53 protein-coding genes and 1 pseudogene (2 of these 54 only partly in view) are annotated in these 57671 nt (G+C 57.3%); 19 read left to right on the top strand and 35 right to left on the bottom strand.

Annotation, left to right across the window (positions count from 1 at the left end; translation table 11 throughout):
* The 9 genes from arnT to ACYZT4_RS07355 all read right to left on the bottom strand — a co-directional run.
* Positions 1-460, bottom strand: partial view of a lipid IV(A) 4-amino-4-deoxy-L-arabinosyltransferase gene (gene arnT, locus ACYZT4_RS07395; RefSeq protein WP_461986529.1) — the 5' end (the start) only. 1259 nt of this gene lie to the left of the window's left edge; the window shows 460 of its 1719 coding nt (coding positions 1-460); it begins with the start codon at positions 458-460; its stop codon lies beyond the left edge, outside the window.
* 49 nt (positions 461-509) lie between these two features.
* Complete coding sequence (gene pmrG / locus ACYZT4_RS07390) at positions 510-1133, bottom strand: lipopolysaccharide core heptose(II)-phosphate phosphatase PmrG (RefSeq protein ID WP_461986528.1); 624 nt, start codon at positions 1131-1133, stop codon at positions 510-512.
* 206 nt (positions 1134-1339) lie between these two features.
* Entirely contained in the window at positions 1340-1897 is a 558-nt protein-coding gene (locus ACYZT4_RS07385) for a PqiC family protein (protein WP_461986527.1), read from the bottom strand.
* Positions 1898-1914: 17 nt separating this feature from the next.
* Entirely contained in the window at positions 1915-3570 is a 1656-nt protein-coding gene (locus ACYZT4_RS07380; RefSeq protein ID WP_461986526.1) for a PqiB family protein, read from the bottom strand.
* Positions 3551-4207 carry a paraquat-inducible protein A gene (locus tag ACYZT4_RS07375; RefSeq protein ID WP_461986524.1) on the bottom strand — a complete coding sequence of 219 codons (657 nt, stop codon included), beginning with the start codon at positions 4205-4207 and terminating at the stop codon, positions 3551-3553. Before ACYZT4_RS07375 ends, ACYZT4_RS07380 begins: the two co-directional genes overlap by 20 nt.
* Positions 4204-4800, bottom strand: a complete 597-nt coding sequence (locus ACYZT4_RS07370; RefSeq protein WP_461986522.1) for a paraquat-inducible protein A — start codon at positions 4798-4800, stop codon at positions 4204-4206. Before ACYZT4_RS07370 ends, ACYZT4_RS07375 begins: the two co-directional genes overlap by 4 nt.
* Before the next feature lie 205 nt (positions 4801-5005).
* Entirely contained in the window at positions 5006-6307 is a 1302-nt protein-coding gene (locus ACYZT4_RS07365) for an NAD(P)/FAD-dependent oxidoreductase (RefSeq protein WP_461986520.1), read from the bottom strand.
* Positions 6304-7392: a polyamine ABC transporter substrate-binding protein gene (locus ACYZT4_RS07360; protein ID WP_461986518.1), complete on the bottom strand. Its 1089-nt coding sequence runs from the start codon at positions 7390-7392 to the stop codon at positions 6304-6306. The genes ACYZT4_RS07365 and ACYZT4_RS07360 overlap by 4 nt, the downstream gene beginning before the upstream one ends.
* A gap of 164 nt (positions 7393-7556) precedes the next feature.
* The gene (locus ACYZT4_RS07355) at positions 7557-8915 is read right to left on the bottom strand and encodes a glutamine synthetase family protein (protein WP_461986516.1); all 1359 of its coding nucleotides are present in this window, start codon (positions 8913-8915) and stop codon (positions 7557-7559) included.
* A 161-nt stretch (positions 8916-9076) separates the two neighbouring features.
* On the opposite strand from ACYZT4_RS07355, the gene ACYZT4_RS07350 reads away from it, so the two are divergent.
* Entirely contained in the window at positions 9077-9997 is a 921-nt protein-coding gene (locus ACYZT4_RS07350; RefSeq protein ID WP_461986514.1) for a helix-turn-helix domain-containing protein, read from the top strand.
* Positions 9998-10053: 56 nt separating this feature from the next.
* On the opposite strand, the gene ACYZT4_RS07345 is transcribed toward ACYZT4_RS07350, so the two are convergent.
* Genes ACYZT4_RS07345 through ACYZT4_RS07335 form a run of 3 tightly spaced genes read right to left on the bottom strand, consistent with a single transcriptional unit; the run spans position 10054 to position 13728 of the window.
* Entirely contained in the window at positions 10054-11079 is a 1026-nt protein-coding gene (locus tag ACYZT4_RS07345) for a DUF2955 domain-containing protein (RefSeq protein ID WP_461986512.1), read from the bottom strand.
* Positions 11069-12208: an HlyD family secretion protein gene (locus ACYZT4_RS07340; protein ID WP_461986510.1), complete on the bottom strand. Its 1140-nt coding sequence runs from the start codon at positions 12206-12208 to the stop codon at positions 11069-11071. The genes ACYZT4_RS07345 and ACYZT4_RS07340 overlap by 11 nt, the downstream gene beginning before the upstream one ends.
* Positions 12205-13728, bottom strand: coding sequence for an efflux transporter outer membrane subunit (locus tag ACYZT4_RS07335; protein ID WP_461986508.1), 1524 nt, complete (start codon positions 13726-13728; stop codon positions 12205-12207). The genes ACYZT4_RS07340 and ACYZT4_RS07335 overlap by 4 nt, the downstream gene beginning before the upstream one ends.
* A gap of 119 nt (positions 13729-13847) precedes the next feature.
* Between ACYZT4_RS07335 and ACYZT4_RS07330 the strand changes: the two genes are divergently transcribed.
* Both ACYZT4_RS07330 and ACYZT4_RS07325 read left to right on the top strand, forming a co-directional pair.
* A complete protein-coding gene (locus ACYZT4_RS07330) occupies positions 13848-14354 on the top strand; it encodes a transporter suffix domain-containing protein (RefSeq protein ID WP_461986506.1) in 507 nt (168 codons plus the stop codon).
* A 40-nt stretch (positions 14355-14394) separates the two neighbouring features.
* The gene (locus ACYZT4_RS07325) at positions 14395-14880 is read left to right on the top strand and encodes a hypothetical protein (protein ID WP_461986505.1); all 486 of its coding nucleotides are present in this window, start codon (positions 14395-14397) and stop codon (positions 14878-14880) included.
* A gap of 1542 nt (positions 14881-16422) precedes the next feature.
* Here ACYZT4_RS07325 and ACYZT4_RS07320 read toward each other — a convergent pair.
* The 4 genes from ACYZT4_RS07320 to ACYZT4_RS07305 form a co-directional block, all read right to left on the bottom strand.
* Complete coding sequence (locus ACYZT4_RS07320; RefSeq protein WP_461986504.1) at positions 16423-16968, bottom strand: MarR family winged helix-turn-helix transcriptional regulator; 546 nt, start codon at positions 16966-16968, stop codon at positions 16423-16425.
* A 211-nt stretch (positions 16969-17179) separates the two neighbouring features.
* Positions 17180-18376: an acetyl-CoA C-acetyltransferase gene (locus tag ACYZT4_RS07315; protein ID WP_461986502.1), complete on the bottom strand. Its 1197-nt coding sequence runs from the start codon at positions 18374-18376 to the stop codon at positions 17180-17182.
* 29 nt (positions 18377-18405) lie between these two features.
* A complete protein-coding gene (locus ACYZT4_RS07310; RefSeq protein ID WP_461986500.1) occupies positions 18406-19656 on the bottom strand; it encodes an acetyl-CoA hydrolase/transferase family protein in 1251 nt (416 codons plus the stop codon).
* A gap of 125 nt (positions 19657-19781) precedes the next feature.
* Positions 19782-21134, bottom strand: coding sequence for an amidohydrolase family protein (locus ACYZT4_RS07305; protein ID WP_461986498.1), 1353 nt, complete (start codon positions 21132-21134; stop codon positions 19782-19784).
* 176 nt (positions 21135-21310) lie between these two features.
* Here ACYZT4_RS07305 and ACYZT4_RS07300 point away from each other — a divergent pair, with 176 nt between their 5' ends.
* Both ACYZT4_RS07300 and ACYZT4_RS07295 read left to right on the top strand, forming a co-directional pair.
* Entirely contained in the window at positions 21311-21886 is a 576-nt protein-coding gene (locus ACYZT4_RS07300; protein WP_461986496.1) for a hypothetical protein, read from the top strand.
* Between the two features lie 30 nt (positions 21887-21916).
* On the top strand, positions 21917-22858 hold the full coding sequence (locus tag ACYZT4_RS07295; RefSeq protein WP_461986494.1) for a LysR substrate-binding domain-containing protein: 942 nt from the start codon (positions 21917-21919) through the stop codon (positions 22856-22858).
* On the opposite strand, the gene ACYZT4_RS07290 is transcribed toward ACYZT4_RS07295, so the two are convergent.
* The 8 genes from ACYZT4_RS07290 to ACYZT4_RS07255 all read right to left on the bottom strand — a co-directional run bounded on the left by ACYZT4_RS07290 (position 22850) and on the right by ACYZT4_RS07255 (position 30920).
* Positions 22850-23995, bottom strand: a complete 1146-nt coding sequence (locus ACYZT4_RS07290) for a CaiB/BaiF CoA transferase family protein (protein WP_461986492.1) — start codon at positions 23993-23995, stop codon at positions 22850-22852. The two genes, ACYZT4_RS07295 and ACYZT4_RS07290, sit on opposite strands and share 9 nt — an antisense overlap.
* Positions 23996-24022: 27 nt before the next feature.
* Positions 24023-24709 carry an enoyl-CoA hydratase-related protein gene (locus ACYZT4_RS07285; RefSeq protein WP_461986491.1) on the bottom strand — a complete coding sequence of 229 codons (687 nt, stop codon included), beginning with the start codon at positions 24707-24709 and terminating at the stop codon, positions 24023-24025.
* A 35-nt stretch (positions 24710-24744) separates the two neighbouring features.
* Positions 24745-25755: an NAD(P)H-dependent flavin oxidoreductase gene (locus tag ACYZT4_RS07280; protein ID WP_461986489.1), complete on the bottom strand. Its 1011-nt coding sequence runs from the start codon at positions 25753-25755 to the stop codon at positions 24745-24747.
* A 14-nt stretch (positions 25756-25769) separates the two neighbouring features.
* Positions 25770-26252 carry a PaaI family thioesterase gene (locus ACYZT4_RS07275; protein ID WP_461986487.1) on the bottom strand — a complete coding sequence of 161 codons (483 nt, stop codon included), beginning with the start codon at positions 26250-26252 and terminating at the stop codon, positions 25770-25772.
* Positions 26253-26275: 23 nt separating this feature from the next.
* Positions 26276-26719: a PaaI family thioesterase gene (locus tag ACYZT4_RS07270; protein ID WP_461986485.1), complete on the bottom strand. Its 444-nt coding sequence runs from the start codon at positions 26717-26719 to the stop codon at positions 26276-26278.
* 10 nt (positions 26720-26729) lie between these two features.
* The gene (locus tag ACYZT4_RS07265; RefSeq protein WP_461988583.1) at positions 26730-27506 is read right to left on the bottom strand and encodes an enoyl-CoA hydratase; all 777 of its coding nucleotides are present in this window, start codon (positions 27504-27506) and stop codon (positions 26730-26732) included.
* Between the two features lie 65 nt (positions 27507-27571).
* Positions 27572-29221: an electron transfer flavoprotein-ubiquinone oxidoreductase gene (locus ACYZT4_RS07260; protein ID WP_461988582.1), complete on the bottom strand. Its 1650-nt coding sequence runs from the start codon at positions 29219-29221 to the stop codon at positions 27572-27574.
* A 10-nt stretch (positions 29222-29231) separates the two neighbouring features.
* Positions 29232-30920, bottom strand: coding sequence for an MFS transporter (locus ACYZT4_RS07255; RefSeq protein ID WP_461986483.1), 1689 nt, complete (start codon positions 30918-30920; stop codon positions 29232-29234).
* A 185-nt stretch (positions 30921-31105) separates the two neighbouring features.
* Here ACYZT4_RS07255 and ACYZT4_RS07250 point away from each other — a divergent pair, with 185 nt between their 5' ends.
* Both ACYZT4_RS07250 and ACYZT4_RS07245 read left to right on the top strand, forming a co-directional pair.
* Entirely contained in the window at positions 31106-31903 is a 798-nt protein-coding gene (locus tag ACYZT4_RS07250; RefSeq protein ID WP_461986481.1) for a crotonase/enoyl-CoA hydratase family protein, read from the top strand.
* A 17-nt stretch (positions 31904-31920) separates the two neighbouring features.
* Positions 31921-33156, top strand: a complete 1236-nt coding sequence (locus tag ACYZT4_RS07245) for a CaiB/BaiF CoA transferase family protein (RefSeq protein WP_461986479.1) — start codon at positions 31921-31923, stop codon at positions 33154-33156.
* A gap of 35 nt (positions 33157-33191) precedes the next feature.
* Here the strand turns inward: ACYZT4_RS07245 and ACYZT4_RS07240 are convergent, their stop codons facing one another.
* The 5 genes and pseudogenes from ACYZT4_RS07240 to ACYZT4_RS07220 all read right to left on the bottom strand — a co-directional run bounded on the left by ACYZT4_RS07240 (position 33192) and on the right by ACYZT4_RS07220 (position 37662).
* A complete protein-coding gene (locus ACYZT4_RS07240) occupies positions 33192-33953 on the bottom strand; it encodes a DUF2889 domain-containing protein (RefSeq protein WP_461986477.1) in 762 nt (253 codons plus the stop codon).
* Positions 33954-33976: 23 nt separating this feature from the next.
* On the bottom strand, positions 33977-34777 hold the full coding sequence (locus ACYZT4_RS07235) for a methyl-accepting chemotaxis protein (RefSeq protein ID WP_461988580.1): 801 nt from the start codon (positions 34775-34777) through the stop codon (positions 33977-33979).
* Between the two features lie 105 nt (positions 34778-34882).
* A pseudogene (locus ACYZT4_RS07230) lies at positions 34883-34945 on the bottom strand (hypothetical protein); the annotation flags it as partial.
* 813 nt (positions 34946-35758) lie between these two features.
* Positions 35759-36709, bottom strand: coding sequence for an SDR family NAD(P)-dependent oxidoreductase (locus ACYZT4_RS07225; protein WP_461986475.1), 951 nt, complete (start codon positions 36707-36709; stop codon positions 35759-35761).
* A gap of 134 nt (positions 36710-36843) precedes the next feature.
* Positions 36844-37662, bottom strand: a complete 819-nt coding sequence (locus ACYZT4_RS07220; RefSeq protein ID WP_461986474.1) for a metalloregulator ArsR/SmtB family transcription factor — start codon at positions 37660-37662, stop codon at positions 36844-36846.
* Between the two features lie 722 nt (positions 37663-38384).
* Between ACYZT4_RS07220 and ACYZT4_RS07215 the strand changes: the two genes are divergently transcribed.
* The 6 genes from ACYZT4_RS07215 (at position 38385) to ACYZT4_RS07190 (ending at position 46708) form a co-directional block, all read left to right on the top strand.
* Positions 38385-40178, top strand: a complete 1794-nt coding sequence (locus tag ACYZT4_RS07215) for a DUF1302 domain-containing protein (RefSeq protein WP_461986472.1) — start codon at positions 38385-38387, stop codon at positions 40176-40178.
* Positions 40179-40215: 37 nt separating this feature from the next.
* Positions 40216-41589: a DUF1329 domain-containing protein gene (locus ACYZT4_RS07210; protein ID WP_461986470.1), complete on the top strand. Its 1374-nt coding sequence runs from the start codon at positions 40216-40218 to the stop codon at positions 41587-41589.
* Between the two features lie 106 nt (positions 41590-41695).
* Positions 41696-42757, top strand: coding sequence for a YCF48-related protein (locus ACYZT4_RS07205; protein ID WP_461986469.1), 1062 nt, complete (start codon positions 41696-41698; stop codon positions 42755-42757).
* Positions 42758-42830: 73 nt separating this feature from the next.
* Positions 42831-45317 carry an efflux RND transporter permease subunit gene (locus ACYZT4_RS07200; protein ID WP_461986468.1) on the top strand — a complete coding sequence of 829 codons (2487 nt, stop codon included), beginning with the start codon at positions 42831-42833 and terminating at the stop codon, positions 45315-45317.
* A gap of 341 nt (positions 45318-45658) precedes the next feature.
* A complete protein-coding gene (locus ACYZT4_RS07195) occupies positions 45659-46426 on the top strand; it encodes an SDR family NAD(P)-dependent oxidoreductase (RefSeq protein ID WP_461986466.1) in 768 nt (255 codons plus the stop codon).
* 138 nt (positions 46427-46564) lie between these two features.
* Positions 46565-46708, top strand: coding sequence for a hypothetical protein (locus ACYZT4_RS07190; RefSeq protein ID WP_461986464.1), 144 nt, complete (start codon positions 46565-46567; stop codon positions 46706-46708).
* Positions 46709-46835: 127 nt separating this feature from the next.
* Here ACYZT4_RS07190 and ACYZT4_RS07185 read toward each other — a convergent pair whose 3' ends face one another.
* From ACYZT4_RS07185 to ACYZT4_RS07160, 6 genes are all read right to left on the bottom strand, one after another.
* Positions 46836-47681 (bottom strand): oxidoreductase, encoded by an 846-nt coding sequence (locus tag ACYZT4_RS07185; RefSeq protein ID WP_461986462.1) that lies wholly within the window; start codon positions 47679-47681, stop codon positions 46836-46838.
* 286 nt (positions 47682-47967) lie between these two features.
* A complete protein-coding gene (locus ACYZT4_RS07180; protein ID WP_461986460.1) occupies positions 47968-48744 on the bottom strand; it encodes an enoyl-CoA hydratase-related protein in 777 nt (258 codons plus the stop codon).
* Positions 48745-48772: 28 nt separating this feature from the next.
* The gene (locus ACYZT4_RS07175) at positions 48773-49537 is read right to left on the bottom strand and encodes a glucose 1-dehydrogenase (protein WP_461986459.1); all 765 of its coding nucleotides are present in this window, start codon (positions 49535-49537) and stop codon (positions 48773-48775) included.
* A gap of 50 nt (positions 49538-49587) precedes the next feature.
* Positions 49588-50871, bottom strand: a complete 1284-nt coding sequence (locus ACYZT4_RS07170; RefSeq protein WP_461986457.1) for a CaiB/BaiF CoA transferase family protein — start codon at positions 50869-50871, stop codon at positions 49588-49590.
* Positions 50872-50873: 2 nt separating this feature from the next.
* On the bottom strand, positions 50874-51353 hold the full coding sequence (locus tag ACYZT4_RS07165; RefSeq protein ID WP_461986455.1) for a MaoC family dehydratase: 480 nt from the start codon (positions 51351-51353) through the stop codon (positions 50874-50876).
* A gap of 61 nt (positions 51354-51414) precedes the next feature.
* Complete coding sequence (locus ACYZT4_RS07160; protein WP_461986453.1) at positions 51415-52671, bottom strand: acyl-CoA dehydrogenase family protein; 1257 nt, start codon at positions 52669-52671, stop codon at positions 51415-51417.
* Positions 52672-53015: 344 nt separating this feature from the next.
* Here ACYZT4_RS07160 and ACYZT4_RS07155 point away from each other — a divergent pair, with 344 nt between their 5' ends.
* The 6 genes from ACYZT4_RS07155 to ACYZT4_RS07130 form a co-directional block, all read left to right on the top strand.
* Positions 53016-53384, top strand: coding sequence for a Zn-ribbon domain-containing OB-fold protein (locus ACYZT4_RS07155; RefSeq protein WP_461986452.1), 369 nt, complete (start codon positions 53016-53018; stop codon positions 53382-53384).
* 67 nt (positions 53385-53451) lie between these two features.
* Positions 53452-54603: a thiolase gene (locus ACYZT4_RS07150; protein ID WP_461986450.1), complete on the top strand. Its 1152-nt coding sequence runs from the start codon at positions 53452-53454 to the stop codon at positions 54601-54603.
* Positions 54600-55397 (top strand): enoyl-CoA hydratase/isomerase family protein, encoded by a 798-nt coding sequence (locus tag ACYZT4_RS07145; RefSeq protein ID WP_461986448.1) that lies wholly within the window; start codon positions 54600-54602, stop codon positions 55395-55397. Before ACYZT4_RS07150 ends, ACYZT4_RS07145 begins: the two co-directional genes overlap by 4 nt.
* Before the next feature lie 12 nt (positions 55398-55409).
* Complete coding sequence (locus ACYZT4_RS07140) at positions 55410-56210, top strand: enoyl-CoA hydratase/isomerase family protein (RefSeq protein WP_461986446.1); 801 nt, start codon at positions 55410-55412, stop codon at positions 56208-56210.
* A gap of 10 nt (positions 56211-56220) precedes the next feature.
* The gene (locus ACYZT4_RS07135; protein ID WP_461986444.1) at positions 56221-57012 is read left to right on the top strand and encodes an enoyl-CoA hydratase/isomerase family protein; all 792 of its coding nucleotides are present in this window, start codon (positions 56221-56223) and stop codon (positions 57010-57012) included.
* Positions 57013-57016: 4 nt separating this feature from the next.
* A protein-coding gene (locus ACYZT4_RS07130; RefSeq protein ID WP_461986443.1) for an SDR family oxidoreductase crosses the window boundary here: on the top strand, positions 57017-57671 show its 5' portion. It continues 197 nt past the right edge of the window; the window shows 655 of its 852 coding nt (coding positions 1-655); the start codon lies at positions 57017-57019; its stop codon lies beyond the right edge, outside the window.

Here is a 57671-nt window from a genome sequence, read left to right as displayed (position 1 = left end):
CGTAACCGGCCTGTCCGGCGATCAGCCCGAAACTCATGTACAGCAGCGCGCAGGCGAAGCTTTGGCGCGGGTTATTCCAGAGACGGCGGGCAATCAGGTAGGCCAGCCAGACACTCAACCCTGTGCTCAGTGCCGAGGCGATCCGCACGCCGAACAGGTTATCGCCGAATACGGCCTGACCGATGGCGATCAACCAGTAACCCGCGATCGGCTTCTCGAAATAACGGACACCCATGAAGTGCGGAGAGATCCAGTTGCCACTCAGCAGCATTTCCTGACTGATCTGACCGTATCGGGTTTCGTCAGGGATCCACAACCCATGGGTCATGAGCGGCAGCAAGTAAAACACGATAAAAGCCAGCAGCAGTAGTGGCACCAGAAGACGGTCTGCAGCTCGCTGCGTTAAAGCAGCAGGACGGAATACATCATCCACAGAAGGCAAAGGTTTATGCGACGTCATGGTTAGGCCTAGGCGCAGGGAAAGTTGCGATTGATTACTTGTCGTTGCGTTATTTATTCAGAAAAGACGGCCAGTCTTCGGCGTTCAAAATACCCAGTACCTGGAGGGCGCCATTGGCATCGATGGCAACGAACAAGGAACTTCCGTATTCACTCGTCGGCGCATGTCGGAAACCGGTCTGGGCTTCAAAATCGCTGATGCAGCCGCTGTGAGTAACCAGTACCAGATTGTGGCGGGCTCGTTTGTGTGCAACCACATCGTTGCGCAAGCTGGCGCCACATGTGGCGAGCCAATCCTGAGCAACGGCGTCTCGACCGAACATGAAGTGCGAAGTTTGTGCAGTGCGGGTGATCGGGCTGCTTAACACATCAACCTGTTCCATCCCGAGCTGCTCAAAATGCTTCCCCAGCACCGTGGCTGCCTGGGTGCCGACGTCAGTGATGCCATCGGCAGGACCTGAGCACGGATTGCCCGAGCGGTCGCAGCGTTCGGTATGACGGACGAGAGCAACGATTTCACCGGCGTGCCAGCGTTGCAAAAATTCGGCGTTTGCCGTGTGTGCGGAATTACCCAGATTGGCCGGCGATCTCGGCCACCGGACAACGCCGGTCACCAACACTACAGTCGTCAGGAGTGCGCCGACAAAAGCGAGTTTTGTTAAGCGGGAGTTCATGATTGATTGATTTCTGAAAGGATTAGTCGTCCAGGAAAACTAAGTCCAACCGGGTTGCGGCGGGGTGAAACGAATGTGAAAAAAGTGCAAGTGAAGTTGATCGGCGTTATTTAGTGAGTTAATGATAATTCTGCTCTTTAACGCGCCTCCTGGAGCGGGCTGGTTTCAACGGTGGCCAGGCCACCGTCGGACTGAGCCATGGTTGATCAGGCCGAGGGGCAACCTGGTTGGGTCTTGGCCGCCGTGTTGCTGATTAACGCGGCCAGGCGTTTAACGTTGTTCTGTTGAGCAATCACCAAGTCATCGACCGATGGCCCTGACGGCGTTTGCAAGGTACTGCGGCAGGTGACCAGCGCACTGTCGCGTTCACCGGCACGGCGCAGGCGCCATTTGACGTCGATCAAAGCGTACTGGCCGGGGATTGAGTCGAAGCGTTGCACATCGAGTCGCACCGACACCTTGCCTTGAGGATTGCTGTTGGCCAGTTGGTCCACCAACGCGCTGCGCAGTTCGTCCACCAGGCTCGCGGCCCACCATTGGGTTTCAAGGATCGCCAGCCCGCTGTTTCCCTGACGAATCACGATCTGTGGGCGGTCAACCTGGGGCGGCACGCTGAGGCCTTCAATGAGGATTTCCCCACCGTTGCCCCGTGCGTTCCCGCTCAACTGCGTCGGTGTCAGGGTGTGGAACTGAATCGGGTCGCTGCGGCATGCGACGAGCAGTAGACACGCGGTGACCAAAGTCATCTTCAGCGGAAAAGCCATGGGTGTTGCTCCTGTGGTCAGTTGCGCGGCGGGCCCTGTAGATCCGACGGTGCAGCATTATTGGGGCGACCGCGAATCAGCGATTCCGGATGCCGGCCCAGGTAATCCGAGAGTTCACGCAAGGAACGCGACATGCGCCCGAGTTCGTCCAGGGTCTGGGTCAACTGCTCGCGTTGCGGCGAGTCTTCGGCAAGGGTCGAGCTGGCCGATTGCAGGGTCTTGCTGACGTCTGCCAGGGTGGTTTGCACGCCGGGCAGGGTCTTGGCGTTGAATTGGCTGAGGCCTTTGCGCAGCTCGACGAGGTTGCTGTCGAGGTTGCCGGCAATCCGTTCGATCGGCAGTTTGTTGATCTTGTCGACCATGCCTTCGAGTTTTTCCTGTAACTGTTCGAGGCTGCCGGGAATGGTCGGAACGTTGATAGGACGGGCGGTCGGGTCGAACGCGACTTTCTCGGCTTTGGGGTAGAAGTCCAGCGAGATGTAGAGCTGGCCGGTCAACAGATTGCCGCTGCGGGCCTGGGCACGTAGTCCGTTTTCGATGAAGGTGCCGAACAGCCGCACGCCCGCGGCTTCATCGCTGGGGTCATGATTCAACGCCTTGAGCATTTTGGTGTGGGCCTGCCCCAATCGTTGCGGGTAGATCACGATGCCGACGTTGACGGGAAAGCTGCGTTTTACCGCATCGAAGTCGAGGTTGACCGAGACCACTCTGCCGATTTCCACGCCGAGGAATTCCACTGGCGCGTCGACCTTGAGCCCGCGCAACGCCTGGTCGAAACGCAAACTCAGGTATTGCGCCTTGCCGTTGGGCGGGGCGAGGGCGGTTTGCTGGTCTTCGAACAGATCGAAAGCTTTTTCCTCAGCGGCCAACGCGTCGTTGGGACTGTACTCCGGGGCGCGGAAGGCAATACCGCCGACCAGGATGGAGGACAGCGACTCGGTCTTCACCGAAAAACCGTTGGCGCCTACACTCACGTCGACACCGCTGGCGTTCCAGAACCGGGTGTTTTCAGTCACGAAGGCATCGTTCGGCGAATGAATGAACACTTCAATGTTCACGCCCTTGCCATCGCTGTCCAAGGCATAGGCGACCACCTGCCCGACAGGAATCTTGCGGAAATACACCGGAGAGCCGATGTCCAGCGAACCGAGGTCCTGGGTGTGCAGCGTGAAGCGCTTGCCCGGCTCGCCATAGGTGATGGGCGGCGGGTTTTCCAGGCCGGTGAAGTTCTTCGCACGGCCATTGGCTTGGCCAATGTCGGCGCCGATATAGTCTCCGGACAGCAGGGTATCGATACCCGAGACGCCGCCAGCGCCGATGCGTGGCCGTACTACCCAGAATTGAGAGTCTTCTCGGGTGAAGGTCTCCGCCTGCTTGGCCAGTTTAATCGTGGCGTTGACGCTTTTCTGGTCGTCGCTCAATTCAACGTCGGAGACATGTCCGATCACCACGTTGCGGTATTTCACTTCGGTCTTGTTGGCCGTCAGGCCGCTGCCAGTCTTGAAGGTCACGGTGATGGTCGGGCCTTCCTGCAAAATGCTGTGCACCACCAGCGAGATCCCCACCAGCACCGCGACAATCGGCACGATCCACACCAGCGAAACCCCGAAACGACGGGTCTTGATCGGCGCCTGTCCAGGGACTTGCGGCCCGTCAGTGGCTTGCGACTTCATCCGTGACCTCCTCGTGATTTTGATTTTTCGGCTCCGAGTCCCAGATCTGGCGCGGGTCGAAACTCATGGCCGCCAACATGGTGAACACCACCACCAGACCAAAAAACAGAATGCCCGGGCGCGGTTCGATATCGGCCAGGGCTTGAAACTTCACCAGCGAGGCGACCAACGCGACCACGATCACGTCGAGCATTGACCAGTAGCCGATGACCTCGACGAAACGGAACAGCTTCGAGCGCTCCTTGCGCGCCCACAGGCTGTCACGGTGCACGGTGACCAGGAGCAAGGTAATGGCGACGAACTTGATCCCCGGCACCGCTATGCTGGCTATAAAAATGATCAGGGCGATGTCCCAGGCGCCAGCCTCCCAGAATTCCAGCACACCGCTCATGATCGTGCTGTCGGCGCCGTTGCCGACCATTTTGGTGTTCATCACCGGCAACAGGTTGGCCGGGATATAAAACACCAGCGAGGTGATGAGGAAGGCCCAGGTTCGCGTCAGTGAATTGGTTTTGCGCCGATGCAGCGGCGCACCGCAGCGCTCGCATTCGTGGGGGGCGCCAGTCATGTCACAGGCCAGGCCGCAACTGTGGCAGAGGCACAGGTTGAGTTCGCTGGCAACGGGAGGCGTGGTCATAAGATGTCCCACAGTTCGCGGATATCGCGGCCGGCAATGCGGATCATCATCAGGCTGAGAATTGCCAGGGCGAACAGTCCGATGCCGGGCAACACGTCGAGAAGCCCGGCGAGTTTGATCACCGCGACCATTGCCCCCAACAGACAGACTTCCAGCATGCTCCAGGGCCTGAGGGTTTCCAGCCAGCGCATGCAGAACCTGAAGCCCGGTGAGCGCCGGGAGGCGAGGGCGAAGCTCAGGACCCAGATGAGCAGCAACAACTGGAAGATCGGCGCGATGATCATGGCAATCGCCGCGACCATGGCGATAAACGTAATCGGGCCCAGACTCAAGGCCAGCACCGAATCCCACAACGTCGCACTGTTTTTCAAGCCCTGCAGGCTGATGCTCATCACCGGATAGAAATTGGCAAAGATCCACACCACCAGCGCCGTAAACGTCAGCGCCAACCGCTGTTCTACCGTCAGGCCGTTATAGCGCTGAAGCACACCGCCGCAGCGCGTACACAGGGTTTTCTGATGTTTGGCGAGCGCGACTTTTTGAAACACGCAGTCGCAGTGCTCGCAGATGATCAGTTGGTCAGTCGTAGCCATAGGCCGCATCGCCAGGAGACAGGAAAGTCAGAGCACCCCCTCAATATAGAAGTGCCTTGCGATTGAGCAAATTAAAAGGCGCGCGACCCTCAATTGTAGGAGCCGGCTGGCCGGCGATCGAGACGGCGCGGTGTTTCAGATGCGTCGCCATCGCCGGCAAGCCAGCTCCTGCAAGGTTTTGTGTTCGCCGACCGATGGCGGTGTATCAGCCCAGGACTTCACGCAGCCGATACCAGAACATCCCGAGCGCCAGCAGCGGCGAGCGCAGCATCGGCCCGCCGGGGAAAGTCATGTGCGGCACGGCGCTGAAGACGTCGAACCCTTGGCTGTGCCCGGCGTGAATCGCTTCGCCCAGGAGCTTTGCGCACCAATGCGTCACGTTCAGCCCATGGCCGGAATAACCCTGGGCATAAAACACGTTCGGGTGCTGGCGCAAGCGGCCGACCTGGGGGAAGCGGTTGGCGGTGATGCCGATCTTGCCGCCCCATTGATAGTCAATGCGCACGTCAGCCAGTTGCGGGAATACCTTGAGCATCTGCGGACGCATGTAGGCGCTGATGTCTGCCGGGTCACGCCCGGAATAGTGACAGGCACCGCCAAACAGCAAACGCCGGTCCGCTGACAACCGGTAATAATCCAGTCCGACTTTCTGGTCGCACAGCGCCAGGTTCTGCGGGATCAATTGTGCGGCGACCTCTGGTGCCAAAGGCTCGGTGGCGATGATGTAGCTGCCCGCCGGCAGCACCTTGCCGCTGAGCTTGGGTTCGAGCTCGTCCAGATGCGCATTGCACGCCAACACAAGACTGCCGGCACGCACCGTACCGCCGGCGCAACGAACCAGCGCGGTACTGCCATGGATCATTTCCAGCACCGGGCTCTGCTCGTAAATTTGCACCCCGAGGGATCGCGCCAGTTGCGCTTCACCCAACACCAGATTCAAAGGGTGCAAATGCCCTGAACCCATGTCGACCAGGCCTCCAGCGTAAACACCGGAGTTGACGACTTGTTCACGGATCTGCTCTGGCCCGACCAGTCGGGTTTCATGCGCATAGCCAGCTTCAGCCAGGTCGTCCTGCTCAGCTTTGAACCCCGCAAACTGCGCTTTGGTATTGGCCAGTTCGCAGAAACCCCAGCGCAGGTCGCAATCGATGCCGTGCTCACGGATGCGCTTGGCCACCAGTTCCACCGATTCGATTCCGGCACGTTCGAGGTAGCGCACGCCTTCGTTGCCGACGTGCTTGGCGAAACCGCTGACGTCATGCGCGATGCCACGGATCAACTGACCGCCGTTGCGCCCGCTGGCGCCCCAGCCAATGCGCCGGGCCTCCAGCAAGACCACCGAAAGCCCACGCTGCGCCAGTTCGACGGCGGTGTTGACCCCGGTGAACCCGCCGCCGAGCACGCAGACATCGGCCACCAAGTCCTCGGCCAGCGTCGGAAAAGGCGGCACCTTATGGGCTGACGCGGCGTAATAGGACCGCGCATGTTCGTTGCTGTACTGATTCATTTGTTGGACTTCACTTTGCTCCAGGAACGGGTCATCAGACGCATGATCGCCTGGGGCGGGGTGGTCGAGATATAGAGTTTGTCGAGCACTTCCTGAGGCGGGTAAACCTCTGGATTGTTCACCAGTGCAGCGTCCATATATTGCTTGGCGGCCGGGTTCGGGTTGGCGTAGCCGACCGAGGCGCTGACCTTGGCGATCACTGGCGGATCGAGCAGGTAGTTAATGAAAGCGTGGGCCTCTTTCGGGTTGCTCGCGTCAGCCGGGATTGCCAGCAAGTCGAACCACAGGTTACTGCCTTCCTTCGGAATGGCGTAAGCGATGTTCACACCGTTCTTGGCTTCCTTGGCGCGGTTGGCGGCCTGGAACACATCACCCGAATAACCGAAGGCCACGCAGATATCGCCGTTGGCCAGGTCCGACACGTACTTGGACGAGTGGAAGTAGGTGATGTAAGGCCGGATGCTCAACAGCTTGGCTTCGGCTTTTTTGAAATCCTCAGGGTTTTCGCTGCGGGGGTCCATGCCCATGTAATTGAGGATGGCGGGAAACACTTCGTCTGCCGAGTCCATCATCGACACGCCGCACTGGCTCAGCTTCTTGATGTTTTCCGGTTCGAACAACACGGCCCAGGAATCGATGTGATCGATGCCCAGCACTTGCTTGACCTTGTCGACGTTGTAACCGATGCCGTTAGTGCCCCACAGGTACGGCACGGAGTGTTCGTTATTCGGATCGTTCTTTTCCAGCAGCGCCAGCAGTTTGGGGTCGAGGTTCTTGAAATTCGGCAGCTGCGCGCGATCCAGCTTGAGGAACGCGCCGGCCTTAACCTGGCGGGCGAGGAAGTGGTTGGACGGCACAACAACGTCATACCCGGTGCGACCGGCCAGCAGTTTGCCCTCCAGGGTTTCATTGGAATCAAAGACGTCGTAGATCACCTTGACCCCGGTTTTCGCCTGAAAGTCGGCGAGGGTGGTTTCGCCGATGTAATCGGTCCAGTTATAGACACTGACCTGTGCTTGAGCCTGGGCAACGGCGCTGAACAGCACGGCCAGCGCGACGGGAACCATGGATTTCAATAGACGCATATCGACACCTCTTGGAGTTGTTTGAATGGGCAGCCGTAGACATTTTCCCTGTGGGAGCGGGCTTGCTCGCGAATGCGGTTGATCAGTCAACAGTGATGTTGGATGCACCGGCTTTTTTGCGAGCAAGCCCGCTCCCACAGGGGATGTGTACTTAATGCAGGGAGTTAGACGCTAAGCAGCAAAAACTCGCGCTCCCACGAACTGATCACCCGCTTGAAGTTTTCATGCTCGGCGCGCTTGACTGCGACATAACCGCGAACGAATTTGCTGCCCAGGTAGCGCCCGATGGTTTCGCACTCTTCCATCTGCGTCAGCGCGTCTTCGATGGTAATCGGCAAACGCAGGTTGCGGCGTTCGTAGGCACGACCCTGTACCGCAGCGCTCGGCTCGATGCGTTCGATCATGCCGAGGTAACCGCACAACAGGCTGGCGGCAATCGCCAGGTACGGGTTGGCATCCGCGCCCGGCAAGCGGTTTTCCACGCGCATCGCCTCAGGGCTGGAGGTCGGCACTCGCAGGCCGACGGTGCGGTTCTCTTCGCCCCATTCGACGTTAACCGGTGCCGAGGTGTCCGGCAGGAAGCGGCGGAACGAGTTCACGTTGGGGGCGAACATCGGCAGCACTTTCGGAATGTATTTCTGCAAACCGCCGATGTAATGCAGGAACAGCTCACTCATCTGCCCCTCGGCCGTGGCGAAGATGGGCTGACCGGTGGCGATGTCGACCACGCTCTGGTGGATGTGCATGGCGCTGCCCGGCTCGTCGCCAATCGGCTTGGCCATGAACGTCGCCGCCACATTGTGCTTGAGTGCCGCCTCACGCAGGGTGCGTTTGAACACGGTGATCTGGTCAGCGAGGTCCAGTGCGTCGCCGTGACGGAAGTTGATCTCCATCTGCGCTGGCCCGTCTTCGTGGATCAGCGTGTCGAGGTCCAGACCCTGCAATTCACACCAATCGTAGACGTCTTCAAACAGCGGATCGAATTCGTTGGCGGCGTCGATGGAGAACGACTGACGACCACTTTCCGCGCGGCCTGAACGGCCCATCGGCGCCTTGAGCGGCAAATCCGGGTCTTCGCAGCGCTGGGTCAGGTAAAACTCCATTTCCGGCGCGACAATCGGCCGCCAGCCCTTGTCCGTGTACAACTGCAAGACTTTCTTCAACACGTTGCGCGGCGACAGTTCGATCGGGTTGCCGAACTTGTCGAAGGTGTCGTGGATCACGATGGCGGTGGGTTCGATGGCCCACGGGATCACGTAGACCGCGTCGGAAACCGGTTTGCACACCATGTCGATGTCAGCCGGGTCGAGCAGGTCGTAGTAGATGTCGTCGTCGACAAAGTCCCCGGTTACCGTTTGCAACAGCACACTTTCCGGCAGGCGCATGCCTCGCTCATGCAGGAACTTGTTGGTGGGTGCAATTTTGCCGCGTGCAATGCCGGTCAGGTCGCTGACAACACACTCGACTTCGGTAATCTTGTGATCTTTCAGCCACGTGAGTAACTGATCGAAAGGGACATTCATAAAGACCTCGTTATTGGTTTTATTAACGCCGGGGAGGGTGGTTTCATCCGCCACACACTTCCCCTGGAACGCGTTGACGACTATCTTGGTCGAGCCTTGACGTTCCATCTATCCACTTTCAGCAGCACCAAAACGCACCAAACGAGTGCGTAAGGTCACCCATGACAGCGTGCAATCCGTTACAAGTCCAAGCCTTCAACACCGCCGATGTGGCCGAACAAATCCGCGCCACACCCGGGTGGGTCCAGCATTACCAGCAGATGTCGCCGGGGCATTTCGCCGGGCGGGTTCGCTACCTCGACCTGCAAGGCGTCGAGATTTACGAAGAACACATGAACACTCGGGTCGAGCAGAATTTCAGTGCGCCCGAAGGCTCGCTGGCGTTCTGTTTCGATCGCAGCGACAACGCCCTGTACGTGTTGAACGAAGACAGCCGCAACATCTGGATCACGCCGGAGAACTACCAGGAAATCGCCGTGGTGTTCGGACCGGAGTTCGTCCAGCGTCACGGTTTGAATGTCGCCAGGCTGGAAGGGCTGTTCATGGCGCCACTGAATTCGGGGCAGAACGCGCTGTTCTGCCGTTGGCTCAGCAGCACCTTGACTCGGTTGGCGCAAACCCTCGATCCGCCGAGCAAGGAAGCGCTGACCCAACAGTTGCTCGAAGACTGCCTTTACATCCTCGACAACGCCTGTGTCTGCCTTGATCGCGGCGGTTTGCAGCGGCGCACGGAAGAGCGTGGGGTGATGAAGCGCATCGGCGAATGGGCTGCGGATTCGCCGGAAGAAACCCTCAATCTGCTGGAGCTTTCTCAGGTTGCCGGGGTTTCACTGCGCCAGTTGCAACATGCGTTCAAGGCCTATACCGGTATGACGCCCACCCATTGGCTACGCCTGCGCCGCCTCAACAGCACCCACCGCGAATTGCTCAGCCGTTCGCCCATGGAAACCACCGTGGCGGAAGTCGCGATGCAGTGGTCGTTCTGGCATTTGGGGCGGTTTTCCAGCAGCTATCACGCGTTGTTCAAAGAGCTGCCGAGTGAAACGCTCAAGCGTGCGGCGAACCTCCATCGGCCCTTGTAATTGGATGGACTTGCCCAAGCCGAGGCGTCAATGCGCCAGGGGTATTGCAAGGGTTATCAGGTCAATCCCTGAGCATGTTTTTGCGGTCGCCGATCCAGCAGAACCACCATCAGAAACGCATACAGGGTCACTAGGGTAAACAGCGCCATGCGCACGGCAAACGCGGTGTAGACGTCCTTGCCCGCGAGGCTGTCCTGCACCGACTGGCCCAGCAGGATAATCATCGTGATCAGGCTATTGAGCCAGAAACCCGGGCTTAACCGGGTCGGGCTCAGTGCGTACAACTTGCGGCCCAGGATCAGGCCGAACAGCAGCATCCACAGAAAGAACATCCACAGGTGTACAAACAGGCTGAGGGCACACCAGAACAGCACCGCCAGCGCGCCGGCTAGCAGGGTCGAGCCGACCAACTCGCGGCCGGCGTGGCGGGTGGTGCTGGAACTCTGCTGACCCAGCGTCACAGCCTTCAGAATAATCGGCAGAAAAGTCGCCGGATCGATCAATGCCAGTAAAAACGCCGGCAGCACAATCAAGGTTGCACGCAGCGCAACCCGGCCGACGTCCTCCGCCGGCAATAGCGCAGCCGGGGGCGGCGCTGGCGCATCGGCCGGTTCGGGAAACAGCCAGTGACTCACCGCCACTATCAGCATCGCGAGCAGCAACCCTTTGACCAATGCCCCGATGACCATCGCCGCGAGATCAAACTCGGCAACACCCGCCGAGGAAATCATGGTCAGGCCGATCACCAGCAACGTGACGATCAGGTTGTTGCCGCCGCGCAAGCCAAAACGGAACACCAAAAACAGCGCTAAACCGATCAGCAGCACACCGCCGACCGGGTAATAACGCAGGACCGGGATCAACAACAAGCCGACGCCGGTGGTCAACATCGCCGCCAGCGTCAGCACCACACAGGCCTTCAAGGGCAGCGGCCGATTGACGCTGGCGAGCAGCAACAACGCCAGCACCGGTGCGATAAACGGAATCGGCATCGCCAGACCAAAGCTGACCGCGAGACACAACGCGGTGCCGGTGGCCAGACGCAGGGCGCGCTGTGCCCGGGGCGATCGCTCAGTAGGCATACGACAGCCAACTCATCAGGCCCACAAAAAAGCGCCCGAGCAGGTTTAGCGGGTTGCCTTGACTTGGAAACGCCATGACTTCTGCCTGGCCGCCGGCGCGGATCGATTGGCTGTCGCGCAACCGCGCCCTGGCGTCCTCGGAAAACTCGATGATCACCGGAAAACGCTGCGCCGGGCGCAGCCAGTCACGGCTGTTTTGCACGCTGGGCAAAGTCCCGGGCGTCGATGTCTGACCAACACTGACGCCATAACCGACACTGCGCACGCGCCCCTCGAACACTTCGCCCGGCAGCGCATCCAGCACGATCGCCACTGGCGTATCGACCCGCACCAGACCCAGGTTGTTTTCGGTCATGTCGGCGCTGATCCAGACATCGTGGATGGCGATCAGGGTCATCACCGGGCTGCCAACGGCGGCGAACTGCCCGGCATCGGTGCGCAAGTCGGTGATCAAGCCCGCGGAGCGAGCGCGCACCTGCGTATTGGCCTGGTCCAGTTGAGCTTTCGACAAGGCCGTGGCGGCGCTGCGCAACTGGGCATTGTCTTCGGCGCTGCCGCCTTCCGTTTCACGCGCGCGCTGGACTTCAGCCTGAGCCGCCGCGACCTGGCTGACGGCTTGTTCGCGGTTGGCCCGAGACACTTCAAGCAAACGTACGGAGATCGTGCCGCGATCTTCGCGGTACAAGCTCTCTAAGCGCTGATTGTCCTGGCGGGCCTTGAGCTCATTGGCCTGGGCCGCGCGCACGTTGGCTTGTGCCGAAGCAATGCCGGCGGTGCTGGCGCCGATCTGCCGGCGGGTCGATTCCAGGTCGGCGCGCGCGCGGTCGACGGCAATCTGATAAGGCTGCGGGTCCACTTCGAACAGCACATCGCCGGCCTTGACGTCTTGGTTGTTGCGCACATTGACGCGGATCACCCGACCGGCAACTTCCGCTGCCACCGGAATGACAAAAGCACCCACCCGCGCCTGTTGCGTATACGGCGTGAAGCGGTCAGCCGACAGGTACCAGGCCAGGCTCAGGACGATCACCAGCAACACCCATTTGATGCCTTTTCTTGCCGGATCGGCAGGCACTTTCGCAGGCGGGGAGGCCGGTGCTTCGGGGGAGGGCTGCGCGGTTTCATTCATGGTTTTTTACCTTGTCGGGTTGGCGCAGCCGAGGGTTCTTCCAGCAGATTTCCCCAGTCCGTGCGTTGCTCCATGTGCTCGCGGGTGGCGGCGTCAACTTTAGGCCCGGCGCTGTACCAGCCACCGCCCAAGGCTTTATACAGGGCGATCACATTGCTCACGGCGTTACTGCGGCTGACCAGGTAATTGTCCTGTTGCTCCAGCAGTGCGCGTTGGGCGTCCAGCACACGCTGGAAATCGGAATAGCCTTCGCGGTACTGCGCGCTGGCCAGCACCAGCGAGCGTTTCGCGGCGACTTCGGCCTCGCGTAGAATCCGTTCGCGCTCAAGGGATTTGATCAATCCGCTGGCCGCGTCATCGGCCTCGCGTGCCGCCTGGCGCACCTTGTCGCGGTAGGCCTCGATCAACTGCTGCAACCGTGCATCCTGGATCCGCACGTTGTTGCTGATCTGGCCATGGTCGAACAGGTTCCAGCGCAGGCTCGGCCCGCCGATCAGGTCGAGACTTCTTGAGGTGCCGTTGAGCGTGTCGGCCGACCAGACGATGCTGCCGAGCAAGGTCAGCGACGGGTAGAAATCAGTGACGGCGACGCCGACCAGCGCCGACTGGGCGGCGATATTCAGTTCAGCGGCGCGCACGTCGGGGCGGCGCAACAGCAGGTTGGCCGGTACATCCTGCAACACGGCGCGGTCCACCAGCGGGATCAATCCTTCATTTTCAATCATTGAAGGCTGCGCACCGGGCGGCTGGCCAATCAGGACAGCCAGGGCATTACGCGTACGCAACACCTGGTCTTCGAAGGTGGGAATGGTGCTCAGGGTACCCAGATATTGGGTTTTGGCTTGCTGTAGGTCGAGTTCAGCTTGCTGGCCACTGTTGAACAGCTTTTCGGTGATCTCGAAGTTGCGCTTTTGTTGTTTGGCGTTTTCCTTCGCCACCCGCAACCGGGCTTCGGTGGTGCGCAACGAAAAATAGGTGTCCGCCACTTGCGCGCGCAGCAGGACGAGCACGTCTTCATAGTTGGCCTGCGCGGCAAAGTAGCCGGCGTCGGCGGACTCGATGGCGCGACTGAAACGGCCCCAGAAGTCCAGTTCCCAGCCCACGTCAAACCCGGCACTGTATTGCCAGAAGTGGCTGTCCTGCGGATTGATCCCGCCGGATTGCCGCCGCTTGAAGTACAGGCTGTCGGCGCTGGCCTGCTGCAATTGCGGGTAACGGCCGCTTTCGGCGATACCCAGTTGGGCCCTGGCTTCCATCACCCGCAAACCGGCGATCTTCAGGTCCGAGTTGTGCGCATCTGCCTCGGCCATCAGGTGGTCGAGCACCGGATCGCCGAAGACTCGCCACCACTGACGAATATCCGGACTGAGACTGCGTTGGCTGGCTTGCTCAAGGGCAGGGGAGTCCCAGTGATCGATCCACGCCGGCTTCGGCGACTGGAAATCCGGCCCCAGGCGTACGCAGCCACTCAGGCTCAGCACACTCAGCAGAAGCAGTCGGCCCGATCGCGTCAAATGCATGGGTTGTGTTCCCACTCAGCAAGATCACAGGAGCATAGACGCCCTGATGAACAACGGACTGCTACGCTTTTCAGGCGACTTCAAATTCGCCCCCGACCGGTCCAAAAAGGTAAAACATCATGAATGCACCCCATACCGCTGGATGGCGCTTCAAACTGGGCATTGCGATCATTTGCCTGATGCTCGGCTCCTGGCTGCTAGTGCCGATCCTGGCCGTGGCGGGCGTACCGGGTTCGAGGATTGCGGCCCTGACCGGGGTGCTGTTTATCAGCAACAAGGTCTTGTTGATCCTGGTCATCGCGGTTATGGGCAAGGCTGGCTTTCAACAGTTGAAACGCAGTGTGTTTGGTTACGTTTCGTCAATGGCGCCGACCATGGATGCGGAAGTCGGGCCGATACGTCATCGAATCGGCGTGGCGATGTTTCTAGTGCCACTGGTTTCCGCGTTTCTGGAGCCTTATGTCGACAGCCTCTGGCCGGGACTTCGGCCGAATCTCTGGCAGGTGCAGGCGTTGGGCGACTTGATGCTGATCGGCAGTTTTTTTGTGTTGGGCGGGAATTTTTGGGAGAAAGTGCGGGCCTTATTCATTCGTACGGCGCGGGTGGTGAACACCAGCGCGGTGTGATTATTACCCCCACATTGACCCAATCCCACAGGCTATTTTTATGATGCGTTTTGTTCTAGCCGCTTCCGCGCTGGCCTTTTCGTTGAACGGCGCTGCCGAGCTGCGGGTTAAATCAGCTGGCGAAGTCTGCTCAATTCTTTCTGATACGCGACTGCGCGCCAGCGAGTGGACACGGAATCCGGATGGCAAGGAGGGCTGTTGGAGTCCGGCAAGATTGATAGCGCCGACCGCCAAGGACGGTAACACCCTGGCTTTTTCTGCTGAAGGGGCAAGCAGTACGCCTGAGCGGCTGAGCCTGGTGTTGAAGGTGTCTTCACCCGCCGATGACGACAGCGCCAAGCGCGAACTGGTCAAGGCCACCAAGCGGTTGTCCGTGAGAGCGTTAGGCCTGTCGATCCCGCATTCGATCGAAGAAACCATCATGAAGGGACAATCCGCGAAGTTTCAGGTCGGCGCTGGCGCGATCACGGTTGCTCGCACTACGCCGTCCAAGGGCAGTTATCAAGTGACGGTGGTTATGCAATGACTCCCGTTGTCAACGCGGCGCAGCGCTGGCTTTATTCGCAGCCACCTGAACTCGTTGAGGTCCGCTTTGCCCGTGGTCGGATCATGAACAGTGGTGCGTCATTACACACGCACTCATGGGCAGTTTGCGCGTGGTGTTAGAGCAGAAAATGATAATAAAACGCGAATAAAAGGAAAATTTATCATTTTAAACCAGGCTAAGATATACCGATATCGCGCTGAATTAGTGCAGCCAATTCAGCAGTGACGATTAAAAAAGGCCTGCAGGTAATCGCCAATGGGCAATTGTCTGTGAGGCTGTCGATTCTATACATTTATAGATTCGATATAGGTGTTCTGATGCAGTTGAAACAGTATTTTTGGAAAATATAGAGTTTACAAAAAGCGCTGGTTCCAACGGTTTGCCTATTGAAAGTGATGAAGCAGTATGACGAAGATGTAGGTGTGTATTCTGTATTAATTCATAATCGTGGAAGAAGAAAGGTGCTCGCCAGTGAACAATTAGAAGAAGTGATTGAGATAACCGTGGGGTAATAACGTTTTATGGCCTCGCAGGCCTGGTGTTTGTTACGGTATTGGGAGATACAGGGAGTACGAAATATCCCTGTCAAGATTCCCTGATCAGGATTCTGCTTTGCGTGCCGGCTTTGAAGATTGCGATGTGTTCGCCAGAGTATTCGCGATTCTTTTAATTGGTCTGATCTTGGGGGGTTCTCCGTCTCACTCTCTACTGGATTTTTACTGATTCCTTCGTAATTCCATTTACTCCACAAAATGCAGATCTGAGGCGAACAGCCACCTTCTTCCATGCGCTGCAGCTTATGAATTTTCGAGCGTTGGCACATCATCAGTTGTGCGATAGTTCGGAAGTATTTCTTAAGCATAGGCGGTTGTTTTTAGCAGGCATTTCTGGTCATGTAACAAATTTTTCTTATGAAAACATTATGAAAAATAGGTTCACTCAAGGGGCTTAGCCGCATCTTCTGATGATGTATACAGCGATTTAGTGCAACTTCAACGCTGATGTGTTCGCATTAGTTATTGAAAGACCATATTCGCCTATTGCTGCTACTGGTTATGAAATGTGACTGCCGATTAATTCCCAATAGCTAATACGTTTTAGTGTGCGGGTGAGCATCTACGGACATAAATCAGCGGCGCCCATCTGCCATCAGCTAACGGCCGGGCCAGATTATCCAAAACGAACTGCGCAGCCACGGTAGTGGGAGCTGCGCGCTGTAATAACTGCAGTATCCGCCCCGATAAAGGGCGCTGCGACTTCTTGGGCGTTGAGCACCAGGGCATATGGGTCCAACGGCGTTGCGTCGACCAAAGGTAGCTGATCGGTAATATTGAGTTCGCTCATAGGACTGAAATGTCCGTCTTCGGAAACAACGGCGGATAACATTCCTTTATCAGACTTAATATAGCCGGAGATGCGACATGATGTTGGCACTGCTTGAAAACTGAGCGCGTGATTAGTTTTCAAACAGTGCCAACAGATGGGCCAACCTGAGTGTCGTCGGGCTGATGGTGGCTAGATTTACGAGGTTCTGTAGACGATGTGCCTTCCTTTCGTGAGACCTTGGGTAATATCGGACTCTTGGTCAGGGGATGACTTCAGACGCGGCTCAGCACGCGTCTCCTTTTCGATAGGCACACAACATGCGTCAATCAGGTTCGACCTCACGCGTTCCATCATATGCAACAGCAGTTCGCTCTCTTCCTGGGAGAACCCGGCGATAGCTTCCTGGCGCGTTAACTGGCCCATGTCCCGCATGAGCTCAAGCAACGGATGGGCCTGCTCGGTGAGGAACAGCAGCGACTGACGCCGATCAGAAGGATGCCGGCGCCGGTCGATCAAACCGCGCTCAGCCATCTTGTTGAGCAAGTGCCCAAGGGTGACCGACTCCAGTTTCAATAAGTCCGCTAGGCCCTTTTGATGAATTCCTTCCCGAGTCGACAGCATCGCTAGCACTTGCCATTGAGAGCGGGTCAGGCTCACGTGGCGGGCACGCTGCTCAAAACGCTTGCGCATCAGACGGGCACTGTCATGTAGGGCGAAACCGAGCGTCAGGATGTCAGTCATGGGAAAGTCAGCACCTGTAATAGTTTTCTAACGATAGGCCTGCTGGTAATAAGCTTGCTATCTATACGAATGACAAAATAACCACAAAAAATCGATCTCATCCGGCGCTGTTACGATGATGCGGTCCGGCTTGCATCGATTTACATCGCAAACATATTGTTCACATTTTGAAAACCAGCCGCCCATGAGCGGATCTGCCTTGCCAGCATTGTCAGGTGCGTTCAAAGATAGCCGCTAGTCCTTGGCCGCCGCCAATACACATGGTCTCCAGAGCGTAACGGCCCTTGCGTCGCTCCAGTTCATGCAGCAGGGTGCTGAGCATTCGCACCCCTGTGGCGCCAATGGGGTGGCCGAGGGAAATGCCCGAACCATTGACGTTCAGCCGCTCGGGATCGTTCCAGCCCCACCCTTTGAGGACGGCCAGTGCCTGACACGCAAAGGCTTCATTGAGTTCGATCAGGTCCATCTGGTCCAGCTTCAAACCCGTCTTGAGCAGCAGCTTATTCACGGCATGGACCGGACCGATGCCCATCATTGCCGGGTGACAGCCACTGGCAGCCCATCCGCTGAGAAAACCCATGGGTTTGAGGCCCAGTTCTTCAAGTTTGTCTTCGGCGACAATCAGGCAGGCAGCGGCAGCATCGTTCTGCTGGCTGGAGTTGCCGGCGGTCACGGTGCCTTCTTTTATCAATGGGCGTAGTTTTCCCAGCGATTCCAGGCTGGAGTCGGCGCGAAATCCTTCATCCTGGCAGAACAGAATCGGATCGCCTTTACGTTGGGGCACGCTGATAGGTACCACCTCATCGGTAAATTTTCCGTCCGCCCAGGCCCTGGCTGCTCGTTGATGGCTACGTACTGAGAAGGCGTCGGCCTCTTCACGGCTGATGTGGTATTCCCGAGCCAGATTTTCAGCGGTTTCGATCATCCCGGAAATGGGGCCGAAACGCTCTTTGGGTTGCGAACGTTCACGACCTCGTTCGAGTCGGTCATGCATTTTTACGCTGCCCGACCGCGAGCCCCAACGCATGTCCGTCGAGTAGTACTCGATGTTGCTCATGCTCTCGACGCCCCCCGCCAGGACCACATCCGCAGCCCCAGTCTGGACCATCATCGCCGCGGTAATCACCGCTTGCAGGCCGCCGCCACAACGGCGATCCAGTTGCATGCCGGGGACCTCGATCGGTAACCCGGCCTGCAGCCCGATCCAGCGACCTACGCAGGGCGTTTCGCTGTTGGCATAGGATTGCGCGAACACGATGTCTTCGATGCGAGCCGGGTCCAACCCTGTGCGTTCTAGGATCGCCTTGACCACATGAGCGCCTAGCGCTTCAACGGAAACCTGCCGCAGGCTGCCGCCAAAGGTTCCGACCGGGGTGCGTAATGGAGCAACAATCGCTGCACGTCTCATAAGCTATTTCTCCAGGTGTGGCTGGGTTTTCAAAAACCGGCATCTCGTTCAAGTTGTTCGCGGAAATCGGGGTGCGCGATGTCAAGCATTTTCAAGCGACGCTGTCTGAGACTTAGGCCTCGGAGATCGGCAACACCGTATTCGGTGACAATCAGCCCCGCATCACTGCGCGGCGTACTGACCGGTCCGTTGATACGCGAGACGATGCGCGTGTTGACGCCAGCAGTTGAGGGCAGGGCGATAATAGGTAAACCCCCTCGAGAGCGTCGTGCTCCCCGTAAGAAGTCCAGTGCCCCACCCACCGCACCGACATAGACGCCGCCAGCCGTTTCCGCGTTTATCTGGCCACTGAGATCCACTTCGATGGCTGAATTCAGTGCCACGAAACGCTCCAGGCTGCCTAACACCTGCGGGTCATGCGTGTAGGCCGTCGAGCGCATCTGGATCAAGCTATTGCAGTGAGCAAAACGGTGAAGGCGGTGACTGCCCATTAGTACACCGGCAATGGTCACACCCTGGTCAATGGTCTTGCGAGCGTTATTGATAACGCCTTTTTCCATGAGCTCGACCACACCGTCGCCTATAGCGCCAGAATGCACACCGAGGTCTCGATGGCTTCCCAGGGCGCTGAGAATAGCTTCTGGAATAGCGCCGAGGCCGAATTGCAAGGTGGATCCATCTTCAATCAGAGCCGCGACATGGCTGGCAATCGCTTGCTCGATTCTGCCAGGACTGGCAGCAACGTTTTCCTGCGGTGGTCGCGAGGTTTCAACAATGCAATCAATGTCTTCTTTGTACAGATAGCGTTCGCCGTAAGTCCAGGGTGCCTGCTGATTAACCTCGGCGATGACCAGACGAGCCTGCTCAAGCGCTGGCAACAGATATTCATGGGCAAGGCTCAGACTATAACGGCCGTGCTCGTCAGGCGGTGCGAGTTGCAGCATCAGCACATCGATTTTTAGCGAACCCTCCCGAATCATTTCCGGGAACTGCGAGTAATGGCAGGGCAGGATATCCAGAACACCAGCCTTGGCGAGGGCGCGGTTCGCTCCGCCGCCGCAGTAGGAAACAAAACTGATGTGGTCTGCATGCTCGGGGCGGCACGTGTCGCTGTTGGTAAGGCCGAGCATGACCCGTATCTGCCCCATCTTAGCCCGCTGTCTCATCAATACTTGAGTCAAGGGTAGCGGCTCGGCATTTGCCTGGCCCCAAAGAACGGTATCGCCGGGCTGGATCCAGCGGGAAAGATCTAGACGCTCAAGCGATGTGTGCAGAGTCATGGCTTTATTCGTTATTATGAACTGCGTTCAGAATAACATGATGCCAAGGACACGCAGCAAGCGCTTTTTTGGCTTAAATAAAAAAGCCCTCGCACGGCGAGGGCTTCATTGTGGGGCAGCGTACGTCAGCTTATGGCAATAAATTTCTTACCGTTCTCGTACATGATCTTGCGTTGTTCATCGACGCTGCAGTTGGTCAGTGCCTCACCGATGAAGTCGGCGGGGGTCGGTACACCCTCGGCGTGCGGGTAGTCTGAACCAGTGATGATCCAATCGGCGCTGCCTGTCTGATCGATCAAACTGCGAATATTGTCTTCCGGGTAGGCGACGACACCTACGTGGCGCTTGAAGATCACGCTTGGGCGCTCTTTCAATTGCCCCGCTGGCCATAGCCCCATCTTTGCCATGCCGCGGACCTTGTCCATCTTCACCAGCATGTTTGGAACCCACTCGGCGCCGTTTTCGGCCGAAAGCAATTTGATGTTCGGGAAACGTTCGAAAAAATTCCAGAAAATGAAGTTCGAGATGGTCTCGATCACTGGGCGCTCGCTGTAGCCATGCATCCAGACGAAGGCCGACTGGCGCATCCGCGATTGCTGCATCAGCTCGCCCCAAACTGCCATGTGGTGCTTGAGGTAGATGGCTTCAGAGACGTGATAGACCACACGAACGTGGGCTTCATTGAGAATTGACCAGAAGCGGTCGTAGTAAGGGTCGGCAGGAGAGCGCCCGATTTCGTTCGGCCCCATTGGCATCAGCACCAGGCGAGCACCGTTCTTCACCACGAACTCGGCTTCTTTAATCGCCGAATCGATATCGGCCAGGGAGATCAGCGGCGCGGAATAGATTCGGTCGGAGTGATTGAATTTCCATTCGTCGAGCATCCAGCGGTTGTAGGCATGCAACACCTCGGCAGCAGGCTTCGGATCGTTCAAGTAGCTGACCGCGGCTACCATGTTGCCGCAGTACATGAAGCAGCCTTCCACGCCAAACTCGTCCATCTTTTTCAGCCGGTCTTCAGCGTTGTACATGTCCGGCGTCATGTCGACGCGCATTTCCACTTCACCATGGCCATCTTTCATGGCTCGTAACCATTCATGCAGTTTGCCTGGCGGAGGTACTTTGCCGTCTGCGGTGAAATAACCGGCGCTGACCTCCACTTTCTTCTGCCCCACGTAAAGGGCGTATTCGCCATCGGCACCGACGCGCCACTGAAAGCTCCAATCCTTTTCCAATTCCTTGGGCAGATAACGGCTCCAAGAGTCGGGTTGCTCGTAAATATGCGTATCGCCGTCGAAAATCGCGCCGTTGTACGTGCTCATCACTGATCTCCGGTTACTATTATTATGAACGCTGTTCACGCTAATGTGCGTTGGCCCATTCTTGTCAAAAGGTTCGGTATACGCAAATGTCATATCGTATTTCAATTGATTAATATCAACTTGATATGAATCTTTTGGAGGAGGTTCGGTGCGCAAGCCTGTCCCCCTCGGAGAGGTGAGCGCCTAAAGTAGGCTGCGTTCTTGTCTTTAAGGCCGCCACGCCTTGCGCTGACGTGTAGCGCTGGCAACCGCGCTTATGTTTATATTTGTGTACGGCGTTCATTTTATTATCTGTAACCAAGCTGGGTTTTAACGCATTCCTTGAGGTGTACATGGCAAAATTGCCCGATTTCCCGACTGTTGCGAAAGTCATGGTGACGCTCTTCATCGAAGGACCCGCCGAGTTCATCGACGATTTTCTGGTTTTGTGCGTACCTTCGCCGGCAATTCACTCTGGCGAGGCTGTGACGGTGGCGCTGCATTTCGACACCTTGCTTGCCAAACCTGGCTCGTTGGCGGGTGCGGGTGACGAGGCTCAACGTCATGAAGATGCTTGGCAGAGCGGCGATACCCGGTCACAAAGTCATAGTGTAAGAGCGCGAATCACCGATACGAGTGCGCCGATCGGCAAGCGTCGGCAATTGGAAATCGATTTCAGAATGGAGGTTGATCTTCAACCCGCCACGGTAAAATCTGCTGAACTGTTCTTGATTCGCCTGCTGAAAAACCACTTTCACAATGGCGCCATTGCGGCCAGTTGGCGGGCCGATCTCAGCGATGGAGCGGTTTGGTATGGAGACACACAGTTTGCCTACAACCTATTGCAGCCAGGGGTTGCCGGCTTGCACCCGGACGTTCACGCCGGTCTGGTCGTGCACTTCTCGGACCAGCGCTGGCGCCATGTCTGATATTTTCCGAACCCTTACTGGCAGGTGTGGATGATGGAATTGCGACAGCTCAGACACTTCATCGTAGTAGCCGAAGAGTTGCATTTTGGGCGAGCAGCCACCCGGCTTGGAATGGCCCAACCGCCACTTAGTCAATCCATTCAACGGCTGGAAGAGTCACTTGATGCGCGCTTGCTAGACCGCACCAGCCGACAAGTCAGCCTGACGCCTGCAGGCAAGGTATTGCAGCGCGAGGCCGCTACCATCATTGCTCAAGTTGATTTTGCCGAACAGGCCGTGCGCCGCCAGGCGCGGGGGGAGTTGAGCCGGATGCGAATCGCTTTCTCTCCGATGAGTGCGATGCGAATTTTGCCGGCAGCGGTCAAGGTATTCAACGAGCGTTGGCCCAATATTGAAGTTCAGCTCGATGAACAACTCAGTTTCCAGCAGGTCGACGGGCTGCGTAACGGTAGCCTGGACATCGGTATCCTCAACCGCAACATGGTCAATACCGACGGTCTGGATGTCAGAGTGATTGAGTACTCTCGGGTCATTGTGGCGGTGCCGGCCATGTGGAAACTGGGTGACGAAAATGGAACCCTGCGACTTGCGGATCTCGCTGGCCATTCGTTTGTCCTATCGCCGCAGCACCTGACGCCCCACTTTCATTCGGCACTCGAGTCCGCTTGTCGAAAAGTCGGGTTTTCGCCCAAACGCATTCAACAAGTCGCGCAGCCCTACAGCATGTTTAATCTGGTGGCTAACGAGCTGGGGGTCGGTTTCGTGCAGGACACTGCGCGGCATCTGCCGATCGAGGGTGTGCGATTTCTTACGGTGCGAGATCTGCCTGATTCGATGCATGGCGAAGCCGCTGTTGCATGGGTTCCACGGGCATTGACACCGGCGTTGCGTGGCATGATCAGTCTCATCGAACGAATTGCTGCTCGAGAGGGCGATGCACAGAGCAAAGGGGCAGGCGATAACTCAGTGTGAGTGTATGATGCCGCCCCTGCGCAACGCAGCAATTTCTTGTTCGCGGTAGCCCAAGGCCTTCAATATCTTCACGTTGTCCTCACCCAATCGAGGCACGCGCAGATCAGGCGTCCCGGGTTCTTCTTGGAATTTGAGTGGTGTACCGACGTGCTCACGCCCTTGATCATCCACCAGCAGCATCTGTCGTGCTTCTGTCTGGGGGTGCCTGAGCGCATCTCCTAAAGAGAGTACGGGCGCAGCACTGACGCCGCGCGTTTCCAGCCAGGAGAGCCAATAGGCCTGAGTGTGTTTGCTGAAAGTCTCGGCAAGAAATGCATGGACGGGACCCTGATCACTACCCGCAGGTCCCGTGGCGACTTCAATCAGATCCGCACGCCCCAGTGGCGTCAGCAGGTTTTCGCAGAACAGTCGTTCCCGACCGCCCAGGCAAAGCCATAAGTTATCGGCGGTACGATAAGCACTACACATCGCCAGGGCGTGCTCAGCGTTATTGGTTTGTGTGCGAGGGCGAAAGGGCTGCGCCGGCAACAGGCAGTCACGCATCGCAATGTCGATGCGTTCGCCGCGGCCGTTGCTGCGAACACCGAGCAATGCCATGAGTATCGCAGCCAAACCGTTCAACGCCCCCGCCAGGGCTGCAGTTGGCAGGCAGTCGGCGACCGGCGTTCCATCCTCGGCGAGGGGCAGGGAGCCGCCATAAGCCTGAACCACGCTGTCATGGGCAGGGGTGTCGCACAAAGGGCCGGTCTGGCCAAAAGCGCTCAATGAGCAGTAGATCAGTCGCGGGTTTCGCTCGTGCAGTACCTCGTAACTCAAGCCAAGACGATCGGCCACGCCAGGGCGAAAAGATTCAACCAACACGTCGGCCTGTTCAACCAGGCTGTAGAGGATTTCCTTGGCGGCAGAGCGCTTAAGGTTCAGAGACAAGCTGGATTTGCCCCGGTTACAGCCGGCGAAAAATCCCAGGGTCGCGGCTGCCATGTCAGGGTTGTCGCGGTGCTCATGTTGTCGGGTCGGATCGCCACTGGGAGATTCGATCTTGATCACCTCGGCGCCATGATCCGCCATCATCGCGGTCAAGACTGATCCGGGCATGAACTGTGTCAGGTCCAAGACTTTTACGCCGTTAAGTTTCATCGGAACTCCTACTGGGAGAGGGCTTCTTCATCGCGCTTTCCAGGTCGTGCCACCCTTCAGCTTGCTGGCCGCCAAGGCTTTCTTCTCCAAAATTTGGGCATTGGCCAAAGAGCTGCGTGCACCATCGTCGAGGACGCGTTTGACCGTACCCACCAGCTGCGAGTCATGGGCGGCAATGCACTCCGCAAGGCTCTGGACGTATTCGAGTAAGGTCTCAGGCGCTTGCAGTTCGTTGACGAGCCCGATGCGCAAGGCCGTTTCGGCGTCGATTGGCTGGCCGGTAAGGCTCAGTTGTTTGCCCCAGCGCACGCCCACAGTGAAGGGCAGGCGAGACGTCGCGCCACTTCCCGACAGTGCACCGATTTTGGTATGGGTGTCGGCGAAGCAGGCAAGGGTCGAGGCAATGATGAAATCGCACCCCAGCGCCAGTTCCAAGCCCCCGGTCATGGCCGGCCCGTTCACGGCGGCGATAATCGGCTTGCTCATGTTAGGCACCAGGTCGAGCAGAGCCGCCACTTCGCTGCGAGGTGCATCGGGTGCTGAAAAGTCCTTGAGATCCAGCCCGGCGCAAAATGCCGGTTCACTCCCGGTCAAGGTTGCCACGTGCAACTCAGGATCATTCTCGAAAGCTGTCAGTGCCAGAGTCAGGGCCCTGGCCAGTTCCAAATTGAGTGCGTTACGCGCGGCCGGGCGATTTAGGGTCAGTGCCAGCACGCCCTTACTTCTGGATTGGAGCAGCACGCCAGTCGTCATACAGACTGCCTGCCTACCAATGCCAGTTTGTTCAGGCGGCGCATGGCTTGGGTTGCGTCGTCGATCATTTCGTCGAAAATGAGTTCGACCGGTTTGATGGCGTCGGCAAAAACTACTGCGGGTCCGTAATCCAGCATGCCAGTGCTGCTGTCGCCGGAGGCGTAGGCCTGGGTGGCGAGGGAGCCCACCACGTGCGGACGGTACTGCTCGAAGTCAATGACGTTTGCCTCATCCAGCTCAATCACCGCACGGGCGCTGTCGTTGTGCAATACCCGGTGGTGGTCTCGAATGGCTTTCTTTACCACCACGCTTTCGCTGCCATCACCGCGTACTACCAACTGTTTGTAGTTCTCATGAATGTTCAATTCTTCGGCCACCAGCATGCGCGAGCCCATGATCACTGCGTCGGCCCCCATGGCAAGGGTTGCCGCCAGTTGCTTGCCGGTGCCAATACCGCCGCCGATGATCACCGGCAGATCGATGACGGAGGGGCCATGCGCGCCCTGGACCATGCTACTGATGCCGAATATCCCGGGATGGCCGCCGCAGTCATTGCCGACAATAATCACGGCATCGACGCCAAACCGGGCAGCGGTATGCGCATACTTCACTGCGGGTACCTTATGCAGCACCTTGATGCCGGCTTCTTTAAGTCGCGCAACGATGGATTCCGGGCTGGCCCCAGCGGTTTCCACGCACATCACTTCTTCTTCAATAAGGATCTGTAACTGGCGATCCAACCGCTCGGCACCCCCCGTCTGGCGGGAAATGTAGAGGTTGACGCCAAAAGGCATTCCGCCGGTCAATGACTTGCAGGCCCGCAGTTGATCGCGAAATTCGTCTGGGTCGGGAAAGCCGGCTGCGACGATAAAACCCATGCCGCCAGCCCTGACGACAGCCGCCACGTAGCGGGCGTCGGACACCTTGGGCCCCATGCCACCGCACAGAATCGGATGGCGAATACCTAGCATTTCGGTTATCCGAGTCTTGAAAAGAGCTTCACGCATTGAGAGTCACCGAGTTATCGAGGCTCAAAGCCTTTGGTTGGGTTTACCAGCCTGTCAGCCACTTCGGGCAGGACAGTGTGGGTGTTATAAAAGTGACCGCGCCCGCTGGCGAGCAATTGACCCATGGCATCGCTGATGTGTGCTTCGGCACAATTGAGACGATTACCGCGATGCACAATCCTCCCTACAACCTGCAATTCACCCAGGCTCGCGGCATGGTGGAAGTCAGTGTGGAGTGACACTGTAGAAACGCCGAAGCCGGTGCGGGCCATGACCGTATAACCGCATGCGACATCTATCAGGCTGCCGAGAATGCCGCCGTGCACTCGCTGCAAAATCGCAGTGCCGATGAATTCAGCGCGCCCACCGACCCGCAGCACGACCGACCCGGCGTCGACACTCAGCACCTGAACACCGAGCCAGGCGTTGAAGGGGTTGCGGTTGCTTACGGCCTGTAATTCCGCAACCGTCATATGGAAATCGCTCGTGTCAGACATCGTTTACATCCCCGGTGCCAGGCTCAGATATCGGTGTTGAGCGGCTTGTGCATGTACTTGAACGTGCCGCTGGCGGTGGCAATCAATTGGCCCTCAAGGTCATGTAAGTCACCTTCGCAAAAGGCCAGAGACCGAGTCGAGTGGCGCAAGCGTCCGCTGGCTCGCAGGGTTGCGCCGACCGCACCGCCGGGGCGGATGAAGTTGCATTTCATCTCCACCGTGACACTGGAGCGATCCTGTTCATCGCCATGGCGGGCGGCGCTGGCCATGGCCATGTCCAGCAGGGTCATGATTAGCCCGCCATGGGCCTGCATGCCGCCATTCATATGTTCGCGCTCGAGGTTAACCACCATGGCCGCGCCTTCATCTCGGCGCTCGACCATGACCCTCAAGTGATCAAGGAACGGCACTTCCATGCGGTATTCGGAATAGGGGACCAATTGAACCGCTTCTTGTTTTATCGTCATGGTCCCGTCCTCAGCGATGGGTGAACACAGCAGGGCGCTTCTCGCTGAATGCGGCCATGCCTTCTTTCTGATCTTCGGTGCCGAAGGTGACATAGGCCATGCGGCGCTCGTACATCACACCTTCTGTCAGAGAGCTTTCGAATGCACGGTTGATGCACTCCTTGGCAATCATCGAGACCGGCAGCGAGAAGCTGGCGATTTTCTTCGCCAGCACCAGCGCTTCGTCCAACAGTTCATCAACCGGCAGCACTCGGCTGACCAATCCGCAATGTTCGGCTTCATCGGCGAGCATCGGACGGCCACTTAGAATCATTTCCATGGCCTTGGATTTGCCAATTGCGCGCGTCAGGCGCTGAGTACCGCCGGCGCCGGGGATGGTCGCGAGGGTGATTTCCGGCAGTGCGAAGCGTGCGTTGTCCGCAGCCAGGATGATGTCGCACATCATTGCCAGCTCGCAGCCGCCCCCCAATGCCAGGCCAGCCACCGCCGCCACGATCGGCTTGCGACAGCGCGTCGCGCGCTCCCAATTGGCGGAGATGAACTGGCGTTTGAACACGTCCATCATGTCCCACTCACGCATCATCTTGATGTCCGCCCCGGCGGCGAATGCCTTGTTACTGCCGGTGATGACAATCGCGCCGATAGCGTCGTCTGCTTCGAAGGCATCAAGCACCAGCGTCAACTCGTCCATCAACTGATCGTTGAGGGCATTGTAGGCTTCAGGTCTGTTCAAGCGGATCAGGCCTACCCGGTCGTGCACATCAAGGATCAGGGTGTGCGGGGTCATGTCTTGATAACTCATGTCGCGCTCCAGGTTTCTACAGAGGCCACAGGGGCGGCCGTCGATGGTGTTCACATGTTCGGATAGTTAGGACCGCCGGCCCCTTCAGGCACCCACCAGGTGATGTTCTGCGAGGGGTCTTTGATGTCGCAGGTTTTGCAGTGCACGCAGTTCTGCGCGTTGATCTGGAAGCGCCTCTCGCCGTCTTCCTTGGTCACCACTTCGTACACGCCGGCCGGGCAATAGCGCTGGGCAGGTTCATCGTACAGCGGCAGGTTCTTGCTGATCGGGATGCTCGGGTCGGTCAGCTTCAGGTGGCACGGCTGCTCTTCTTCGTGGTTGGTCCCAGAGATAAACACCGAGCTGAGTTTGTCGAAGCTGAGCTTGCCGTCCGGTTTCGGGTAGGCAATCGGCGTCGAGTCCGCTGCCAGCTTCATGCAGGTGTAGTCCGGCTTGGTGTCGTGCAGGGTGAACGGGATCTTGCCGCCGAACAGGTTCTGATCGATGAAGTTGAATGCGCCACCAAGGAGCGGGCCGAACTTGTGCAGGGCAGGCCCAAAGTTGCGGCTAGCGAACAGCTCTTCATACAGCCAGCTCGACTTGAAGGCGTCGACGTATTTGTTCAGCACATCGCCGCCGTCCTGGCCCTCGAACAGCGCGTCAGCCACGGCATCAGCTGCGAGCATGCCGGACTTCATCGCGGTGTGGCTGCCCTTGATCTTGGCGAAGTTCAGGGTGCCGAGGTCGCAACCGATCAGCGCTCCGCCCGGGAAGACCATTTTCGGCAACGAATTCAAGCCGCCTTTGCAGATCGCGCGGGCTCCGTAGCTGATGCGCTTGCCGCCTTCCAGGTACTGCTTGAGCACCGGATGATGCTTGAGGCGTTGGAATTCGTCGAACGGCGATAGGTAGGCGTTGGCGTACGACAGATCGACGATCAGACCCACCACTACCTGATTGTTTTCCAGGTGATACAGGAAGGAGCCGCCAGTATTCTCGGTGCCCACTACGTTAAGCGGCCAGCCAGCAGTGTGCACCACCAGCCCTTGCTCGTGTTTGGCCGGATCAACTTCCCAGATTTCTTTCAAACCGATTCCGTAATGCTGAGCGTCGGCTTCGGTGTCGAGGTTGAAACGCTTGAGCAATTGCTTGCCGACATGACCACGGCAGCCTTCGGCGAACAGCGTGTATTTGCCGCGCAGTTCCATGCCGGGGGTGTAAAGGCCTTCTTTCGGATGGCCTTCGCGGTCGACGCCCAGATCACCGGTGATGATCCCGCGGACTACGCCGCTCTCGTCAAACAGCGCTTCCTGTGCGGTGAAGCCGGGGTATATCTCGACGCCCAGATTCTCCGCCTGCTGCGCCAACCAGCGGCACAGGTTGCCCAAAGAGATAATATAGTTGCCTTCATTGTGCATGGTCTTGGGCACGAATACGCCCGGCACTTTGCTGGCGCCGTCCGCACTTCTGAGCACATAGATGTCATCGCGCTTGACGGGGGTGTTCAGTGGCGCCCCGAGTTCTTTCCAATCAGGGAACAGCTCGTTCAGGGCGCGCGGTTCGAACACGGCACCCGACAGAATGTGAGCACCGACTTCGGAGCCTTTTTCCACCACGCAGACGCTGATTTCCTGGCCCGCGTCTGCAGCTTTCTGCTTCAGGCGGCAGGCGGCGGAAAGACCCGCGGGGCCGGCACCGACGATCACCACGTCGAATTCCATGTATTCACGATCAGACAAAATTCTTTCCTCTTGGGGGCGTAGTACCGGCCGCTACGATGGCGTCGGTTGTTTTTCGGGTCGCGGTATCTTCAGAGGAGTCGGGATAGGGCGCGACGATATACAGCGACATCACCGTGCTTGAGCCGGGCTTGAAGAACTGATGCAATGCTTGCTCCTGCTCTCTGTCAGCCAGGGTGGCGCGTCCCCTCTGGCGCTGATGTTCGCCCCAGGAGGCAATGATGAAGCGCTCGCTGAAATGTTCCGGGTCGGAGACATCGCGGTACAGCAACCAATGGCTGGCCCCGTCACGACGGCGAACTTTGCCCAACTGATAAATGCTTTGCGTGAACGCGAGACGGTTTTCGTTCGGAATGTAATAGTCAACCTGCACCGCCACTGGGCCATCGTCGGGTCCTAGGTGCCCTACGATGGTTGGTTCTGCCCAGTGTTGCGACAACGTGACTTCGTCATCATGGCCCATGCGAACCGGAAAACGACGGGTAAGTAACAGGCTCAGACCAATCAGGCCGGCAGCCAGGGTCAAGGTGCGGGCGACGCTCAAATGATTGGCAATGCTGCCCCAAAACACTCCGCCCAGTGCCATCGAACCCTGAAAAGTAAGCATGAAAATGGCCAGTGCCCGCGCTCTGACCCAGGCTGGAAGGCTGGTCTGATAGGCCGCACTGATGGTCGAGTTGAAACTGATCCAGCTTGCGCCACCGATGATCAGTGCAGGGCAGATCACCCATAGCGAAGGCGCCCAAGCGGCAATTAATATGGCGACGGCAAACGCAAGGTTCGACACCATCACTAACCGGTGCAGGTTGTTGAAGTGACTGCGAAACCGCTGTAACAACAAACCACCCGCCACCGCACCAGCGCCCAGGCTGCCTAGCAACAGTCCATAAACACTGGCACCGCCGGTGTCGATATTTTTGGCTACCAGGGGGAGGAGCGCCCACAAACTGCTAGCACAGCCGACAAAAGCGCAGGTGCGAATTATGTGGCTATGCAAGGGTTTGGCATGCCGGACGTAGCGCAGTCCCCCGCGCATTGCGGAAAATAGTCGCTCCTTCGTTAGCACAGGGCCAACGTTGGGGCGATACGCAAAGATGAAGAGCGACAGTACGATCAGGAACAATACGATGTTGATTGTGAACACCGCCTTGGCGCCTGACGCAGCGATTACCAGCCCGGCGAAGGCCGGGCCGATGGCGCGGGCAGCATTATAGGCAATACCGTTCAGGTTGATGGCCGCCTGCAAGGCTGCGCGAGGTACAGCGTCCGAGGTGGAGGCCTGCCAGGCTGGGATGCTTGCGGCACTGCCACTGCCCAGCAAAAAAGTGAGAAGCAAGAGGCTCCATGGCGTAATGGCATCGAGTTGCAATAGCAGGCACAGCAATCCGGTGGCAATCAACATCCAGGTATGGGTCAGCAACAGTAACTTGCGTTTCTCCACCAAGTCGGCCATTACACCCGCAGGCAATCCAAACATAAAGGCAGGCAACGTAATCGCCGTCTGTATCAGCGCGACCATCAGCGGTGATTCACTGATGGAGGTCATCAGCCAGGCCGCCGCAACGTTCTGCATCCAGACGCCGACATTTGCCGTGAGCGTGGCAATCCACACTGCGCGATACAGCGGATAGTGCAGTGGCGACAAGGAAACGCTAGTGGTGGCAGAGTCACGCTGCGGCATGTGTCCATCCAAGGTCAGAGCAAGCGTTGAACGGGATCGAGCTATTGCCAATATTGTGAACAGTGTTTAGCATTCTGAATACAGCGTTAGTGGCTGTCAATGCGCTTCCGTGGGTTTCAGGTGGCGGGACAAAGCACCGACGTCACGAAGCAAAGCCGCAAGCCAGTGAGAAAGGGGGCCGCCATATGACTGATGAACGCGATCCAGATGGGCAGGTGATAGCTCGGCAACAGGGCAATTTATTGTTGATCGGCATCGACCGGCCCGAAAAGCGCAATGGCTTCACACCGAAGATGTTCGAAGAGCTGGCGAAAGCGTTTACCCGGCTGGAAGAGTCGCCGGAATTGTTTTGCGGATTGTTATATGCCGAAGGCGATCACTTCACTGCCGGCCTGGACATGCCCAAGATCGCGCCGCTGCGCAAGGAGGGTAAAGCGCTGTTTCCGGCCAGTGAGGCAGACCCTTTCAATCTACGTGAGCCGCTACGTAAAAAACCCGTGGTGATTGCCCTCAAAGGCATTTGCTTCACCGTTGCGGTCGAACTGATGCTGGCCAGCGACATTGCAGTCGCCGCGAGCAATTGCCGGTTCTCTCAACTGGAGGTCAAGCGCGGGATCATGGCCGGCTGCGGTGCCACGATCAGAATGGTAGAGCGCACGGGCTGGGGCAATGCGATGAGGGTGCTTCTGACGGGTGACGAATTTAGTGCCCAGGATGCCTATCGCATGAACTTTGTGCAGGATGTGGTTGAGCCGGGCGAGGAGTTTGCGAAGGCCCTCGAATACGCTGAAAAGATCGCGGCTCAAGCGCCGCTGGCGGTTCAGGCAACGCGTGAAAATGCGCGAATTTCCCTCGGGCAAGGCTGGCTTACAGCGTACTCGAAGATTCAATCGACGCAGAAGTTTCTCTACAACACTGAGGACGCCAAAGAGGGCGTACAGTCGTTTGTCGAAAAGCGCACTGCGCGTTTTATCGGACGTTAAGGAAAGGACATAACAAAATGGCTAAAGGCCCACTTTCTCGTATTCGCGTGCTGGATATGAGTAGAATTCTCGCTGGCCCCTGGGCGGCGCAAATGCTTGCTGACCTCGGTGCCGAAGTTATCAAGATCGAGCGCCCCGGCAAGGGCGATGATTCACGACAGTTCGGCCCCCCGTTCCTTAAGGATGCCGAAGGAAACAACACGCGTGAATCGTCGTTTTACATCAGCACCAACCGCAACAAGAAATCCCTCAACTGCGACATCTCGAAACCCGATGGGCAAGCGCTGATCCGTGCGCTAGTCGCCAAGTGCGATGTGCTGCTAGAAAACTATAAGGTCGGTGATTTGAAGCGCTACGGGCTTGATTATGAAAGCCTGAAGCAGGTCAATCCGAATCTGATTTATTGCTCGTTGACCGGCTTTGGCCAGACTGGCCCGTACGCTCCTCGGCCGGGTTATGACTCAATTTTCCAAGCTATGGGCGGGTTGATGAGCATCACCGGTCTGCCGGACGATGTCCCGGGTGGTGGTCCGATGAAAACCGGGCCTAGCCTGGCTGACATCCTGGCGGGCCAATACGCCGCCTATGCAATCCAGGCCGCGCTCTATGCGCGCGATCTGGATGGCGAGCCTGGCCAACACATAGACGTCGCCTTGCTCGACTCTCTGATTGCAGCGACCTCCCATTACGCCAGTCAGTACCTGGTCTCCGGTGAGGTGCCGGTGCGACGGGGGACCGAAGGTAATGGCGGTATGCCGTCGCGGATGTTCCATTGTGCCGACGGCGACATAATGGTGGTGGCCGGAAACAACGAGCAGTACGCGCGCCTGTGCGACGTGCTCGGTCATCCGGAGCTGACCACTGACGAGCGTTTCTCGGAAATCGCGCTGCGCGTAATCAATCGTCGCGCGTTGGGAGAAGTGTTTGAACCGCTGATGGCAACGTGGCAGTTGGACGATTTGCTGATCGCGCTGGATGAGGCTGGTGTGCCGGCGGGGCCTATTAACACCTTGGACAAGGTGTTCGCCGACCCTCACGTTCAGTCGCGCAACATGTGTATTGAAGCCGAGCACCCCTTGGCAGCGAGTGGCAAGGTAAAGCTCGTGGCCAACCCGGTGAAGTTCTCCGGGACGCCAATTACCGAGTACACGGCGCCTCCGACCCAGGGAGAACACACTGACGAAATTCTTAAAGACTTATTGGGGCTGGATGACCGGGCGGTCCAGGATTTGAGACAAAATCGCATCGTCTGATGATGAGCATAAGAGGAGGGCGCTAACAGGCGCCTTCACTTAAATAGCAGTAGCTCCTGTGGGCGCTCACTGAAATCGCGGACTGTACCCAATACGGGAATCGCGCGGCCAATGATATCGGCTTGAAATGCATGGCAAGCACCCAACAGTGCTTTGACAGGCTGAACCCGAGCCGCACGCATCGCCTCCACGTCCAGTTGGCGCGCACCCGCTACCATGATTGCAATCTGCAGAACATAGGCCGCTTCCAGCTGGTCGCCGCTGTACTCCTGAGAGACCCAGTGGGAAAAGCCGTTGCGTAATGGTTTTCCCGCATGTTCTGCAGGGCCCAGCAGGGCGTCGAGATCCGTCTCCCAGGCCAGGACTTCCTGACCATTGAGCTGAACACTCACCCGAGTAACACCGTCCTGTAAGTCCGGTACTTCAATGTCATACAGCCGTAGCTCGCTGCTTCGACCCGCGTGCGCTATCGCCAGCCACAGCAAGTCATGCAAATGCGTGCAATGCAGGCGTGGCGCGGTGTCCTTGCGAAACTGCAGACGATCCGGGGTCAGAGGACGGCCAACCAACGCCTGTAACAGCGCTGGTGCCTCAAGGCATGCGGTGGTCGGGATACGCAGGCTCCGGGCTTCAATCCGGGTCATGCATTCCCCGTCGTGGTCAAGCGTCAGGCGAAAGGCGTGATAGTCGTCTTCCAGTTGCGCGACGACTGAGCGGTCACCGCGTTGAAGCAATATCCTTCGTCGATAACAACCCTTTCCGTACAGCGCGTTGAGCGGCATCAAATCATTGTGCATAAAGCCTCCTGTCGTACCAACGGTCAAACCCGAAACTGTCCGGCTGTAGCCTGCAGTGATCGCGCCAAGGTATTCAGTTGGCTGGAAATGTCCAAAGTCTGACTAGCAGATTTGCTGTTTTCTTCGCTCATGCGCGCCACCAATTCGACCCTTCGCGCAATGTCTTGTGTCGCCGTGTTCTGCTGTTCGATGGCGCCGGCGATTGATTCAATGGCTTCACCCACTTGACTCGCGCTCACTTGAGTCGTTTTCATGCGGTCAGCCGCTTGGTCTGACAACTGCTTCCCGGCAACCACCCGATCAGTGACGCTGAGCATCCGGCTCATGGCTTGGCGAGCAGACGCCTGAATAGTCGTGACTACCTGCGCAATTTCATCTGACGACACCGAGGTCCGTGCAGCGAGCTTGCGGACCTCGTCGGCTACCACGGCAAATCCGCGTCCTTGCTCACCCGCGCGTGCTGCCTCAATCGCAGCGTTGAGTGCCAGCAGATTGGTCTGCTCGGCGACGTCCCGAATGACCTGCATGACCATTGATATTTTGTCCGACTGCTGGCCCAAATCAGTGATGGTCACGCCGGTGTCACTGACCGTCGAGGCGATCAGCTCCATTTCCAGGGTGTTGCGGGTGATGATGGCGCTGCCCTGGCTTGCCGTTTCGCCCGCTTGCTGAGCACGCAGCAAAGCATCCTGCGTACTTTCACTGACCTGCCCAATGCTTACCGAAATCTGCTCGACCGCTGCGGCGATCAGAGTCGCGGCCTCGCTCTGGTTGTTGGATGATGCCGATACATGGCGCGACGCATTGTAGGCGCTGTCAGCCACCAGAGAGAGCTGGTCGGCATTGTTTAGCACTTCGCGTAGCGATAGCTGTAGTTTATCCAGCAATTGGTTAAAAGCTGAGGCAGTCTGGCTGGCCTCATCGCGTCCGTGAACCCGGGCGCGCAAGGTGAAATCATTGCTTTGGGAGACTTCGACGATGGTACTGCGCATATTGGTGAGGGCACCGACAATATCGCGGGCGACCAGAAAGGTGATCAACACCAGACCGAGCATGGCTGCCCCCGACATGATCAGTATCCATTGCATCGCCCGCTGGTGAGCCTGCTCGCCGTCGAGCTTTGCTTGCGAGGCGTAGACCTTATTCAACTCGATCAATTTGTCCAGCGCCGTGGCGAGGTTGTTCACCGAACCTTGGGACACCTGGTCCAGACCGGTCACTTCACTCATGCTCTGTCGCAAATCGCTCCAGGAGGGGGCTTTGCGCAACTGTTCAAGCAGCCTATTGATTGAGTCGTTGCTGTCTTTGAAGTTAGCCCATTCGCTCTGAAGGGCCTTCCAAGCGTCAATTTCTTCTGGGCTTTTAGGCAATGTGGCGTAGGCATCGTAGGCCTTTGCGGCCATGAGTTCTGCCGATTGCTTGTCTTGTGCCACGGTGCCATAGAAGCCGTGGGCCTCTTCAATGATCGAGGTTTTGTCGTCAGCGGTCTCGAACTGGTCCAGATTCCAGCCGATCATTTCTCGGGTCGAACTAACGGTGCCCAGTTGACCCAGTCGCAACGTCAGCAAAGCACTCACCGCTGGGTCTTTTTCGTTGCTGATGTGGTCCAGTGCGACGCTCAACTGGTGCACGCCATTCCAGCCGCTTATACCGACTAATACCAGCATCAATGATGCAAACCCGGCCATGAAGGCCAGTTTCGATTTGATCGAGAAGTTGCCCATGCAAGAGTGCCTTTATTATTGTTCGAGGCGGGCTACGCAGCGATGCGGCCGCCTCATGAGGCGGCCGCTGGCGGCAACGTTTTATTTGTGGAAATTGCGATTGATGATGTCGAACTCGTCGGACAGCGAGCCCGGAATGCTATAGCTGCCGGTATCGGAAATTTGCTCGAAGTTGGCCGCAACTTCTTCGACAGTGGCAGGTTCAAGACGAGGGCCATTCCAGCCATCGCCAACCCCGATGAAGGCGCGGGCATAGCGACCAACTGAGGCGGAATACATGGCGTGAGTGCTCTGGCACGCCTCGCTGGCAAGGTACACCACAAGAGGGGTGACAAACACCTGCTCATGGGTATTACCCAGATATTCGCCGAAGGCAGCATATTGAGCACCGAAGGCTTCGAGCTGTTTAGGGTCCATGGCTGCGCCCATGCGCGTGTTGGCTGTCGGTAGCAATGCGTTGCACAGGACGCCGTGTTCCTTGCCTTCAAGCGAAAGGATATTCATCAGGCCGATTAGGCCTGCTTTGGCAGTTCCGTAAGCAGTCTGTTGCGCGTTGCCGAAAACGCCAGCGGCCGAGGAGGCGAAGACGACCCTGCCATAACCCTGTTTTTTCATGATTTTATACGCAGGTTGGGTGACGTAGATCGCACCTTTGAGATGCACATCAAGCAGTGAGTCCAGGTCTTCGTCATTCAGGTCTTCAAATAGGGCATTGCGCAGATGGCCGGCGTTATTGATGACAATATCGACTTTGCCAAACGCGTCCAGCGCGTTCTGAACGATGGCCTCGCCCCCGACGCGTGTGGCGACCGAGTCATAGTTGGCCACGGCCTTGCCGCCAGCCGCGCGAATTTCGTCAACCACCTGATCAGCCATCCGATGGGAGCCGCCTTTGCCGTCAAAACTGCCGCCTAGATCATTGATCACCACCGACGCGCCGCGTGCGGCCAGTTCCAGGGCATAGGTCCGGCCGAGGCCGCCCCCTGAACCTGTGACAATGGCGACACGTCCGCTGAAATCGACCTTGCTCATAAACCGACCCTCTGGTTGATATTCATATTGTGGGCTGATTATTGAACGATGTTCACATATATGTCTAGGGTGATTTGGGACGCAGGCACCGCCACCTTCAACGCTCTATTGTCAAGGCACCTGCTATCAGCGTATCAACGCTGACCGGCACGCAGGTGGCGCTCCTCGTCAATAAGGTGATGGAGCCGTTGCAATAACAGCGCAAGTTGCTGTTTATCACTCTGGTTGAGGCGCTGAGTCGCTGAAAACTCAGGTCCGTAGTCACGACGGACGAATATTTCCTGCAGAAGGTCATGCGCCGTCTGGCTCAAGGTAACAAAGCTGACTCGACGGTCGTTCTCTGAATCTACGCGCGTCAGCATGCAGATTGATTCCAGGCGGTCCAGCAACTTGGTAATCCCGCCTTTACTGATGCTCAAACGGCGTTGCAGCTTCGACGGTGTAGAGGTTTGCTGAGGTGATATCGAGAGGACATCCAAGAGCAGCAGCTCGTTACCCTGCAGTCCTCTATTGCTAGCAATATCCTTCAGGCTGCTTTCTATGTAACGCCCCAATTGCAACAGCCGGTGATTGATTGAATAGGCGTCGGCATCCTCTCCAGGCCATTGGTTCCCCCATTCCTGTGCCGCCAAATCAATATCGTTGGCGGGCCTGACCACTTCTTCGTGGTTGAAGGGCAATGGGTCTGCCTGAGCGCTGCACAATCCCTGGATATAGCGATGCAGCCCTTCGAGCGCTTGCGGAACTGCACAATAAATGCGCCGCTGTCCCTCGCGTTCTTCTTGCACCAGACCTGCTTCACGCAACACCTTCAAATGCTGAGACACGGCGGATTGACTCACTCCGGTCTCCAGTGTCAATTCGCCGGCAGGCGAAGGGGCATTAAGCAAGCGCTCATACAAAGAGCGTCTGGTGGGGTCGTTCAGGGCCGAAAGGGCAGATTGATAGGTCATTGAGGGTTCCTTGACGAGGGCCCGAATTAGAGCCTCGCCATCCAATATTATTCCCTGATCGGGATATTGCCTTTGTACTGGCTTGGGGTTAGTTTTTATAAGCTTTATTCATCAGTGAACTTTCTATGTCTATTGCTGAAGGCATGTCGTTTTGTTGAGGGCTTTAGATCGGGCCGAGAACCTAATATTTTCCGTGCGCCTCGGTTAGAGAAGAATGGGAGGGAGGGGAAATATAAGCAAGCACTAATATTCGTAAATGCTCACCGGTCTCGCGCTTCCATGAGGGAAAGTGATGCCAGCGTTGGATGGGTAATGCCCGGATAATATTGCAGGGCTAATCGCCCCTAAAAATGTGAACGGTGTACGGTATTTTCCGCTTAGGAAGCCCGAAGGGTAGAAAAATTTTTTTTCGGGCTCAGCATTGTCGCTACACCTTCATAGGGTAGCGATCGCCCATGAAAGCCGCGTGCTCAAGCGGTTCATGGTTCGGTATTTATTGATTCTATCGAGCGAATGCTAGCGAATCCCTGCGGGTACGGGATTGACAACTCAATTGGCGTGTACAATTATCGGAACGTCGTTCATTAAATACGAACGAAAGACGCTCGCTCGGTGAGTTCGACGAGCGAGTAGACAGGAGTAAAAACGGGTATGGCTGCTGGTCTCCAGTGCCCCTCGTTGACACCCAGCGGGTCTCGCATTAGAAATGGAGAAAAATAATAATGAATCTTCGCTTCGCACAACCTCGGTATAGGCTTCACCGGCCTTATCTTCTGCAGGTGTCATTGTTGGCATTGGCGGTGGCCGGTGTCATCAGCGACGCCAACGCAGTCAGTCTTGATTTTGGCAATCCGGACATCCAAAGCCGGCTGGACACCACCGTTCGCTACAACTTGGGGATTCGAGGGGAAGGCACGGATTCGCGATTGAAGCTAGGCCCTAATGGTACGGCCGACCCCAACAACAATGCGGTTGCCCTGGGTAACAACCGCTTCAAGAGAGGTGATGTGATCTTGGATCGCATCGACGTACTCTCCGAATTCGATGTGGTTATCAAGGATAGTTACGGCCTGCGCATTAGCGCCGCGGCCTGGTACGATCCCACTTACGGGGGCGGCGTAGATGACGCTACCACCGATGAGTTTTTGTCCAAGCGGTTCTTCAAAAACGGCAAGTATTCTGACTACACCCGCAACTACACCACCGGCCCGTACGCCGAGATTCTAGACGGCTTTATCTTCAATACCTTTGACTTGGGTAAAACCACGACCTCGGTGAAGTTGGGTCGGCACAACATTTATTGGGGTAACTCGCTGTTCCCGCAATCGAAACAGGCGTCGATCGCTTACGGTCAAGCAGCCCTCGACTTGCAGAAAGCCGCGTTCAGTCCTGGCCTGGAAGCCAAGGAGCTGTTTCTGCCGCAGAACCAGTTCACCGGCACCACGCAGCTAAACCCCGAGTTTTCTGTTGCGTGGCAGTACTCGATGGAATGGCGCCACGATCGTTATCCCGAAGGCGGGACCTATTTTGAATATGCGGCGCCGGCGTTCTATGGTGCTGACGGTCCTGCGATTGGAGAAACAAAAAACAAACCAGGCAGTGGTGACCACGACTGGGGCGTCATGGCCAAGTGGCAGCCTGATTTCATGGACGGCGGCAACATGAGCCTCGTCTATCGCGAGTTCTATGAAAAGACGCCGAACCCGTTCGCAGGCAATGCGAGTGGCGTTCTGGACAGCGTCTACAACCCGAAAAAGAACCAGCTGATCGGTTTTGCGATGGAGAAAAACATCGCCACCATTAACTTCGGTCTTGAGGCGACCTACCGCCGTAATGCACAGCTGTACACTACGATTACCGGGAGCCTTGCTCAAGTTGCTCCTGGGGTGGTCGCCGGTTTCGACTCTGAAAATGCCCCGCGCGGTAACGTTTATGGCCTGGTGCTCAACGCCGTAAAACTGCTGCCTGAAACAGTGCTCTGGGATGCAGGTGAAGTTGCCGCTGAACTTGAATTCCAGCATCTGGACAAAGTGACCTACAACCCAGCGTTTGGCATCACAGCAGGCGGTGTGTTTACTCCGTTGGGAGGTAACAATTTCCCGCTTAAAGGTTCTGATTCACCGCTGTGCGCTGATCGTAGCGGTGTCCCGGGTTCGGGCAGTGAAAGCTACGGTTGCCCGACCCGCAACTCGACGGTCTTATCCACCAACTTCACGCCGCGCTGGTTGCAAGTGTTCCCGGGCGTGGACATCAGCTCGCCGGTCTTTGTCAGCTATGGTGTCCAAGGTAACGCGGCAACCGGTGGTTTGACCGGTGCCGAGGGGCAGGTCACATACTCCCTCGGTGTACAGGCTGATATTTACCAGACTCACACCATCAAATTGGCATGGAACGACAGTTGGTCACGTAACCACACCACCAGTCCTGCCGGCGGTGGAGAGGGTATGACCGGCTCGGGTACTTGGTGGCAAAACGATCATGGTTGGTTGTCGTTGAGCTTAAAGACTTCTTTTTAAGTTTTTTCAACAGTATCGGAACGGACGGGTGAAAAAAATGAATTATAAGAAATACCTTCTTTCCATCGCAGTTGCGTATGCCATGGCTGCCCAAGGGTTTGGTGCCCCGAGCGCCGACGAGGTCAAACAAATCGGTACAACCTTGACCGAGTTCGGCGCAACTATCGCCGGCAACAGCGATGGCAGTATTCCGGCCTACGATCCTGCCAAAGCATTGACCAAGCCGCCAGCAGGGTACAAGCCCATCAATGCTGCCGGAGGCTTCCCTTATATCGATCCCTACGCTAATGAAAAGCCGTTGTTTTCCATCACCGGCAAAAACATGGCGCAGTATGCGGATAAAATTGATGACGGCAACAAAGCGCTGCTGACTCGCTTTCCGGACTATCGGATCGACGTTTACCCAACGCATCGAAGTGCGCCGCCGTTGCCCAAGTTTGGCCGCGATAACACGGTTAACGATATCGCAAAGCCTCACACTGAAGGGGATAACACCGGCCTGGCCGATGCTCATGCGCAGGTCCCATTTCCAATCCCGAAATCCGGCTATGAAGCCATGTGGAACTTTTCCACGCGCTTTTTCAGGCCCTACGAAGTGGGCAATTTTGCGACTTACCTGATCGACAGCGCCGGTGAAAGAACGCTGGTGACTGACTCTACCGTGCGTTTCGAACACGAGTACTGGGACAGCACCAAGCCTAACCCTGAGTACAGTAACCGCGTGCTCAACACCAACAACGCGCCGGCGTCAAAATCCGGCTCCAAGGACATGCGATATACCCCGTTGCGCCTTGATACCAAGGCTGACAGTGCCTGGTCCTATTCCCCAGGCCAGCGCCGGGTACGCCTCGCGCCGGAGTTCAAATACGACACTGTCTCGGCGCAGTACGGTGGCCTGATTACCTTCGACGAGATCAGTGGTTTCGATGGCAAGATGGACCGCTTCGACTTCAAGCTGTTGGGCAAGAAGGAGATGTACGTTCCCTACAACACGTACCGAACCGCTTCAGCGACGCTGGACGAGCTGGTCAAGAAAGGCTTTGCCAACCCTGACAAGATCCGCTGGGAATTGCATCGGGTCTGGGTCGTAGAGGCTGCGTTGAAGCCTGGTCAGCGGCATGCCAACCCCAAGAAGATGTTTTATCTTGATGAAGATAGTTGGCACATAACGATGTACAACTCCTACGATGCCGCAGGCAAATTGTACCGTTCGCAGAACTTCCAGTTGTTTGTCGGCTATGACGCTGTACCGGCAATGCGCAGCGAAGGGGTACTGATGTATGACCATTCCAAAGGTACCTATGGCTTGTCCTCTATGCCTTTCGAGACTCGCACGGGTTGGTTTGCATCGGAACCGTTCTCACCGAACTTGCTGTCGCCTGCTGCAATGGCCGGCGCCGGTATTCGCTGAGCACATTCAGGGTGCGCAGTGACAATCCATTGCGCACAGATCCGGCAACTGGCACAGGGCGGGGTGGGTTACTGACACCCCTGTCTCGACCGTTTTGGAGGTGCTCTTGAAGGGTTACCGCAAGCTGTTCTTAGGAATATTGTCGATAGGGTTGCTGCCGTATGCGGCGCTGTACGCACAACCTTATCAAGATCCACTGGATGCTCCCGTGGAACTGAACCGCCTGGCAACCACCTCACAGTTGACCTCGGTTACAACAGCAGGTCAGCGCTTGGTCGCTGTCGGTGCCAGAGGCATGGTGTTGTTATCGGACGATCAGGGCAAAGACTGGCAGCAAGCCAAAGTACCCGTGAGTTCAGACTTGGTGGCGGTACAGTTTGTCACCGACCAGCAAGGTTGGGCGGTTGGCCATGACGGGGTGGTGCTGCATAGCGCTGATGCTGGCAGCAGCTGGGAAAAACAGCTCGACGGCAACAGCCTGGAGAAGTTGCTGGTCGACCATTTCCAAACCCTGGCGAATCAGGGGGACGACAAGGCAGCGCAGTACCTCGACTTAATCAAACTCAATTTCGCCAATGGGCCAGAGCAACCGATGCTAGGTGTCTGGTTCCGTGATCCTTTAAACGGATTCGCCGTCGGCGCGTTCGGTACCATCGTTGCGACCCATGACGGTGGCAAGACTTGGGAGTCCTGGATGGAGAAGGTGGATAACCCCGAGATGTTCCATTACAACTCGATTACTGGCGTCAACGGGCGTCCGTATATTGCCAGTGAACAGGGCTCGGTATTTAAGCTGGCCGAAGGCCAGCAACACTTCATCAAATTAACCACAGGTTACACAGGTAGTTTTTTCGGCGTGCTGGGTAATGAGCATTATCTGCTGGCCTATGGATTGCGCGGCAACGCTTATAAGTCCAGCGACCAGGGCAAAACTTGGGAGCGCCTGGTGACCAGTAACAGCGCAGGACTTGTCGACGGCGCTGTTGATGACAAAGGACGCATTTTGCTGGCCAGCGAAGCCGGCGCGGTCATTGTCAGCGGTGATCAGGGTAAAAGTTTCAGCGTGTTGCCGGATGTCCACCCCGCTTTGTTTGCCGGACTGACCCTCATTAAAGGGCAGGTGGCGATTGTTGGTTTGTCAGGTGTGCAAGTGGTTCGTAACCGGTGATGACCGGCGATTGATCAGGCGGCTATCCTGCTATGGCCAGTCTTACTGAACAATAACAATTGAGAAGACATTTATGGCTATTCCTGCCGGCAATCAAGATGACATGCAAGTCATCCGCGATCTCAAGGACTTCGATCGAAACAGCGGTGTCTGGCTCGAGCGATTTATCTTCAACCACCGCTTGCCGATCCTCCTGATTTGCCTGCTGGCCACTGTCTTTTGGGTCTGGCAGGCCGCGAAGCTGCCCGTAAACGCCAGTTTCGAGAAAATGATTCCACAGTCTCACCCTTACATTCAGAACTACTTCCAGAACAAGGATGCGCTGCGCGGCATGGGCAACTCCGTCCGGGTGGTCGTTGAAAACACTCAAGGCAGTATCTTCGATAAAGACTTCCTGGAGGTCGTGCAAAAAGCCAGCGACACCTTGTTTCTGATGCCGGGCGTGGACAGATCAGCGCTTCGCAGTCTCTGGACATCCAGCCTGCGTTGGACCGAAGTGACGGAAGAGGGCTACCGCGGTGGCCCGGTCATGCCGGATCCTTTCGACTGGTCCGCAGTGGCCATGGAGAAATTACGCGCCAACATTCTCCAGGCAGGTATTGTCGGTAACTATGTCGCCTCGGATTTCCGATCGAGCCTGATCATCGTTCCATTGATGGAAAAAAACCAGGACACCAATCAGCCTCTGGACTACAGAGAGTTCTCCCATCAACTGGAGAGCAAGGTTCGGGCGCTGCAAACCGACAAGGTGAAGATTCACATCGTTGGTTTTGCCAAGCTGGTGGGCGACCTCATCGATGGTCTTTGGCAGGTCAGTGAATTCTTTGCTTTTGCCGCTGCCATCGCAGCGCTGTTCGTATTCCTGTACACCCGATGCATTCGCAGCACCTTATTGTTGGTGTTTTACGCTGCGTTGGGAGTGTGTTGGCTGCTGGGCATTCTCAGTGTCATTGGCTATGTACTTGACCCTTACTTGATTCTGGTGCCGTTCCTTATCTTCGCTATTGGCCTGTCCCATGGTGCGCAGAAAATGAACGGCATCATGCAGGACATCGGGCGTGGCACTCACAAATACGTTGCAGCACGTTATACCTTTCGCCGTTTGTTTCGAGCCGGTTTGACCGCGTTGCTGGCAAACGTCGTGGGCTTTGCGGTGTTGATCATCATCGACATTCCGGTGATCAAGGAAATGGCGATCAGTATGTCGATTGGCGTCGGCATTCTGATCTTTACCATCTTGGTACTGGTGCCGGTTTCGCTCTCCTATGTGGGGGTGAGCAAAAGTGCAGCTGAGCGCAGCATTCGTCAGGAGCGTGGCGAGAGTCGCAGTACCTTTTGGGAATTTTTCGCCAGTTTTACTCAACGCGACCGCGCGATCAAAGCGGTGTGGGTCGCGGCGTTGCTGGCCGTTGGCGGCTTCATTGTAGGCACGCATGTCAAGATCGGCGACCTGGATGCCGGCGCTCCAGAATTACGTCCCGAATCCCGTTACAACAAGGACGTCGGGTACCTGACTCAGCACTACGCACTGTCCAGTGACATCTTCGTAATCATGATGAAAACGCCTGAGGGCGGTTGCCAGCAATACCCGTCACTCGTGGAAGCGGATCGCATGAGCAACATGTTGCGTCAGGTGCCAGGCGTTCAGATGACGATGTCGGCTGCTGACTCGGTGCGAATGGTGTTCTCTGGGCAAAACGAAGGCAGCCCCAAATGGCTGAGCATTCCACGTAATCCCAGCAATCTGAATGGCGCTATCGAGCAAGTTCAAGTTGATAAGCCGGAGCTGGCGGATCGCCGTTGTTCAGTTACGCCGATCGTTGCCTATCTTCAGGACCACAAGGCCGACACTCTGGAGCGTGTGGTCAAGGCTTCGGAAGCCTTCGCCAAACAACACGATACTGCGGATCGTCAGTTCCAATTGGCTGCCGGAAGTGCAGGCATTGAAGCAGTGACCAACATTGTGGTGGAAAGCGCCAACGTCAAGATGTTACTGGCACTTTACGCGGCGGTGACCTTGTTGTGCCTCATCGCCTTTCGTAACTGGAAAGCCACGGTCATTGCGGTGGTGCCGCTAATCATTAGCACCGTACTGTGCGAGGCGTTGATGGTGGCGCTGGGGATCGGGATGAAAGTCGCGACCTTGCCGGCAATTACCTTAGGCGTGGGTATTGGCGTCGACTACGCGTTGTATTTGCTCAGTGTGCAGTTGCAACAACAGCGCTCAGGCCAAACCCTGCTTGAAGCCTACCGCCATGCGTTGCAATTCACCGGGCGTGTCGTGGCGCTGGTGGGCTTAACGCTGGCAGCGGGCGTAGTCACCTGGGTCTGGTCGCCGATTAAATTCCAGGCTGACATGGGGATCCTGCTGACTTTCATGTTCGTTGGGAACATGGTCGGCGCGCTGATTCTGATACCCGCGCTGTCCTATTTCCTGCTGAGAGGTCCCGCGGACTTTCCCTCCGTCGATGCCTCCTCACCTGATGCGGACAAGTTGGCCAGTCTCGCGGTGGCCGAATCAAAGCGTGATTCGAAGTTGTCCACCTCTACCGTTCGGTAAGTTGCAGCCCCAGTCGAGCATGGGGCTGCGCGGCCCGTTATGACGCGACGTCCAGAAGTTTCAAAAGACGCAAATGAAATACCGGCTCTCCATTGCACTGGGTTACGCGATGGTGACTCAAGGTTTGCAGCCGCAACACCCGAGTAAATCAGTTAATCGGCAAGACATTGGCCGAATTAGAGGCAACCGTCACACGCAACGGCGACGGCAGTTTTCCCAGCCTACGACCTGGGCAGGATGCGATGTCATACGCCAGAAGGGTTTGTTCTTGCAAACCTTCCTCTGTGATCGAAGTGGTTGGGTACTCATTCTACAAGTGACTATCCTTTTGGAGAGATGTTATGAACATAAGTGAAATCGCAGCAGTGGTCGCCGGTGGTGCATCCGGTTTGGGCGCGGCTACAGCCCGCCGCCTGGTCGCGCTGGGAGCGCGCTGCGTCGTTCTAGACCGTGACGAACATGCGCTGCAGATGCTCGCTGCGGAACTGGGGGAAAACGCCATTCCGGTGGTGGGTGACATCATGAATGACGAGGACGTATTGAAGGCGCTGCGGGCAGGGGGGGACCGCCCGATGCGTCTGGCCGTGATCTGCGCGTTTGTCGGCAGCATGTCACCCGTCATTTCGCGCGAAGGCGTGGCAAGCGATATCGCGGACTTCCGCAGAGTGGTCGACATAAACCTCATCGGCTCGTTCAACGTCTTGCGACTCGCGGCTCAAGAGATAGCAAAGCTGGCGCCGCTCGCAGACGGCGAACGGGGCCTGATCATTCAGACTAGCTCGATCGCGGGGCTGGATGGGCCAGCACCACAGATCGCCTACAATGCCTCCAAAGGCGGAGTCGCCGCCATGACGCTCTCTGCCTCCAGGGATTTGGCGCCGCACGCTATCCGCGTCATGACAATTGCACCTGGCATGTTTGGAACTCCGGTAGTGATGGCCCTGCCGGCCGAATATCGGGATTCGATCGCAAAGCTAGCGGTCTTCCCGAAGCGTGTCGGTTTACCCGACGAATATGCGCGCTTGGTCGTGTCATTCGCAGAGTGTGCCTACCTTAATGGGGAGGTCGTCCGACTTGACGGCGGTATGCGTCTCAATTACGGCGGATAACGGATTGATTGTCGGCATTGCGCCGACTGTCTCGCAACCTTTCGGCATGGCTGGATGCCGGATGGTGCCAGTTCTGCTGCCAGGGATTTTTCCATACCTTCAAATGTCATGACACCGGCGTAGGGCCTACCTGCACCGGTGTTTCTGTTTCAGGGGGTTTTGTATGAAGTACCGCTGGGTACGCCGTATTTCCTCGAGATGCAGATCAACCGTGCGCCGTGGTTTGCCGATGTGACTTACCCCTTGACCTGCGCGCTGGACATCGTCAATCGCCGCGAATGAGAGCGCCCGTTGCTGCGGCATTACTGAGTGTGTCTGGCTGAGGAAGGGGTGGATGCGCCGAGTTTTGAAGAGGCGCTGCATTGTGATCGGCGTGAAATCGTGCGACCTCGGCCCTTCGCGGCAACCATTAGACAAGCGCAGTAGCGACGGACACGCTTTCCCAGGAATCGATGCCCGCGGCCACCATCGCCAACTTGTCGCGAATCGCTGCGACGGCATCGGCGCCAAGCACGAGGCGTAGCGGAGTCTTGGGTGCGTCAAGCATGTCCAGGATCGCCTGCATACCTTTGATGGGGTCCCCAGGCTCATGCCCGGCGTAGCCGCTAATGTGTTTTCGTATCTGCCCGGCCGGCGTCGAGTCGTACGCGGCGATAGGGTTGGCCACGATAGCCAATGAGCTGCTGGCAAAGTTTGTACGAAAGCCACCAGGCTCGATCAACGTCACCTTGATGCCGAGCGGCGCCAGCTCTGCTGCCAGCGATTCGCTCATGCCTTCGAGAGCAAATTTCGCCGAGCAATATAGGCCGACGCCCGGCATTCCGATCACCCCTGCCATAGAGGAAAAGTTGATGATATGACCGTGCTTGCGTGCGCGCATATATGGCAGTACGGCTTGGATCAGGCGCAGCGGACCGGTGAAGTTGGTGTCCATCACCTGTTGCAGTTCTTGGGCCGTTGCTTCTTCGATGGCGCCGATCAATCCATAGCCGGCGTTGTTGACCAAGATGTCGATATGCCCCAGTGCCGCGATGGATTCGGCAACCGCTGGACCGATGCGCCCGAAGTCAGTGACATCCAATTGGACGCCATGCGCGCGGCCGGGCGCCAGGGCTTCGAATTCGCTGATTTGCGAAGTGCGCCGCAATGTGCCGACCACTGAGTCGCCACGCGCCAAGGCCGCTTGAGCGAGTATCCGGCCGAAGCCACTTGAGACACCGGTTATCAACCAACGAGTGACGGGACGTAAGATCATAAAGCGCTCCTTATTGTTGTTTCCTTGATTAGATATGACAAATGTAGAGGTTGGTCGGAGCTCGATCTTCCGTTTGGCGTGATTTGAATAGAAATAAAATAACGTATTAATATTCAGTAACTTAGCGTTTATAGCGATACAAAAACAAAAAAGCCGCAAGTCGTGGAACATGCGGCTGTTAATCATCCAGGAAGGGATGAGGTTTTATGCTCTTGTTATGGCTGCGAGTGGCCCAGCCAACTTGGCATGTCCATGGGGCAGGGATCAGGGCAACGCGTGCTCCCAGTCACTTCACATACTTGCGAAACTCAGGTTTACGTTTCTCGCGAAATGCGTTTGCGCCTTCTTTGGATTCTTCTGTTTCGTAGTACATAGCCAGCGCCTGCATGGCGAACGCGCCAATGCCACGGATGTTTTCGTTGTCCATGTTGAACGAGCGCTTGGCCAAGGCAATAGCGGTCGGGCTCATCATCAAGATTTCGTCGCACCATTTCTTTACTTCCGCGTCGAGTTGGTCGAGCGGCACGACGGCATTGACCAGGCCCCAGTCCAGCGCCTGTTTTGCGGAGTAGCGACGGCACAGGTACCAAATCTCGCGAGCGCGCTTGTCACCGGCCAGTCGGGCGAGCAGGGCAGTGCCAAAGCCTGGATCGACCGAGCCAACTTTAGGCCCGACTTGACCGAGCTGAGCACTTTCAGCCGCGATGGCCAGGTCGCAGAGAGTGACCAGTACGTTGCCGCCACCGATGGCATAACCGTTGACGCGGGCAATGACCGGTTTGGGGATGTCACGGATGATGCTTTGCAGCTCTTCGATCGGCAGGCCGACCACGCCGCGACCCGAATGGCGCCCGCCGGATTGATCGCTGCCGGTGCAGAACGCCTTTTCGCCCGCGCCCGTCAGCACCACCACGCCAATGTCTTTGCTGTAGCCGGCCTTGCTGAAGGCCTGGATCAACTCTTCGCAGGTGTTGGCGGTAAAGGCGTTGTACACCTGAGGACGGTTGATCGTAATGGTCGCGATGCCGTTGTCTTCGGTGTAGAGAATGTCTTTGAATTCCATGGGTAGATCCTGAATGAAGTGAGTGTGCTTAACCGACCATCGTCAAGCCACCAGACACGCTGACAACCTGGCCGGTGATGAATGCTGCGTCGTCGCTGGACAGAAACAGCACCATGCCTGCCACGTCCTCAGGCTGGCCCATGCGACCGAATGGAACGGCCCTGACCAGGCCCGCTTTGATTTTTTCGCCTTTTTCGCCTTGCGCGAGGTTGTCCAGCAAGGCCGTTTCGGTCGGGCCTGGGCACACAACATTGATCGGAATCTGCTGGCGGGACATTTCACGGGCCATAGTTTTGCTGAATGCAATCAAGCCACCTTTGCAAAACGAGTAGACCGCTTCCATCGACGAGCCAACCCGGCCAGCGTCCGATGAAATATTCACGACCCGGCCCGTGCCGCGCGCACTCATGCGCTTGAGCACCGCGTGGTGCATGTTCAGCGGGCCGTATAGGTTGATCGCGACAACTTTGTCCCAAAACGGTTTTTCGGTTTGCAGGAAAAATGCGCCAATATCCCAACCAGCGTTATTAACCAGTACGTCGATAGGGCCGAGTTCGTCTTCGACTTGAGCGACGGCGGCGTTCACGGCGTCATGATCAGTAATATCGACCTTGTAGCCGCGCGCACGGCCCCCCAGGGCTTCGAGGTCATTGGCCAATGTTTGTGTGGCTTCGCTGTTGAGGTCGAATACCGCTACGGTGGAGCCGGCTTCGGCGAAGCGACGGCAGATAGCACTGCCAATACCGCCGGCGCCACCCGTGACCAGTACGACCTTGTTTTTCAATCCTTTCATGCTCAATACCTTCTTCTAGCAGTCGATTCGCGGACGGGCCGCACAGAAGTTCATTGTTTAGGAAACTCGGCACTGGCTGCCAAAGGCATGGGCTGAGCGACTGGGCTGCTCGCCGTAGTAGCTTTCTTTGCATGGCTTTGGGACAGCCGGGCCGCTGTGTCAGCGCTGTAGCCAACCTCTGCGAGAATTTCCAGGCTGTGCTCGCCGAGATTCGGGGGCAGATAACGAACGTTGCCGGGGGAGGCCGAGAACTGAACAGGGATTGAGGTCATCACCAGCTCGCCTTCGGTAGGATGCTCCACATGCTGGAAGAACCCGGTCTCCTTGAGGTACTCGTCCTTCATCAAATCGTTCAGCTCGCGCACCTGGCCGTGGGGCACATCCGCCTCTGCGAAGATCTTTTCCCAGTCGGCCGAGGTTTTGGTGGCAATGGCCTCACCGAGAATCCCGTACAGCTCATTGATGTTGAGCATGCGTTCGCTCATGCGGCAGAAACGCGGGTCTTCCAGTAGCTCGGGGCGGCCTATGCCCTTAAGCACACGTCGCCATTGCTCATCGTTGACCGCGAGCAGGCAGATGTGCCCGTCCAGGGTGGCGTAGGGCTTGCGATGGGTTGAGAACATTCTCGTGTACCCCAGACCTTCGCCATTGGATGAGCCTAATGCACCTTCCCACAGGTGTTCGAACAGATTGAACTGCAGCATCGTTTCGAGCATGGGTACCAGCACCTGCTGACCTTCGCCGGTGCGCTCACGGTGCAACAATGCCATGCTGATCGAGGACGCAAGGACGTAACCGCAGAACTTGTCGACAATGACGGTCGGGAAATAGCGAGGCTGGCCGTCCAGACCTCGGTTGATTGCCGCCAAACCGCTTTCACCTTGAATCACATCGTCAAACGCCGGCATGTCCTTGTAAGGACCGTCGCCGCGATAACCCGGAGCGAACGCGTAAATGATTTTCGGATTGCGTTCGCGAATCTTCTCGTAGCAAATCCCCAGGCGTTTGGCGGCACTGGGACGCATGCTGTGCACCACCACATCGGCGGTTTCCACCAGCTTGAGCAGCGCTTCCATGCATTCGGCCTGCTTGAGGTCGAGTACCACGCTGCGTTTGTTACGGTTCATGATCAGGTAGAACACCGCCATGTTCGGGTTCTTGCCAGGACCATTCTGACGATTCTGGTCCCCGGAAGGCGGTTCGATCTTGATGATATCGGCGCCCATATCGCCGAGGATCTGGGTCGCCACCGGGCCGAGTACATTGATCGAAAGATCGATGACCCGTAGACCAGCGAGTGGGCCGGTCGGTTTCTCCAATTCCTTCTGGGCCATGGTCAATTGCCCTTATAGTCTTTGCCTTTGACCAGGCGCAGCGGGGTATAAACCTGCACCAGCGTACCGTCCTGCTTAATGATCCGATTGCGCGTACGCACCAAGCCAAGCCCCGGCCGGTTGGTGCTTTCGCGGCACTCGATCACTTCACATTCCACATGGATGGTATCGCCGACGAACACCGGTGCCTTGATGTCCAGCTCCATGTTCAAAAACGCGAAACCAACACCTTGCATGGTGGCTTGGGTCAGAAGCCCTTCAGCGAAGGTAAAGACCAATGCGCCAGGAGCGACACGGCCCTTGATTGCGGATTGTTCCTTGAGAAATTCAATGTTGGTGAACAGCACTTCGAGCATGCCGGTCACGGAAACGAAGTTGACGACATCGGTTTCGGTCACGGTGCGCCCGACGGTTTGGAATTTCCGCCCGACAGGCAGATCTTCCCAATGGATGCCCAGGCCTACGGTCTCAATCTGCTCCATGGTTATTTCCTTTTTTCGTTCTTGTTGGTAAATGCGAGCGATGTGTCACCGCGCGCTGGAGTCATGACACATCGCGCCGGGCCACTCGGCCTAATACGCTGTCAGCGATAATGTTTCGCTGGATCTGGTTGGTGCCTTCGATGATTTGAATCACCTTGGCATCCCGGAAATAGCGGTTGATCGGGTACTCATTGGAAATACCGGCGGCACCGAACAGCTGCACGGCATCGGTCGCAACTTTCATGGCGACGTCCGAGGCAAACATTTTTGCCATTGCCGCCATAGGCGCCAGAGTTCGTCCGCTGATACCGGCATCCACCATCGAGGCGGTGCGGTACACCAGTTGGCGAGCGGCTTCGGTCTGAGTCACCATGTCGGCAACCATCCAGCGAATGCCCTGGAAATCGCTGATTTTCTGTTTGAACGCCACCCTATTCTGGATGTAGTCGACAGCGTGATCGGTGGCGCCTTGTGCCAAACCTACCGCGCGTGCCGCGATCAACGGGCGACTGGTGTTCAGCGCTTCCATCGCCACCTTGAAGCCCTCGCCACCTTCGGGGCCGAGTCGATTGTTGTCGGCAATAAAGGCATCGTCGAAGAACAGCGGGCACGCGGGGATACCGCGCGCGCCCATCTTGTGTTCAGGGGCACCGATGGTCAGGCCGGGTGTCGTCCGGTCAACAATAAACAGGTTGATACCCAGCGCGGTGCCGTCTTCGGCCACCGTTTTGGCGGCCACCAAGATGAAGTCGGCGATGTGCGAGTTGGTGCACCAGATTTTTGCACCGTTGAGCACATAACCGCCTTCGGTTCTGCGCGCCGTGGTCTTTATTCCAGAAACGTCAGAACCACTCTGCGGCTCTGTCAACGAAAGCGCTCCGCGTAAATCACCCGAAGCCAATCCAGGTAACAGGCGCTGCTTTTGTTCTTCGGTTCCGCCGCCCAGGATTGCGCCAAATGGCGTCCACTGAACCACCAACAGATACCCGGTGTTGTAGCAAACCCGTCCCAACTCTTCGACCGCGATACACGCGGACAGCAAACTATTAGTGCCGCCGTATTCCTCTGGGAATGGCAGCGCAAACAATCCAAGCTCTTTGAGAAGGGCGAACATGTCGTGCGGGTATTCACCGGTGCGGTCGATATCGTTGGCACGCGGGGCGACCTTGTCCCTCGCTACCCGGCGGACCAGATCCTGGATCTCACGCTGATCATCGGTCAATTCGTACGTCACGGTTATGCTCACTCCCCAAAGACACTTCTTACAGCTGCGGCTCGCCACAGCGATGACGGACTGGATGCCGCGATTGGCAGGCATCAGTATTTCTGAACGCTGTTCGTAAAAGTAAACGCCGTTCAGGTTTTGTGTCAAGCGCATTTGAGCCGAATGTAAGGAGTCGATTCGTGTGCCATAGCAAAGCACCCTGAAATAAGGGAGTTGACGGGATTTATGGCGTTTTTGAGACGGTATTGGAAAAGATGTGAAGCAGAGGATTAGCCGGGTATTGGCTGGATAATATGCAAATATCGTTCGGTATTATGTATGCCTTGTGAGTGCGCAATAGATGCAGCATGCTTGACGTTAAGGATTTGTCGCGTTTACTATTCGGAATGACGTTCAAAAAAACAGCATATTTCTTCGGACATACTAAGGTAAAACCCATGGATGCCTTGCTCCCTGAGTCTGATTACCAGCGCCATCTTTCCGAGGGCCGATTCATGCTGCAACGCAGCAGTCAGAGCGGTGCTTTCGTGTTCTATCCGCGTGTCGCCGAACCGGGTACGGGGTGCACTGATCTTGAGTGGGTCCCGGCCAGTGGCCGTGGTGTTGTGTATTCCACAACTGTTGTTCGTCAACGCCCACCTACCCCGCATTACAACGTGGCGCTGATCGACCTCGCCGAAGGCGTGCGCATGATGAGTCGCGTCGAAGGGATCGAGCCTGAGGCGGTGCAGATAGGGCAGAGTGTTCAAGCCCGTATCGTGCGTGACGCCAGCGATGTAGCTGTGCTGATTTTCGAGCCGGTTTAACGGGCATCGCTGCAAAGAGTGAGTGTCCTTCTATTTACCTGCAGCCATAACAACAAGGCAGGAACCTATGGATTACAACTTGCGTGGGCGTACGGCGATTGTTGCCGCCGCCACTTACGGTATCGGTGAAGCGCCCGGCCTCTCCTCCATGGACCTTGCCGCCAGCGCAAGCGTCAAGGCGCTGGCCCAGGTCGGATTGACACCGGCGGATGTCGATGGATTGTTCGTGTGTGTACCGGATGACATGCTCTCGGGCCTGACCTTTGCCGAATACCTGGGTATTCACCCCACCTTTACTGACAACAACCGTACGGGCGGTTCGGCGTTCCAGATTTATGCTCATACCGCGGCCATGGCCTTGGCCACCGGACAAATCGACGTTGCGCTGATCGCCTATGGCAGCAACCAGAAAAGCGCCTCCGGGAAACTTATCCAGTCCTCGCGTCCCTCGCCGTGGGAAACGCCGTACCGTCCGATGAATCCCGTGTCGTCCTACGCCATGGCAGCAGCCCGGCACATGCATCAATACGGCACGACTCGTGAGCACATGGCCGAAGTGGCGGTGGCGGCACGCAAATGGGCGCAGCTCAACCCCGACGCGTATATGCGTGATGACCTCAGCATTGACGATGTGCTCAGTGCCCGGATGGTGTCCGACCCACTGAGCGTGCGCGACTGCTGCCTGGTGACCGACGGTGCCGCCGCGGTAGTGATGGTCCGTGCCGATCGTGCACGGGATCTGGCTGATAAACCGGCCTACTTGTTGGGTGCAGGTTCGGCGACCAGTCACCGCGAAATCGCCTCGATGGCTGATCTGACCGTGACCGCGGCGCGTGAATCTGGTCAGCGCGCTTACACCATGGCCGGCGTCCGTCCGGCAGATGTCGACGTGGTGATGCTGTACGACGCATTTACCATCAACCCGATTCTGTTCCTGGAAGACCTGGGGTTTTGCCCGAAAGGTGAGGGCGGCAACTTCGTCGCCAACGGTGGCATTGCACCGGGTGGTCATCTGGCAGTCAACACTAATGGGGGCGGCCTTTCTTGCGTGCATCCCGGCATGTACGGCCTGTTCACCATGGTCGAAGCCACACAGCAACTGATGGGGCTATGCGATGCCCGACAAGTGGCGAACGCCAAACTGGCGATTGCCCATGGCAACGGCGGCGTGTTGTCCAGTCAGGCAACCCTTATTCTCGGTACGGCGGAGACGCTATGAGCACATCAGATCAAATGGCCAACGATGATATCGTTCAAGTCGATCGCGAGGGTGCGGTGGCTATCGTTACGCTCAACTACCCCAAGCGGCGCAACGCCTTCTCATTCAAGATGCGCCAGACCCTGCTTGAGCGTCTGAATCAACTGATGCACCACGACCCTTGCCGGGCCATTGTTCTGACAGGCGCCGCCGGTACCTTCTGCGCGGGGGGCGACATTTCAGAGATGCAAGCGCGCACCGTGCTGGAATATCGCGAACGCAACCAGCTGCCGCTGGACATCTTCAAGCTGATGGTCGAGGGCCCGAAAGCCATAGTCGCTGCCATCGAAGGGGTGGCGATGGGCGCAGGCGTTTCGTTGGCTGCGGCCAGCGACTACGTGGTCTGCGCCTCGAATGCCCGTTTTGCCTGTGCGTTCCTCAAAGTCGGATTAATGCCTGACACCGGCTTGTTCTGGTCGTTGAGCCAGCGGGTGGGTGCGGGCAAAGCCCGTGAGTTGATGCTCACCACCCAAGAGTTCAATGGCGAAGAGGCGGCCCGCATAGGCTTTGCCAATCAACGGGTCGAGCCGGGCATGGCGTTAACGGCCGCACTGAAGGTAGCACAGGAGTATGCGCTGATGCCGCCGCTGGCCATTGCACACCTGAAAACTGCCTTGGCCAGCGGTATCGATTCGCTGGATGAAGCGATCGAAACCGAAGTCAATCTGCAACCGATCTTGCGTCGCAGCCAGGACCACGTCGAGGCGACCAAAGCCTTTATGGAAAAACGCCCCGCGGTTTTCGTTGGCAACTAAGGAACAGCAGACATGAATGCCTTCAACCTGAAACATGCGGACGAGCGTATCCAGGTCAGTCGCGAGGGTGACATCGCGATCGTCACCATCGCTAACCCGCAACGACGCAACGCGCTGGGACGGGAGATGCGCCTGACCCTGCGTGACACGATTCACCACTTACTGGTGGCCGATCCTGAGTCGCGAGCCATCGTACTGACAGGGGCCGACGGTCAATTCAGCGCCGGCGCTGATATTTCCGAGATGGTCCAGCGAACCGTGCTGCAGAGCCGGGAGATTCTTAACGAATCCTGTGAGGTCGTGCGCGACATGTTGGGCGGTCCGAAACCGGTGATTTGTGCGGTCGAAGGCATTGCGTTCGGCGCTGGCCTGTCGCTGGCCGTGGCAACCGACTACATCGTGGCGTCGTCTACGGCACGTTTCTGCGCAGCGTTCCTGCGCATCGGTCTAATCCCCGATACCGGCATTCTGTGGACGCTGCCGAAAAAAATTGGCGTGAGCAAGGCCCGGGAATTGCTATCGCTGGCGCGAGAAATCGACGGCGTTGAAGCGGCGCGCATAGGCTTGGTCAATCAGTTGGTTGAGCCGGGCCAGGCCTTGGCGGCCGCCATTGCCTATGCCAAGGAACTGGCCATGCAACCTCCACTGGGCATGGCTCTGCTCAAAGCCGCACTGACCTTCGGCGCGCATGACATGGACGCCTCGTTGCGTGCCGAAATCGACTTTCAGCCGTTGTTGCGCCAATCCAAAGACCATCTGGAAGCCGCCAACGCCTTTCTCGAGAAACGTGCGCCTGTTTTCACCGGGCAGTAGGGAGACACCGATGAGCGAACAAAACGATATTGTCCAGGTGCACCGCCAAGGCGCAGTGGCCGTGGTGACGATGAACTACCCCGAACGCCGCAATGCGTTCTCAATGAAGATGCGTCTGGCGCTGCTGGATACTTTCCACACCCTGTTCAACGAGGACAGCGAGTGCCGGGCGATTGTATTGACCGGTGCTGGCGGTCATTTCTGCGCGGGCGGCGACCTGTCCGAGATGACGTCGGTGGACCCGTCACTGCTGGCCATGCGCGAGCGCATCGCAATCGGCACGCGCCTGTTTCGTTTGATCTTCACGGGAAGCAAACCCGTGGTTGCTGCCGTCGAAGGCAACTGCATGGGCGCCGGGGTCTCGCTGGCGGCGGCGTGCGATCTGGCGGTCGGCAGCTCCGTTTCGAAGCTGTCTTGTGCCTTCGTCAAGGTTGGCTTGCTCCCCGATACCGGTGTGCTGTGGACCTTGCCGCAAAAAGTAGGCGGCGGTAAAGCGCGGGAGTTGATGCTCAGCGGCGCTCCATTCGACGGCGTTGAAGCGGGGCGCATCGGCCTGTTCAACCACGTTGTTGAGCCCGGCACCGTATTAGAGCACGCGCTGGCGCGGGCCACTCAGCTGGCGCAACTCCCGCCCGTGACCCTGGCGCTGCTCAAAGCCAGCCTGGTCAACGGCAGCAACACTATTAGCGGTGCCTGGCGTCGGGAGGTGGACCTCAATCCCTTGACGCGCCAGACCCAGGATCACCTGGAAGCTGTCGCAGCTTTTATGGAAAAACGCCTACCGACGTTTAACGGGAACTGATGCCATGTATGCAAGTGATTTGTTGGCTGGAAAGAAAATCCTGATTACCGGCGGCGGCACCGGGCTGGGTAAAAGCATTGGTAAACGGTACCTGGAACTGGGCGCCGAATTGGTGATTGCCGGGCGTCGCCTGGAGGTGTTGAACGCGACGGCTATAGAGTTTCGCGAGGCGTTGCCAGAGGCGCGTATCAGTACGGTGCAGGTCGATGTGCGCGACGCTGAGTCGGTAGAAGCGATGATGGAAACCATTTGGCAAGACGGCCCTCTCGACGTGTTGTTGTGCAACGCTGCGGCCAATTTCATTGCGCGCACCGAAACACTGTCGTCGCGCGCAGTGGATGCCGTCCTCGATATCGTCCTGCATGGCAGCTTCTATTGCGCTATCGCCGCAGGCAAACGCTGGATCGCTGAGGGCCGCCGCGGCAACGTGATCAGTACGGTCTCGACGCCGACCATGACCGGTTCGGCTTTCACCGCCCCGAGCGCAGCCGCCAAGGCCGGTGTGCTGGCGATGACGCGCAGTCTGGCGGTGGAGTGGGGCCCGAAAGGCATTCGCTTGAATTGTGTGGCCCCGGGCTTGTTCCCGACGCCGGGCGCTTGGGAGCAGCTCTATCCTGCCGGCTCTCAGGTTGAGCCGCAGGATAAGGGTGTACCGCTGC

The sequence above is a fragment of the Pseudomonas sp. GB2N2 genome (assembly GCF_054897705.1).
This window is presented reverse-complemented; position numbering and strand designations above follow the sequence as displayed.

Bases quoted from the DNA above. Each gene is read 5' to 3' on its own strand.
- ACYZT4_RS07320 (WP_461986504.1), bottom strand. From the start codon at position 16,968: ATGACTGACATCCTGACGCTCGGTTTCGCCCTACATGACAGTGCCCGT.
- ACYZT4_RS07250 (WP_461986481.1), top strand. From the start codon at position 31,106: ATGACTGATGAACGCGATCCAGATGGGCAGGTGATAGCTCGGCAACAG.
- ACYZT4_RS07370 (WP_461986522.1), bottom strand. From the start codon at position 4,800: ATGGCTACGACTGACCAACTGATCATCTGCGAGCACTGCGACTGCGTG.
- ACYZT4_RS07350 (WP_461986514.1), top strand. From the start codon at position 9,077: ATGACAGCGTGCAATCCGTTACAAGTCCAAGCCTTCAACACCGCCGAT.
- ACYZT4_RS07260 (WP_461988582.1), bottom strand. From the start codon at position 29,221: ATGGAATTCGACGTGGTGATCGTCGGTGCCGGCCCCGCGGGTCTTTCC.
- ACYZT4_RS07170 (WP_461986457.1), bottom strand. From the start codon at position 50,871: ATGGCCCAGAAGGAATTGGAGAAACCGACCGGCCCACTCGCTGGTCTA.
- ACYZT4_RS07335 (WP_461986508.1), bottom strand. From the start codon at position 13,728: ATGCATTTGACGCGATCGGGCCGACTGCTTCTGCTGAGTGTGCTGAGC.
- ACYZT4_RS07245 (WP_461986479.1), top strand. From the start codon at position 31,921: ATGGCTAAAGGCCCACTTTCTCGTATTCGCGTGCTGGATATGAGTAGA.
- ACYZT4_RS07165 (WP_461986455.1), bottom strand. From the start codon at position 51,353: ATGGAGCAGATTGAGACCGTAGGCCTGGGCATCCATTGGGAAGATCTG.
- ACYZT4_RS07200 (WP_461986468.1), top strand. From the start codon at position 42,831: ATGGCTATTCCTGCCGGCAATCAAGATGACATGCAAGTCATCCGCGAT.
- ACYZT4_RS07195 (WP_461986466.1), top strand. From the start codon at position 45,659: ATGAACATAAGTGAAATCGCAGCAGTGGTCGCCGGTGGTGCATCCGGT.
- ACYZT4_RS07145 (WP_461986448.1), top strand. From the start codon at position 54,600: ATGAGCACATCAGATCAAATGGCCAACGATGATATCGTTCAAGTCGAT.
- ACYZT4_RS07270 (WP_461986485.1), bottom strand. From the start codon at position 26,719: ATGACGATAAAACAAGAAGCGGTTCAATTGGTCCCCTATTCCGAATAC.
- ACYZT4_RS07225 (WP_461986475.1), bottom strand. From the start codon at position 36,709: ATGAGCAAGGTCGATTTCAGCGGACGTGTCGCCATTGTCACAGGTTCA.
- ACYZT4_RS07220 (WP_461986474.1), bottom strand. From the start codon at position 37,662: ATGACCTATCAATCTGCCCTTTCGGCCCTGAACGACCCCACCAGACGC.
- ACYZT4_RS07375 (WP_461986524.1), bottom strand. From the start codon at position 4,207: ATGACCACGCCTCCCGTTGCCAGCGAACTCAACCTGTGCCTCTGCCAC.
- ACYZT4_RS07345 (WP_461986512.1), bottom strand. From the start codon at position 11,079: ATGCCTACTGAGCGATCGCCCCGGGCACAGCGCGCCCTGCGTCTGGCC.
- ACYZT4_RS07385 (WP_461986527.1), bottom strand. From the start codon at position 1,897: ATGGCTTTTCCGCTGAAGATGACTTTGGTCACCGCGTGTCTACTGCTC.
- ACYZT4_RS07360 (WP_461986518.1), bottom strand. From the start codon at position 7,392: ATGCGTCTATTGAAATCCATGGTTCCCGTCGCGCTGGCCGTGCTGTTC.
- ACYZT4_RS07315 (WP_461986502.1), bottom strand. From the start codon at position 18,376: ATGAGACGTGCAGCGATTGTTGCTCCATTACGCACCCCGGTCGGAACC.
- ACYZT4_RS07150 (WP_461986450.1), top strand. From the start codon at position 53,452: ATGGATTACAACTTGCGTGGGCGTACGGCGATTGTTGCCGCCGCCACT.
- ACYZT4_RS07295 (WP_461986494.1), top strand. From the start codon at position 21,917: ATGATGGAATTGCGACAGCTCAGACACTTCATCGTAGTAGCCGAAGAG.
- ACYZT4_RS07280 (WP_461986489.1), bottom strand. From the start codon at position 25,755: ATGCGTGAAGCTCTTTTCAAGACTCGGATAACCGAAATGCTAGGTATT.
- ACYZT4_RS07275 (WP_461986487.1), bottom strand. From the start codon at position 26,252: ATGTCTGACACGAGCGATTTCCATATGACGGTTGCGGAATTACAGGCC.
- ACYZT4_RS07135 (WP_461986444.1), top strand. From the start codon at position 56,221: ATGAGCGAACAAAACGATATTGTCCAGGTGCACCGCCAAGGCGCAGTG.
- ACYZT4_RS07325 (WP_461986505.1), top strand. From the start codon at position 14,395: ATGATGCGTTTTGTTCTAGCCGCTTCCGCGCTGGCCTTTTCGTTGAAC.
- ACYZT4_RS07160 (WP_461986453.1), bottom strand. From the start codon at position 52,671: ATGCCTGCCAATCGCGGCATCCAGTCCGTCATCGCTGTGGCGAGCCGC.
- ACYZT4_RS07185 (WP_461986462.1), bottom strand. From the start codon at position 47,681: ATGATCTTACGTCCCGTCACTCGTTGGTTGATAACCGGTGTCTCAAGT.
- ACYZT4_RS07255 (WP_461986483.1), bottom strand. From the start codon at position 30,920: ATGCCGCAGCGTGACTCTGCCACCACTAGCGTTTCCTTGTCGCCACTG.
- ACYZT4_RS07215 (WP_461986472.1), top strand. From the start codon at position 38,385: ATGAATCTTCGCTTCGCACAACCTCGGTATAGGCTTCACCGGCCTTAT.
- ACYZT4_RS07240 (WP_461986477.1), bottom strand. From the start codon at position 33,953: ATGCACAATGATTTGATGCCGCTCAACGCGCTGTACGGAAAGGGTTGT.
- ACYZT4_RS07380 (WP_461986526.1), bottom strand. From the start codon at position 3,570: ATGAAGTCGCAAGCCACTGACGGGCCGCAAGTCCCTGGACAGGCGCCG.
- ACYZT4_RS07330 (WP_461986506.1), top strand. From the start codon at position 13,848: ATGAATGCACCCCATACCGCTGGATGGCGCTTCAAACTGGGCATTGCG.
- ACYZT4_RS07210 (WP_461986470.1), top strand. From the start codon at position 40,216: ATGAATTATAAGAAATACCTTCTTTCCATCGCAGTTGCGTATGCCATG.
- ACYZT4_RS07180 (WP_461986460.1), bottom strand. From the start codon at position 48,744: ATGGAATTCAAAGACATTCTCTACACCGAAGACAACGGCATCGCGACC.
- ACYZT4_RS07310 (WP_461986500.1), bottom strand. From the start codon at position 19,656: ATGACTCTGCACACATCGCTTGAGCGTCTAGATCTTTCCCGCTGGATC.
- ACYZT4_RS07140 (WP_461986446.1), top strand. From the start codon at position 55,410: ATGAATGCCTTCAACCTGAAACATGCGGACGAGCGTATCCAGGTCAGT.
- ACYZT4_RS07300 (WP_461986496.1), top strand. From the start codon at position 21,311: ATGGCAAAATTGCCCGATTTCCCGACTGTTGCGAAAGTCATGGTGACG.
- ACYZT4_RS07155 (WP_461986452.1), top strand. From the start codon at position 53,016: ATGGATGCCTTGCTCCCTGAGTCTGATTACCAGCGCCATCTTTCCGAG.
- ACYZT4_RS07340 (WP_461986510.1), bottom strand. From the start codon at position 12,208: ATGAATGAAACCGCGCAGCCCTCCCCCGAAGCACCGGCCTCCCCGCCT.
- ACYZT4_RS07355 (WP_461986516.1), bottom strand. From the start codon at position 8,915: ATGAATGTCCCTTTCGATCAGTTACTCACGTGGCTGAAAGATCACAAG.
- ACYZT4_RS07265 (WP_461988583.1), bottom strand. From the start codon at position 27,506: ATGACCCCGCACACCCTGATCCTTGATGTGCACGACCGGGTAGGCCTG.
- ACYZT4_RS07290 (WP_461986492.1), bottom strand. From the start codon at position 23,995: ATGAAACTTAACGGCGTAAAAGTCTTGGACCTGACACAGTTCATGCCC.
- ACYZT4_RS07365 (WP_461986520.1), bottom strand. From the start codon at position 6,307: ATGAATCAGTACAGCAACGAACATGCGCGGTCCTATTACGCCGCGTCA.
- ACYZT4_RS07175 (WP_461986459.1), bottom strand. From the start codon at position 49,537: ATGAAAGGATTGAAAAACAAGGTCGTACTGGTCACGGGTGGCGCCGGC.
- pmrG (WP_461986528.1), bottom strand. From the start codon at position 1,133: ATGAACTCCCGCTTAACAAAACTCGCTTTTGTCGGCGCACTCCTGACG.